Here is a 56848-nt window from a genome sequence, read left to right as displayed (position 1 = left end):
TCTGGTTTGCAATCAATTGGGATGGAGCGAAGCAACATTTTACCGCCGGATGAAAACCGGAAAACCATGTAGTAAGGCCGAACACAACGCAATCCGGGCCGTATACGACCGGGTGCTAACCATGCATTCAGACAATGAAACATCCAAAAACCAAACGCATGAACAACCCAATAATTGAGGATCAGGAGAACCTTGAACAAATCATCCAGCAATGTATAAGCCGTTTAACCGGGGCAAATTCAGCCATTACAGGCGTTTTTATCACCCTCCATTTAAAAACCATTGAAATCCCCTACAAAGGCGGATTAACGCCATTGCTGCACACCGATACCACCGTACCGGCAACGGTATTTAACAACGTCATTTTTATTCTAAAGCCCGCATTACCTGAATCGGCATAGGGCAACGCTAAATTCAATACCATGCAACAATACAAGGAAGAAAAAGACTATTCTTTTAATACAGTGGAGGCAATTCTGAGATTTCAAAGATTGAATTTCCTTCAAAAGATAGCAGTCATCAGAAAAGGTGTTACCAAAGAACAATTAAAGCAATTCAAAACGGCGGCAGGACTAGACTATCCAACCATTGCCAGATTAATGAGTATTACCCCTCGTTATCTGCACATGAAAAAAAGCAATGACCGGTTTAGGCAGGCAATGAGTGATTCTATTATTTCTATCATTGATTTATACGGATTCGGTTATGATCATTTTAACGATCCGCCTTTTTTTAACAAATGGATCAAAATAGGCTCTCCCGAAAAGAAGTACATTCCGCCTATAGATTACTGCGATACAATGGTCGGCAGGGAAGAAGTGAAACGGGAAATTATAAACATTGCATATGAAAAATTGTCTTTGCCCAAATAAATATTCATCGACAAAACGTAATACAATGGGGAAACAATACAGATGCGCAAAGGTCGGGTGTTTACCCGACCTTTTGCTTTTCCGCTTTCAGGTATTTGTAAACCGTTGTCCGGCTTTTTTGAATAATATCTGCTATTTCCCGGAGGGAAAAACCTTGTGCATGTAACTGGATCACCCGCTGCCGGATAGTGGCGGGAACCGCCCTTTCTTCAAAGCCATAAGCCTTTATATACCGTTGTACTGTGCGTGGGGATATATCCAGCAGTTTAGCCGTTTCTTTAGCTGTTAAACCCTTTAGATAATAGTCGTAAGCCTTTGCTATTAACGGGCTGGGGAATGATCTTTCCATTTTCGTGTCCATAAATTAACCTTAAATACAAGCAAATTGTACTTTGCTATGTCGCAGTTTGAATACCGGGAGGTGTCCACTTTGTTGATACGGTTTTGAACTATACCCCCCGGTAAACTTTTCAGGTGTTTGGTGGCTGTATTGGAGGTTTTTACGCCTGAAATAGCTCCGCCTGCATATGTAACGGCAGGTACGCCATTATTCGCGGCGGCTCCAATTGCTTCAGTCTGCGCCTGATCTTAGCGGCTTCCCGGTTAAGGCCGATGCGGGTAATGATGATGTCGTAATACTTGGCTTTCAGTTGCAATGTTTCCACGTTGCGTTTCTGCGCTTGTAACAATTTTTCACAGGCGATAAAATAGCGGCGGGCCTCCTGTCCGCGCTCTGTTCGCTGGATCATGGATATTTCTTTTGCCATGTCCAACGTAAGGGCGTAATCCATGGCCGGACGGCCTCCGGTACTTTTACCCCAAACGGGGGTAAAGTCTATCCCGGATTCAAAACCATATTCAAACATGCTTTTGCACCATGTAGCAAAGTGCCGTTTGATGGACAGGAAACCATGCAATTCTCTTGCTGATACTACGCTCTGTCCGTTGTGGGTGTCTATCTGAATCAATGTTTTCATTTTGATGTGTTGTTTATGTGTTGTTGAATAAATGCCTGTGCCTTATTGCCGGTGAGGGTTTCTAACCGATCCCCTTTGCCGGTAGGCAGTAAATCAATGCGTGTGATCTTGTCTAACCAATTGCGCGTTACTTCCAGCTCTGAAGGGTGCAGGGTATCCGTATAGCTATCCCCGCCCACGCTGTAGGTGATAGCGATAAATTGCTGTGTGTTCATGGCGGTGTTGATGATTCGTTTTAAATCCCGGCGGTGGTTGCTGTCCTTATTGCGGCAGGCTTTCCCGGCTGATCCGTACAGACGCTCACTACAAAACCGGCTCCGGGGATGCTGGGTAGATATATCCCGGCGGCAGGTTTTACAAGATCGCTGTGCGGTTTTCGCACTGTTTTTTTGCGCATCTTTTGCGCTATATATACCGGTCTTTTCCTGCGGGTATTCTCCCGTGGTTGCTGCAACCTTTTTACCCTTATATTCAAGGTGTGAAAAGGTTGCAGGCTGGCCCCCTTTCCCTGATCCGTCCAGCCGGTGAAAAGGTTGCAGGGTAATAGCTTCCGTTCCCATACCGAACAGACCGGCCCATGTTTCAGCCAAAAGCGAGAACAGCAGCGGCTTTATCTGCCTTTTGGAATGCCTGTGCATAAGCAGCTCCGCCCGTTCCCGGTTGCGGGATAACTGGTACTTACTCATTTCCTCCCAGCCTTTAGGATTGCTTAACACCAGAAATTGCCGGTGTTCATGGGCGTTTAAAGGCTGTTTGGACAGGGTTAAATCCATGAATACAATGCCGCGTAGCACTTCAGACAGCAAGCGGAACAGGGGAAAAACCTTGCTTGCTTCGGTCAAGTCGGCCATGGTTGCAATACCATAACCACGGATAAACCGCATCTTTTTTACCTTGACTTCCAACCGCAGCAGATGGCCGGTTTTAACCCCGCTTTGCGCTCCCTTGTCGTACAGCTTTACATCATACTCACATAAGGAACAGACCAGCCCCAACCGCCTGTTCCTGCGATCTATCTGTGTGAATGGTTTGTTGATGTAACAAATCACCTGCTTTAATACCCGTAGCGGGGAAAAGGGTAACCAGATATTCACCCCGATTTCCAGCCCGTGCAGCGTGGCCCGGTCCGGCAGCACGGAAAAACTCGCTTCCAATCCCTGCACGGTTTTTACCAGCTCGGCAAATGGGAAACTGTTGGCGTTATGCGCTCCCCCGTTGTGGTACTTATGCAAAGAACCTTTCAAACAGTGCGTTGCCGCGCCGGGCTGAAGGCTGGACGGCCTGACCTCAAACCGCAGGCCGTTAAAGGCGGCATAGCTCCCATTGCCCGCCAGCTCCCCCGTTTGCTGATCCACGGCCACAACAAAGCCCAGCAAGGGGGAAGCCTCCCAAGTTCCCGCCGTCAGGTACGGGTGTACGCTCTTAATGCCGTCAATCATGAGAAAGGAATGAAAGGAGAAAACCGGTTATTTACATTTTACCTGTTGGGAAATTTCTGCCTGAACGCGGGCCAGCGCCTTACATAGCAGATGATCCACATTGCGGAGGGTGGTTTGCAGGTCGTATTCCCCCAGCAGGAAAAGGCGCACCAGATGCACGACGATAATAACGGCGCAATCCGCCGCCCAAATGTTGTGCGGAAGGCCCAAGGCAAAGCCCAGGTTACGCCGCCGGGCCGGGTACTGTTCCAAAACTGCCAGTAACAAGCGGCCTCCTTTCTTCCGGGATCGGGCCGGGGTGGCCTTCAGGGCGGCGCATTCGTCAAGCGCCGCCTGAATCGCCCATTCCTTTGCGAATAATGCCTTACTCATGGCTACCTCCTTTCTGTTTGATAGCGGTAACTGCTGCCAGTACCTCCCCACGGAGAAAGCGGGTTTTGTTGGCGATCTTGTAATATTTCAAGATACCCGTGTTCATCCATGCGTGGACAGTGGGAAGGGAGATTTTAAAGAGGTCGGCTACCTCCTGCCGGGTCATGTATGTATCGGGGTCGTTCGGCACTGCCGGGGCTAATTCATCAAACCGCTTGTTTAAACCGTCAAACAATTTTAACAGGGCGGAGGAATCCAGATTCTCAATTTGTAACATTTGCTTTGCCATCATAAATTAGTTGTTTATGATGCAAAAATCAGGGTCAGACAAAACAAGTAAATTCAAGTTCATTCAACTTGAACAAAATATTTATTTAGATTTATTTCCTTGGTGTCTTGTTAATGATGCTTTGAAAATGTTCTGCATTCCGTTGTGACAACTCCTCCATAAAATGTTCTTTATCAATAGATTGTTTTGCAGATTGGGCTTTGGCATTTAACAAACTGTCGATATGGGTTAAATCTGTATTAAACAGCTTTTCAAACACTTCCTTTAATGCCTTTTTTGTTGTAGGTTTTCCGTCCATGTAAATTCTTTTACTCAAATATAAGGCTTGAATCATTTCACAAATCTCCGTTTTATCATCCCAAGTAAATCCGGAAAAGATACTTTCTTCAGGCACATCACTAATAGGGGTTAACTCTTCTATTTTAGCATTTAAAAGGTGAGACATTTTTATAGTGATAACATCCATTATGAAATTATCATTTTCACGAATATCATCTTCCATATAATACTTCACCTTAGGGACTACCCCTACTTTATAATCATCCAAATATCTGAGGCTTTCAAATAAACCTGTATATGTTTCTAACCAAGCCCGGTACATCGCCAATGGATCGAATGCACTTTTGCCCCTTCGTTCAATTTCATTTTTCCTTTTAGCTACTATTTTGTTTATAAATGATATAAACAAATCTCTAACGCTGCTATCTACAATATTTTCGGCAACTTTATTGACGATCAAATCAATATTAATCTTCAAAAAATCCATTTCCTGCTTTTTATATGAGTTTAAATTTCAATCATTTAACCGCCCTTAAAGGCTGCTTCGTATCCCACATTTCCCGCAGCAGATTGGCGTGTTCCTTACCATCCAACCGGATGTACTTCAAAAACGCCTTTTCCGTCTTATGCCCGGTAATCTTCATGATGGTTTGCGATGGTATACCCTGCAAATAAAGGTTTGTTGCAAAGGAACGCCGGGCGGTGTGAGTACTCACTAGTTCCCACTTTTCAAAAGATTCGACTTTCCGCAGCCCGCCCTTTGTATTTTGTATTTCTATCTGTTCTGTTATCTCCGCTTCTTTATAAACGTCTTTTATATAATCATTCATCTTTTGGTTTGAAATATTGGTAGGCAGAGAGTTTTCGTATTTTCCCAAAATCTCCTTTACAGTCCAGTGGATAGGAATCACGACTTTTCCGCCGGTTTTCTGCTGGTAAACCTCTATATTCTCCCCAATAATGTTACTGGACTTCAGCGCGGTAAAATCACTGAAGCGAAGACCCGTAAAGGCTCCCACTATAAACAAGTCCCTTACTTTCTCTAACCGCTTGTTTTCGGATAAATCAAGGTCGTATACCTTTAATAATTCGGTTACTGGTGAATATATGGCGGCGCTGTCCTCAGACATAACTTTGAACCGCTTGCTTTTGTGATCCGTACGGGTGGTTAGTTTCTTTTCCCCGGCTGCGTTCAGGAATCCCTTTAAAGTCGCTACGTATTTCCCTACGGTGTTTACCTTGTAATTCTTGATTGTTGTCAGGTAGCCAACAAAATCCTGATAAAAATCTAGGTCTACCGTATCAAAGTCCAAGCGGCGGTTATACCCATCCGCAAACTCTTTCAATACGTCATACGTAGTATTATACTTCTGAATGGTGCGTATACTGGTGATCTTCCCGGAAACGGGGTTTATTCGCTCACCCGCCGTATCAATGTAATGCCGGATAAAGCCCAAAAGGGTTTTGTCCGGTGTGGTACGGTTGGTAAAAGTATCTAACTCGGTTTTTAAATGTTGTTTGGTGACTGGCGTGCGATCCGCCACGGCGTTTGTATAAATGGCATTGACTTCCTTCTTTATATCCGCCAAATGCCTATTTATGGCGTCCTTATTGGGGGCAGCTATGATATTTTTAACGCATTGCCTTTCCCCGTCCCAATACTTAGGCAGCACTTTTAGTTGTAGCGGATATTTGAATTTATGGCCGGGCCAGCGGAAAATAAGGTAGATGATTTGAGGTTCTTTACTTTCTTGTTTCCGCAAATTGAAGTTAACAGTGGGCATAGACTAAATTATGCCGCGAATATACCAGAATAATTAATTCGGTGGTCACATTGGTGGTCACTTTTTGTTCACTTCCTTTAATTTTGATAAATTAATTCTCATTAAACTAAATTATATAATCCGCCGAAACACAGTTAAATAGTGGGTTTCATGGCAGTCAACAGGGAGTTACGGAAAATGCCCGATTAAGCCAAAGGTAGTTCTGGCGGGGCTACCAGACCGGAAAGGTGAGTTTTACCACTCCTTTTCCGGTTTTTTATTTCGCTGAAATCCCCGCCCATTGCGTATATAAGCCGGGCAGCTTCGTTTATCCTTGTGGTTCGATATTGCGTTCCGTCAAAAACGAGTTTTTCGGGGTATATCGAACCGATGATTTGGCGTTTTTGTGCTACGGTGCTTTGTTAATATAGTGCATCAAAGAGGGAAAGGTTGCTTCAATAATTCTTTATTATTCTACCCCCTCACTTATATGTATAAAAATTTACTATATTGAGTATGGTATGTCAGCAATTGCAATAAATACAAACTATGTCAATCTAAATTCCAGACTTGCTGTCGGGCAAGAAGGGATTTTTTCTATTGAAAGTACAGATCTAAAACTTCCAATAGTTGAGGGCGACGATTTGCTTTTCTTGAATAAACATACTGGAGATGACCTCGAATTTAGTTCTCTCGGCTTAGTAACTAAGTCAGTAGGTAGAGAGCTAAAACCTCCGCAAAGTACGAATCGAAAAATTAAACCTAAGCCCCAGCCACCTAAATATCTACATAAATTTGAGTATAAAATTGAATCGCGTCTAGAAAAAAATAATCTTTTAAGCGAACTAGAATATAGTCTTCCATTTGTCGACAACCACAACAAACCAGCAGTTCATTTTTTTCAACAGTATCGAAATATACCTTCTACTGAGTTCGAAACAATTGTAAATGGCTGGGTTTATGCTACCCGTACTGTTTTTGGGAAACTGGTTAACGCGCTACCAAGACAGAACCGACTCGAATTCGCACTTCATGCAATGGATAGATTTCAGACGATTGATCTATCCAGCATCAACATCCTAATTGGCCTTAATTTTCTATTTGAGTATATAGAAAAAAGAGTTTTAAGTCGCGGACGCATCTTAATTGCTACTGACAAATTACTTCATTCTCACTTCAAAGATCAAATTCCACCCAACGAAGTAGCATTTATTGATCCAGACACAGAAGTAAAGCTAAACATAAGTGCGCAGGCTGCACTTTTCCAAAAATTATTCGAACTGGAGGGACAGCATACTATTGAAACCTTCCTTGAAAAAACAGTACGTGAAAATCCTGAGATAGAAGCTAGATTTCAAAAAATTTTCAAACGGCGTTCATGGCCCATTGATTTAGGAAAATGAAAGATTTCGTAGATCACATTCAACAATATGCATCATTATTAAAAAAATGCAGTATCTGGGAAAACAGTACTGAAATTTTGGCACCTGTGGTGGGCAGCCAGTCTTCTAATGTTGCCAACGACTATATATATGAATTCTACTGTTACATTTGCATAATAATAGACCTTTCTGCCAACTATGATATTTCATTTATCGAAGGTAACGGCTCATTTAAATTTGCATTCCCCAAAAAGGCTGCTATTAAAAGCGGAAAACCTCGGTTCCATGCTTCAGTTGACGGGAAACTATGTTTTCAAATTTGTGCAGGCACCCTCATTAGAAGTCCGTATCCAATTGAGAAAAATCACCCAGATATCTCATTCCAGACTGCGAACGCAAGTGAGGACCCGGATCAGAATGATCTGATTATGATTATGGATGCAAAATTTAGCGAACACCCCACTTCGAAACTTCCTAAAGACGAAGTTTATACTTTTCAATCAATGGTTGAACTATTTGAACTCAGGGGCCAGAGAAAACACCACGTCGAGTTTGATAAACTTAAGGACTTAGAAGGAAACTGTCTTCTGACCAATGCAAGAGCTCATTCTGATACAACAAACATCGCATTACTGCGAAAATGGTCAATAAAAGAAGTCGAAAATTTCTATCCGGGTAGGAAATGTAACGTAATCGGATAATCAAAGAATAACCAACTTAGTAATTTAAATAAAATAGCTTGAGGTATATTATCCAATAGGTTGTTGATGATTTGTTATTTCCAGAACCGATCTAGTGGAGTCTTTTTCTTCATTATCCTCCTCTTAAAATTCATACTACTAACTCCCCAATGCGACCACCGGGAGCAGTGGGCAAAGCAGTTTCCGTCCTACGGAAACACCGCTTGCCTTAATACACAACGGAGGAGCACGGGTCGGGAAATTCTAGCTTAACAGCCTGGGAAAAGAAAAAGCGCCCTCAATCTCACTTTCATCACACATCACTTTTCATATGTACAAAAAATAAAGCCCGCAACTCAATTTAAAGGCCACAGGCAGTTGGTTATCAGTCAACTAGACTAGCCAGCAATCGTAAATCATCAATAAAATGTTTCGAAAACTGTTCGGTAGGGTACCAAACCGGGAAAGCGTTTTACAACTACTTTCCCGGTTTTTTCATTTCAGCCAAACCCTTTCCCATTCCGCCCTGCAAAAGCCTTTCCTCAACGGTGGCACCTCCGTAATAACAATCTCTTATCCCCCTTTCTTATACACCCTACCCGCAACCAAACAAGCAACGATCATAATCCCGACGCACCAGGCAAGGGCAACCCATATTCCATTGCCCACCGGCTGGTTTAAAAGCAATGCGCGGATCGCCTCCACTATCGGGGTCACCGGCTGATTTTCTGCAAAGGCGCGCACAGGCCCCGGCATGGATGCCGTCGGTACAAACGCGGAGCTGATTAAAGGCAGGAAGTGAATCGGGTAAGCGATTACACCCGCACCATCCACCGATTTTGCGGACAATCCGGCAATCGCGGCTACCCATGTCAATGCCAATGTAAACAGCGCGATTATGCCGGCCACGGCAAGCCATGATAATATTCCCGCCGGTGAGCGGAAGCCCATGAGGAGTGCTACGAGAATGATCACAACAAGTGAAATCGCATTGGACACCAACGAGGTTAGCACATGCCCCCACAGCGCGGCTGAACGCGCAATCGGCATGGAGTTGAAACGCTCGAATATTCCCCGTTGTTTATCTAAAAACAAGCGATAAGACACATAACCTATACTATTTGCAACGGCAATCAGCAGTATACCTGGCAACAAGTAATTTACATAGTTATCCGTGCCGGTTTGAATGGCGCCGCCTAATACATAGACGAACAGCAGCATCATTGCAATCGGCATGATGGTGACCGTGATGATAGTATCCAGGCTGCGAAAAATATGGCGCAAGCTGCGTCCGAGCATAACGCCCATATCCATGAGATAATAGTTCTTTATCGTTTCCATTAGTTTTCATTTTTTTTGCCGATGATCGCAAGGAATATTTCCTCCAGCGTCGGCTGTTTTTCAATATATTCTACTTTTGCGGGCGGGAACAGCTTTTTCAGCGCCGCGAGCGTGTCGCTCACAATAATCCTTCCTTCATGAAGAATGGCAATTCTGTCGGCGAGCTGTTCCGCTTCCTCCAGGTACTGTGTGGTAAGGAATACCGTCGTGCCGTTACCCGCAAGCTCTTTGACGATCCTCCAAACCTCAATACGAGCCTCGGGGTCAAGCCCGGTAGTGGGCTCGTCCAGGAAGACAAGCGGCGATTCTCCGACAAGGCTCATGGCAATATCCAGCCTGCGGCGCATGCCTCCCGAATAAGTCGACGCCCTTCGGTTGGCAGCATCAGCTAAACCGAAACGTTTCAACAAATCGTCTGCGACCTGAAGCGGATCTTTAACGTGCCGCAGCTTAGCAATCATAACAAGATTTTCCCGCCCGGTCAGTATCTCGTCCACGGCGGCAAACTGCCCTGTCAGGCTAATAGACTGCCGCACATTGCCTGGCTGAGCAACAACGTCGAACCCGTTTACGATAACATTCCCGCTGTCTTGTTTTAACAATGTGGTCAGGATTTTAACAATTGTCGTCTTGCCTGAACCGTTGGAGCCGAGCAGGGCGAATATGCTTCCCTTTTTCACCTCGAAATCCACTCCTTTCAGGACATGCAGCTGCCTGTAGGACTTTTGGAGTCCTTTTACTTGAATTGAGTTTTCCATATATTTTTCTCTTTATATAATTGTGACTTTAGAAAGATCGGCACCGATGCCTTTGAGTGCGGCGTAGGTCAGTTTATCCATCTTTGCGCCGTCAAAGCAGATGGTTTTGATCGCACGGTAGTATTTATTAGTCAGGGCAAACGTCGGGATGAATGACACATTTCTAAGGGTGGTGCCCTTAAACGTCGCTTCGTTCAGCGCGGCCTTGTCGAACCTGACGCCTGTAAAAGTCAGTCCGTCCAGGCACGTCCCCCGCAGGTCACAGTATTTGAAATCCACACCACTGAAGGTACATTTCTCAAAGACCGTATTCCTGAGGTCGATCATGATCAGCTTTACGTCGATCAGTGTTACATTGGTGAATTTTGCCCTGGTCAGCTCCGTCTTGTTGAATTCGGTACGTACAAGAATGGTCTTGTTGAAACTCGCATCCACCAGATCGAGAATGGAAAAATTGCAGTCTGTCAGATTTGCGCCGTCAAAATTGGCCCCGCGTGCATTACCGACCTTAAATGAGCTGCCGGTCAGGTCCGCACCCGAAAAGTCCGAGCCAAGCAATGTGCTCGCGTCAAATTTGCTTTTATGCGCGGTGACGCCCGCGAAGTCGCTTTCCGCCAGGTTGCTCGCGCTGAAGTCCGTCAACAGCTGGCGCTCAGAGCCGGGGAGGCTGGCAACCTCCTCCTGTGCCGCTTGCTCAATGTTGCTATCAATGGCAACGGACATCTTAACAGCCGTTTCATCAGCCGTGGATGGGAAGTTTTCTGAAAAATAGTTAAGGTCAACCCCGAAAATTTCGGCGAGGCGATTAAGCGTAACGATATCCGGAATTGATTCTCCGCGTTCCCATTTTCCAACCGCCTGTTGGCTGATAAACAGCAGTTGGGCAAGTTGCGCCTGCGACATATTTTTCTCCTTCCGCGCTTTGGCAATTTTGCCGCCAATTAACTTAGTATCCATATGTACTCTTTTTTGTTTTGATCTTTCGATACTGCAAAGTTATTCCAGTTCACCGGCAGAATCACCAAAAATGCCGATCCTAATAGTTGTGACTACACCACTTGTCGTTGTTATTTAACAACTGGCAGTAGTTTTTGAGGATTTAGGGTTAATTCTGAGGTATTTTGCCTGGGATAATCTTGGGTACTAGAGCGAGAAAGCTGTTACCCCTGCGGTATGGATTTTGATAAAAAACAATTAAAATTCAAAACCTAACGAACATGCCCACAGCTATTTCAAAAGACGGCACTGCCATTGCTTACGACAAAACCGGTAAAGGTCCGGCCATTATACTGGTGAATGGCGCTTTGGCCCACCGGAACTTCTATGGCGAAAAAGACCTGGCAGACATCCTTGCCAAAGATTTCACGGTCATCTATTTCGACCGGCGCGGCCGCGGCGAGAGCGCCGATACCAAACCTTACACTGTCGAAAAAGAAATCGAAGACATAGCAGCGCTTATTGACGAAGCGGGCGGTAAGGCATATTTATACGGCGTTTCTTCCGGCGCAGCCCTGTCGTTACACGCTGCGGAGAAGCTCGGGCCTGAAAAAGTAATAAAACTGGCGCTATATGAGCCTCCTTACGGTTCTGCCAATGCCAAACAGTTTGCCGGACAGAAAAAGCAAATAAATGAACTGATCACAGCCGGTAAACCGGGCGAAGCCGTAGCAGCCTTTCTGGAAAGCACAGGAGCAACTCCCGACCAGATAGCAGACATGAAAAAATCACCTGAGTGGAGGGAAATGGAACGTCTGGGTCCTACACTCGCATATGATTTTGAAGTCCTGGGAGACGGCTCAATTCCCGCTGATGTTGCAAAAAGAATAATGATGCCTACACAGGTCATGTATGGTGAAAAGAGTTTCGATTTTATGCATGAAACCGTTGAAACGTTGGGGAAAATTATCCCCGGTGCCGTGCGTAAAACGCTCAGGGATCAGGCGCACCAGGTTTCCCCGGAAGCTATTGCGCCCATACTAAAGGAATTTTTTGAGTAAAGAACACATGATGATGGCTTCGGGATCAGCCTTTATCCAGTATTTTCAAAGCTTCGTCATCCTTATAGTTTTTGATCTGGGTGCGAAGCTCTTCTTTAAGACTGGCGGTTACTTTCTCTGTTCCTTTTGTGCCGTAAATATTCCGCAGCTGCATCGGGTCTTTCACAAGATCGTACAGCTCCCAGGTATCGGACTCGCCGTAAAACCTCACCAGCGTGTAACGGTCTGTGCGCAGCCCGAAGTGCGGATACACATGATGCGGCTCGGGAAACTCGTAATAATGATAATAAGCCGCCTTGCGCCAGTTTGACTTATCGGCGCCGGGCGTCACCAGCGGCATGAAGGATACGCCTTGCATTTCCTCCGGCACGGCTACGCCCGCGATATCAAGAATGGTCGGCGCCCAGTCGATGTTCGTCATCAGCTCATTTACTTTGGTGCCGGGTTTGATCACACCGGGATAACGCACGACAAAAGGCGTGCGGAGAGATTCTTCATAAATAAATCTCTTATCGAACCAGCCATGCTCGCCAAGATAAAAACCCTGGTCTGAAGCGTATACCACCACGGTATTTTCAGCCAGTCCGGACTTGTCGAGATAATCCAGCAGGCGGCCGATGTTCCTGTCCAGAGAACGGGCAGTGGAAAGGTAATCTTTCAGGTAACGCTGGTATTTCCATTCGGTAAGGGCTTCGCCGCTGAGTTTTTTGTTGTCAAACTCTTTGCTCACTTTGTCGTAATAGGCTTTGAACTTGGCTTTTTCTTCAGGCGTGAAGCGGTTATATACAAACCGGTTGTAGTCCGCATGTACTTTCAGGTCTTCTTTGAGGCGCATCGTTTTTTCGATGCTCATGTCCTGGTTTTGTGCGGCTGCGCGGTTTTTGTAATCGTCCTTAAAGGATTTGGGCAGCGGGAAATTCACATTGTCGTATGCGCCCAGGTCCTGGATATCCGGCAGCCACTCGCGATGCGTGGCTTTGTGGCCCACCACCAGCATAAAAGGTTTGCTGCTGTCGCGGTGCTGCAGCCAGTCGATGGATACATCTGTGATCACATTGGTCACATAACCGGGCACACGGGCAGTGTCTTTACCTTTTTCGATCAGGTCGGGATTGTAATATTGTCCCTGGCCGGGAAGGATGCGCCAGTAGTCAAAACCGTCGGGGAGGCTGCCCAGGTGCCATTTCCCGACCCAGGCCGTCTGGTAATTGTTTTGCTGCAACACGCGGGGGAAGAGCAGCTGCGTGATGTCAAAGCGTTTTTCATTCAGCGGGTACCCGTTCCGGTGGCTGTATTTGCCCGTAAGTAAGGTTGCCCGGCTGGGCCCACAGATGGAATTGGTAACAAGCGCATTGCGGAAGATCGCTCCTTCCCGCGCAATACGGTCGATGTTCGGCGTCTGCGCCAGTTTACCCCCATAGGCACTTACTGCCTGGAAGGCATGGTCGTCGGAGAAAATAAAAATAATGTTCGGCCTCTTCGTTTTCTGTGCCTGGCTGGAAACGGCCAGCAGCAACAGGAAGGCAAAAAATGTTCTTTTTGGCAGCATCTTGATGTTTTTACGGGTTATCAGGATTTCTTTTTCAGCTTATTCAACAAACGTTTTCCTTTCGCCAGCTTCCGCGTCCCTTTCACCAGCAGGTAGTTAAGGGCTTTCTGCACGGGCGTCACCGCAATGCTTTTACCCATGAACGTACCTTCAAAGAGCGCTTCCGCTTTATAATATTTGTAATAAATACCTCTTTCCAACTCCCAATACCCGTACTTCAGCAGGTCGTCACCGGAGGGGAGCGGTTGCAGGTCCTGCTCCAGGAACGCCACAGCTTCTTCGCGGGTGGATGGGATATAAAAACCTTTCAGGCGGTCGTAAAATGAATTGCCCAACAGCACTACCGGTTTGCCAAAAAAAGCGGCTTCCACGCCCATGGTGGAACCAAAGACCACCACGATATCCGCCGCATCCATCAGTGCGTAGGTGTCTATCACTTCTTCCGCGCCGATAATCGTGAGGTTTCTAAAACGCCTGCCTATTTCTCTTAGTTCTTTAACCTGCGTGTTTTCCAGCCCCTTCAGATTGGGGTGTACGCGAAGGTAAAAATGAATGTCTTCCCGGTGTTCCAGGCTCTCCAGCAGCCTTGCGATACCGACGTTGTCCGTGGGGTATATCTTGCCGGAAATACCCGCAATGCCCTCATATTCGTCCAGCGAGGAATTATACAGCACGATGTTCTTCACATTCCTGTCAAACCCCGCCGGCAGGCTGCCTCTCTCCTGGTCCGCGGTGAACACCACCCAGGACTGCATGATCCGGTTCCTCCTGTCCACAAAAAACTGCCGGCCTCTCTCTTCTTTTCCTTCCGGCGCTTTTTCCCAGCCCTCTTCGATCTCGCGCGCAAGGTTCACCAGCGAATGCGGCGTACTGTTGTCGCAAAGGATATATTTTTCAATAGTACCGCCCCGCTCGTGCGTCTGGAAATGAATCCCCCTTTCTTCACAAAGCCGCATCATCGGGCGGATCTCAAGATAACGGCCGTTAAAAAATATTACGAGGTCCGGTTGCAGTTCGTCCAGCATCTTTTTGGCATTTTCATGCACGTACAGGGAGGTCCAGATGCCGTCGTAGATTTCTTTTTTGAACTTTTCGGTATCCAGCCGATGGTCGCGGTAAGAGGAGATAAGGGAAGACGCCACGCCCATGCCGATGTCCGAGCCTTCGAAAGTGAATTCCTTTACTTCTTCCATGGAAGCGAACTTCCGCGGAATGATCTTTTCATCCAGCGGTACATCTTTGAAATACAAAACGTTCTCCGGCGGAAGGCCGAGAATGTCGAAGGAGTTTTTCTGACGGCTGCGGCAGTCACGGCAGATCCACTCCGCCCGGGTGAAGTTGATGCAGCAGGTATGCAGCTCGCCCCGGCATTGCACAAAATACACGTCGTGGCCCTCTTTCATGAGGTCCACCGCAATCTCCATCTCGGTCTCAATGTGCGGCGTGATGTTCATGCCGTTAAAAAACAAAACTTTCATGCTTCCTTATCTGCTATATTAAATGCCTGTGATCGTGAGCGGAGTACCTTGTTTGTAAGCCATCCTGGCGGTTTGTCCAAGGAGTTTTTCATAATACCTCGGGTGGAGGCCGTCCCCGGGACGAATCACCCGGATGTTTTCGGCGGTGAATGTTTCCCCGGGCTGAATATCTTTTACAACGTAAATAGAACGTTTGAAGAGCAGGCTCTTTTTCTCCGCTTCCTGCACACCGTATTGCACATGGCCCAGGGCCAGGAAAGCGCTGTTCGTTTCTTCCGCCAGCCTGGCAAATTCTCCAGGTTCCATGGAAAACGCACTATCCACACCGCCGTCCGCGCGTCTTAAGGTAAAATGTTTTTCAATCACGGTGGCACCAAGCGCAGTAGCCGCTACCGCCACGCCCGTACCCATCGTATGATCGGAAAGGCCTACCTGGCAGTTGAACAGCTGTTCCATATGCGGAATGGTGAGGATATTCGTATTCTCCGGCGTTGCGGGATAAGTACTGGTGCATTTCAGCAGCACCAGGTCTTTACAGCCGTTTTCCCGCAGGATGTTCACCGATTCGCTGATGTCCGCCAGTGAACTCACGCCGGTGGACATGATCACGGGTTTCCCGGTAGCAGCTACCTTTTTCAGCAGCGGCCAGAATGTATTTTCAAAAGACGCGATCTTATAACAAGGCACATTCAATGATTCGAGGAAGTCCACCGCCGTTTCATCGAAAGGGGAACTGAATGCCAGGATGCCGCGTTTTTGAGCGTGGTCAAAAATAGCCTGGTGCCATTCCCATGGCGTATATGCCATTTTGTAGAGATCATACAGTTCCTGGTTGTTCCAGAGGGAATTTTCATCCCTGATAGTATAGGCCCCCTTGATGGTCATGGTGTCCGCCGTGTAGGTCTGCAGCTTGATCGCGTGCGCGCCCGCATCCGCGGCGGCATCCACGATGGCCAGCGCCCTGTCCAGCGACTGGTTGTGGTTTCCGCTCATTTCCGCAATGAGAAAAGGTCTATGTTGAGGACCTATTTTCCAGGGTCCAATATTAAAAGCGCTGTTATTTTTCATCTGTTTTATTTTAAAAGCGTTCCTGCCCATGAGTACCCCACACCAAAACCGGCAAGAATAATTTTTTGCCCGGCTTTTATCTGTCCGGAAAGAAGGCCTTCCCTGAGTGCAATAGGTATTGAAGAGGAAACAGTGTTACCGCAGTTTTCCATATGCGTGAAGAATTTTTCAGGCGGAATACCAATTTTTTTTCTGATAAAATCAAGCATAAATTTATTGGCCTGATGAAAGACGAACCAATCCGCATCCTGAAGAGTAATATTATTTAATGCAACGGTTTCTTTTATTAGCCCGGGAACGGAAGAGGTGGTGAATTGGAAGATGGCGGCTCCATCCATGTACAAATTGTTGTCGTTCTTTTTCCACTGCCCTTCATCGGTAAATTCGTTCTGCCCGCTATATTCAGGATGCCGTACCCCTCCATTTTTCACCATAAGATTTTCCGCGCCCCTACCATCGGTACCGAAAATGAATTCCGATATTTCCCAGAGCCCCCGCTGCGCGGATATAATACTTGCCGACGCAGCATCTCCAAAAATGGCGAGGTTCGATTTATCTTGCGGATGTATAAATTTACTGTAAGTTTCCGCCGTAATAAACAATACATTTTTTGCCATGCCGGATGCAATCAATCCCTTCGCAAGACTTAATCCGTAAACATAACCCGAGCAACCAAGGTTAAAGTCCAACGCACCTATATTCGTCCTTAATCCTAATTTATCCTGAAGCACACATGCGGTGGTAGGCAAAAGGTAATCAGGACTTTGCGTGCAGTAAAGCAGAAAATCAATATCCGTTTTTGAACAGGCACCTTGCTCAAACAATTTTTCCGCTGCTTTTATGGCCAAATCACTTGCATACTCATTTTCACCCGCTATACGCCGTTCATTGATACCTAACTTAGAAAAGATCTTTTCTTCAGACCACTCCAAAAAATTCGTGCTTATCTCTTTATTGAAGAGTGCCTTTTCAGGAAGGTAGTAGGCGATATCCCTCAAATAAACATGCATACACTCGGCGTTTTTCTGATAGTTATATTCTAGGATAATTGTCTGGAAGAAACGAAAGTAAAGACCTCGCCAATCGTTCCCAGTTCTTTCATTTCGTCGATTGTCATCTTAACTTTATATTCATCTTCGATCATTGCAATGATAGCCATTGCTGTCAGGGAATCCCATGAGGGAAGTTGTCTGAATGCTGAATCTTCGCTGATCGTTGATATATCTTCTCCAACAAATTGATCGATGAATTTGAACTTAAAATCACTGAACTCCATGGTCGAGCGGTTTAAATTTTAATGTGTTAATAAAGTAATCCCTTTTTGTTTCCCACTCAGACTTAAGCAGACCAAGCCCAACGACATCGAGAAAATTTCTGTCTTTACAAATATGCTGCTTAAAAAAGGCCTCCTGCTGAAATCCAAATTTCTTATGCAGTTGAATGACCCTTTCGTTGGATGTCAAAACCTCGCATGCCACCTTATTTAAATTCAGTTCAAAAAAAGCATACTCCAGCGACATAAATTCAACCCTCGCACCGATCCCGCTGCCCAGGTATTCTTCTGCTCCGATGTAAAAAGCCCATGTACATTTCCGGTTTACGAGGTCGATCCCCATAAATGAGACCAGACCGACGGGAACATCTTCTGCGGTGATAATCCAGTATTTGCAGGTTGGGTCCTGCTCTATCCTGTTGAACCATTTCACCTGATCTTCAGCGGAGATCTGTATATTAGTGTACATAAATTGACTGACCGCGCTGGAATTCCTCCAGTTCCTTACCATCTCGAGGTCTTCCCTGGTCATCAACTTTAATGATACTGTCATAATTTTCACGGATTAAGTTATTATTGTATCACCTCACAAGTTCCTCAAAAATATCCAATATTCGCTGCCTTTGTTTCCCATCCAGCAGATCTGCAAATTTATGCTGATCCTGTCTGCTAAAACTTCCGTCTTCAGGATAAAAACCCGAAAAGAAATCCTCTGCAAATTTATTCTGTAGCATATGTGTGTAAAATTCAGCCTGGTTATCTGCTGTTTTACACAGGAAAATAGTGCCGGTGCTCACAGCCGCATATTCAAAACAAATCGTGCTTGCGGAGCATATAGCAATACTACATCTTTGCATGACTTCTATCAGAAGCTCCGCGGACAGGTTACGGAATATATTCAGTTGCACCATGCCCGTTTCCTGCAAGGCAAGTGTATCTTCATATTTGTAGGCGCTTCCCAAGACCAGGTTCACCGTTATATTACGGGTGAGATGCTGAGCCCGCGTATATATATTCTGAATGACGGATAAGGTCGTGTTGGACGGGTCCGCTCCTCCGAGGCAGACAAAGATCGTATCGTCTGTGCCTTTTTTCTTCCCGTTCAGCGCCTGTTGTAAAAAACTTTTCCTAATCAGGGCGAATTGCGGACCTGTAAATAACTTACCCCCTTCGCTTAATGAATACATACTTTCATCCACGCCCGGCGCGTGATTGATAACAATGTCCGCAACAAATTTATACGCATGAATATCATCAATACAAACGATCTTGTTGCCTTTGGTTTTCAACAACTGCTGGTAACGGGTATTGAACGCATAGCCATCCAGCACCAGTATTTCATCACCTTCCAGGTGTTCCGCCCAAGCCGCAGCTTCTTCTTCGATAACAGTTCCGGGAAGTGATGTCAGCGCGAAACCGGCTTCTTTAATGTAGCGGCTGAGCGCGGGGGAAGGGTCACGAATGAAAAAACTGCATTCAAATTTCTCCCCGAGCATCATCGCCAATGCGCAGCTCCTGACTACATGCCCCAAACCTATCTGCTGGCTTCCATCGCAACGGAATAATATTTTCGTCCTTGCCGGCATCATAGATATTTTCTAAAAACGGGTTTGGCAGGTTCGCCCTGCAGGTATTGTTGATAGCCGCTTTCCAACGCTTTCGCGTATACATTCAGCGTATGCTCAAATGCTGCTGCGAAATGCGATACATCCTCTTTGGTGTGAGAAAAACAAGGAACGAACACACCCTGAAACAATGCGCCATTCCTGATCATTTCCTGCATAGCCAGCGTGCGCATGCCACTGCATATTTCTTTGGCCTTATTCCTAAAAATGAACACCGGCAACCAATTGCAGGGAGCGACGGTAATGTACTCTTCAAGTCCCGATCGTTTCAGCACGCTGCCGCATTGCGCTACCAGTTCGGCTCCAATAGCGTGATTGTGCCCGATCACATCGTTCTGTTCAAACACATCGATGGTGGCAATAGCCGCGCCAATGTTATGCGTTTCTCCGCCGTGTGTGGTGGATATGAGAAATACTTTTTCTTTGCCCGTTTCCCTGATCCCGCCCAGTTCCATAACTTCTTTGGTGCCGGTAAGCGCACAGAAAGAAAATCCGTTTGCAATGCCTTTGCCCCATGTAGTCATATCCGGCTTTACGTTGTATTTGGTCATGGAACCGGGGAATGCGGTTTTGTAGCCGGTGATCATTTCGTCGATGATGTAGAGCGCGCCATTTTGATGCGCGAGCTCAATGGCTTTGGCGAGATAACCTTCGGGCAGGCCGAAGCTTTTCTCCGGTTCAGAGATCACACAGGCGATCTGGCCAGGATATTTGTTGAACAATTCCCGGAGGGATTCAATATCATCAGATTTGTAGGTAACGGACAGTGCCGAGATCTCTTCAGGAATTCCTCTATCACAGTTGGTTTTACCGATAAACCAATCATCGTAGGAATAAAAAGGATGATCCCCGGGAAATGCGATCAGTTTTCTGCCGGTATAAGCACGCGCCAGCTTGGTAGCTGCAGTGGTAACGGTAGAGCCGTTCTTCGCGAATTTGATCATATCATGGCCAGGGATGTTTTTCAGGAAACGTTCGGCCATTTCCATTTCTATATAAGCAGGGCGCTGAAAGTTCACCCCTTTATCCAGCTCCAGCCTCACACGGTCCAACACAGGTTGGTAAGCATGACCGAGAACCACGGAAGAGAGGCCCATCGAGCAGTCCAGGTATTGATTGCCGTCAATGTCCCATACCTGTGAACCTTTACCATGACTGATGGCCGCGGGAGACAATATTGGAAACTGGTCGTCCCCTTTTGAATAAGTATGCGCCCCGCCCGGGATCAGGTCGTGGATCTTCGCCCGGAACTCATCAGACTTAATGAAATTATTGATCATTATTTAAAGATTTTTGATAGCCTTCGTTTCTTTTTATCTCGCTGTTGATGGATTGTATCGCCGGGTTCGTCCGCAGGAATTCCGCGTAGGCTCCCATGGTGGCGCCTGTGCCCAGCTGCGTGATCAGTTGGGTGATCACATCCAGGTCCCGCTGCTCGTCCACGGTCATTCGCAGGCCGCCAAGCTGAACGCCTTCGTTGAAGTTCGCTGCTTTGAACGTCGTACCGCCTATAAAATCCGAATGCCTCCGGATGAAAGGCGTCACATGCTCCCTGTCCGATGGAAGCGTCGCTTCCTGCCAGGCCTTTTCCAGCGCGGCAAAGCGGAACACTTCTATATCCTGTCCGTCAGGATAGTTTTCTTCGAGTGTATTGCTGCAATAGTCCAGTTGATGACCGAGGGTGTATTGCACTACTTTGTCGATCAGCCGCGGGTCTATCAGCGGGCAATCCGCAGTGAGGCGGATCACGTAGTCCGGTCGGATATCTTTTACCGCCTGGTAAAAACGGTCCAGCACATCGTCCGTACTGCCCTGGAAATATTGTACGCCCAGTTTTTTCATAATGCCAAGCACCGGCTCTATACCGGGCTCCAGCGTGGTGGCCACGATCAGTTTTTGGATGGTGGCGGCGGCGCTGATCCTTTGCAGGTGTATTTCCAGCAGGCTCTGGCCGTTCACTTCACGGAGTATCTTTCCCGGCAGCCGGGAAGAACCTATTCTGGCCTGTGTGATTGCCACTACCTGCATATTACCAGTTTGCCGGGTTTAATAATGTTGTTTCCTCCACCATGATCTCATTGACCTGCTGAAACAAATGCCTGTAGGCCGGTGTGGCGGGCCAGATGGCATGCAGGTTTTCACGCAGCTGCTCAATGGAATCCACGCCTATCAGTACTTTATCGATATACGGTTGCGCCAGCGCGTAGTTCAGTGCCAGCTGGTTCAGCGGCACTTCGTGTACCACCGCGAGATGTTGCAGCTTTTCCACGTATGGCGCCAGCGGGGCAAGTTTGCCGGGAAAGGTGGCAGTGTCTTTAAAAAAGAGCCCTTGCAAAAAAACAGACCGCACATGGATCTCTTTCCCCATTTCCTTTGCTTTCACCAGCAGTGCTCCACGTTGTGAATTATTGTCCAGCAGGTTGAACGGTAGCTGGATCAGCTCAATGTCTTCATCCTCTGTTACGGCGGCCAGCTCTTCGTTTGTATAGATCGAGATGCCGATCTTTTTGATCAACCCTTTTTCCTTCAGGTCTTTCAGCTCATTGATCAACCCGGTATTGCCTTCATAGTCCTTATAGTTATGAAACATGTAAGAATACAATTGGTCGATGCCAAGCATTGTTATCTTGCCGCGTGTATATTCTTCCAGCTGCGCCTGCCCTTTGAACTTGGAAATGATGCTGAAACGTTTGCCCGTCTGCCGGTGATAGGCCGCAATGACAGCTTCCGCTTCACCATAGGCTTCCGCGGTGTCCAGCATGGCGATGCCGTTTCCGCCGGCAAAGTCCAGCATGTCAAACACCGCCTGCGTATCTGGCCTGCCCTGGCTGTTATTGATGCCATAAGGAATACCGAACTGTACGGTACCGAGTATGATCTTATTTGTAGGCTGCATAAATATCTTTCTTCAACAGGCTTACACTGCATTTATTGTAATAGTCATCGCTGGAATCAAGCTCTTTGGTGCCGTGGTCAAATGACCCTTTGAACACCAGCTGGTACAGCTCGGTTTCCGTGAATATCCTGTCGTAGTTCTGTTTGTAACTGTATGCCTGGAACTGGGTGATGTGCTGATAGTTATTTTTGATCGTTTTTTCGGAAAAGAAATCCACGACGATCAGCAGGCCTTTGTCCGCCAGCACCCTGTCTATCTCCGCAATCACTTTCAGCAGCAGTGGCCTGTCTATCACGTAAAACACAAATCCCACTACCACCAGGTCAAACTGCCCGTCCGCATACATGCCCATCTGGTCCGCCGTACCGGCGGAAAGTTTCACCTCCGGGTACATACGCGTACCATAATCCACCGCCTGCTGCGAAGGATCAATGCCGAATACATTCGTTCCCGGATACAGTTTTTTGATCCCATCCAACCGGTAACCGGCCGAAGAGCCTATCTCCAGTATATTTTCCGGCTTCACCCTGTAATTCCTGATCGTGCTGATCACGATATCATCCTCTGCTTTGTAATTGTCCAGGTAGGATTTATTGCGCTGGAACCATTGATCCGCTTCGTATTCCTGGAAAGCTTTTTTCTGAAAATGATCCGTCTGGTCAGGCATATTGTAGTACGGTTTGAATGACAAAATCGAGGTCTTCCTGCGAAAGGCCGGGATACATCGGCAGGCTGAGACATTCTTCATAAAACGCTTCCGCCAGCGGATACTGCCCCTTGCCATAACCCAGGCCCTGGTAATAAGGCAGGGTATGCACCGGGATGTAATGCACCTGCGCATAGATATGATGCTCACGCAACTTGTCGTACAGCTGTTTCCTGTTCTTCACTTTGATCACGTACAGGTGATAGGCATGGCCTTCACCATTGTCCGCCACGCTGGTATCCACATTGGTGCCCGCGAATTGCTCCGTATAATAACGGGCTATTTCGCGGCGGCGGGCCAGTCCTTTGTCCGCTTTTTCAAGCTGGGTAAGGCCCAGGGCGGCCTGGAAGTCCGTAAGCCGGTAGTTGAACCCAAGGTCCTGCATTTCATAATACCAGCCACCATGGTTCTCCTGCAATTTCGCGGGGTCTTTGGTGATGCCGTGGGTGCGCAGCAGCAGCAGCCGGTCGTACAAAGCGGGATCGTTCGTGGTCACTATGCCGCCTTCGCCGCAGGCGATATGTTTTACGGGGTGAAAGGAAAAGATCGCCAGTTCTGCAAACTTCCCGTTACCGCAGAATTGTTTTTCGCCTTTGCTGTCCGTAAAATAACCACCGGGCGCATGACAGGCATCCTCGATGATCCAGAGGCCGTACTCATCCGCCAGTTTCCTGAACGCCTCCAGGTCCACGGGATACCCGGCGTAATCCACCGGGATAATGCCGGTGTAGGTGCCTTTGGGTGAAGCCTCCAGCAATGCCTTCACGCTGGCAACGTCCAGCGTGGCCGTCTTCGGGTCTATATCGGCGAATGTCACTTTACCGCCGCAATAACGGATGCAATTGGCGGATGCCGCAAAGGTAATGGGAGTGGTAATTACATTCGACTGTTCATTCACATCCAGCGCCAGGGCCGCGAGGTGCAGCGCCGCGGTGCCGTTTGAAACCGCTACCGCATAACGGGCGCCGACATATTCCGCAAATGCTTTTTCAAATGCCAGGATGCGGGGACCCTGCGTCAGGAAGTCCGACTGAAGCGCATCCACAACCGCTGCAATGTCCTTTGAATCTATTTCCTGTTTACCGTATGGTATACTGCGCATAATATGGTTAATGGTTAGATAGAAAAAGTGGTGTCAACATGTTCCCTGATCAGGGTCCTGATCTCCTCCACGTTCACCCATTCCGCATTTTCCCCGGAATTGTACCGGAAACCCTGCGGCACCGGCACCGCTTTGAATTTTTCAACAAACTCTTTCAGTTTAAAATCCGTGCTCAGGGGCAAAATTACATAGTATTTACCCAGGTCATAAGTGGAGAAAGAATCCGAACTGGTGATCATTTCCTCGTGGATCTTTTCACCCGGGCGGATGCCGACAATCTTTTGTTCACAATCCGGGCCGATGGCCGTGGCCACATCCGTGATCTTGTAGGAAGGTATTTTAGGTACGAAGATCTCCCCGCCCCAGGCCAGCTCCAGCGCATGCAGCACCATATCCACGCCTTCTTTGAGGGTGATGTTAAAACGCGTCATGGTAGGATCTGTGATAGGAAGCACGCCTTCCTGGCGTTTTTTCATAAAAAACGGGATCACGGAACCGTTGGAGCCCATTACATTGCCGTAGCGTACCACGGAAAAACGGATCGGATTGGCTCCTTTGATATTGTTTGCCGCTACGAACAGCTTGTCCGAAGCCAGTTTGGTAGCCCCGTATAAATTGATGGGAGCGGCCGCTTTGTCCGTTGAAAGGGCTACCACCCTTTCCACATTGGTTTCAAGACAGGCATTGATAATATTCTCAGCTCCGATGATATTGGTCTTGATACATTCCATGGGGTTGTACTCGGCAATGGGCACATGTTTCATCGCCGCGGCATGTACCACGTAATCGATGCCTTTCAAAGCCCTTCTCACCCGGTCGTAATCCCTCACATCGCCGATAAAGAACCTGATCTGGGGATATTGGGCCTCGGGATAGTCCTGCGCCATCTGAAACTGCTTCTGCTCATCGCGGGAGAAGATGACCAGTCTTTTGACCTGTGGCCACCGTTCGAATACCTGCTGGGTGAATGCCTTTCCAAATGACCCCGTCCCCCCCGTGATGAGGATGCTTTTTCCATTTAAGTCTAACATAAGATGATGCCTTTATGTACTTTTTTGTTTATACCAGTTGTTACAGCCACCCGGCAGCGGTTCCCCGGCAGGGTGATTTACAAAACTAATGTTTATCACTGGCAAAGAAAACCTAATATTATCGCCCGGGCCGATGAGGGCAGCGGGAAACCGCGCGAACCGGCAGCCGGAACGCAAACAAACCGGCGTTTATTGTCATGATTCCGCCCTTACCGGCCGGTTTGGCTGCGACCCGTTCCTCCTCAAAGGGATGCTATGATTTCGGAAAATCCTTAGATTTGCGGCCATATACCCCATAAAAATGACCAGGCCAACAATTTTATTCCTTACCCTTGCCATGCTTGCCGGCTGTTTCCCGCAACAGGATATCGTCACCGGAGAAAAAAAACCGTACGAGTTTTCAATCCCTACCGTCAACAAAAAGAAAGCCCGCAGGAAAATACTTCCCACCATTGCATTCAGCAATGCCATGAAGCGTTACCGCAAGGAACGGGGCTTTTTCCCGCAGGACATGCGGGCGTTTGAATACTACAGCGACTACACCCGGACAGCCATGCAAAGCATGCGGGAAAATGGTTTCAAGGAATTGTACATTTCTTATCTCTATCTCGATTCCATGGTGATCGACTTCTGGCACCAGCCTATTTATTCCCAGAAGCTGGGCAGTTCGAAGTACGGGATAGACCTGTCCGGGCAACTCATTTATGTAAAAAGCGATACCAATTTTTACGAATACCGCCGCTTTGATAAAAGCCTGCCAAAGCGCGTCAGCTACCAGTATGTGCCGGATACCACTACCAACTACCGCCGTTGATTTAAATTATTTTTAAATTGCAGCCTATGATCAGATTCACCGCCATCCTCAAAAAATTTGGCGACATGGGCGATAAGACCGGCTGGACCTACATCGAGCTCTCCCGGGAGCTGGCGGAAAAGCTGAACCCCGGCGTCAAAAAATCGTACCGGGTGAAAGGCAAACTGGATGAGTATGCCATCAAACAGGTGGCACTGGTGCCAATGGGTGAAGGGAATTTTATTATAGCGGTAAACGCCGTGATGCGGAAAGGCATTGGTAAAAGACAGGGCGCTTCCGTAAAAGTACAGCTGGACGTGGATGACGCCGGCTGGAAAATGAATGAAGACTTCCTGGCATGCCTCGAAGACGAACCTGGCGCCATGAGCTTTTACAAATCACTGGCGCCCGGCCACCAGCGGTATTTTTCCAATTGGATAGAGAGTGCAAAGACCGAGGAAACCCGCGCCAAACGTATTGCCGCCACGCTCAACGCCATGCTTAAAAGTATGAACTACGGCGAAATGATCCGCGCCATGAAAGCAGATAAAGACAAGTTTTAGCACTCCTTTTTTAACTTTTCTTTAGAACCGGAAATAATATCTTGGTTACCGGTTCCATGCACAAGATAATTATCCTTATAAGCCTCTTCTGTTGCGTTGCAATTCCGGCCGCTGCTCAATCCGCTGTAAGCGGAACGGTGTCCGGGAGGGATTCATTGCCTTTGCCCGGCGTATCCGTGCGGAACATCCGTACGAACAGCATGACGGTTTCAGATGCAAACGGAGCTTACACCATTCCCGCGAATGCGGACGATACTTTGTTTTTCAGCGCCATGGGTTATTTATCGATGGGCATCAGGGCGGACCTTGTGCCGGCGGACCTGCGCCTCAGAACGCTGGTAACTTCGCTGCCGGGCGTGGAAATCGTTAAAAAGACGCGCCGGAGGGATTCCCTGGAAACGAGGGAGGAGTTTAAAGCGGCGTTTAATTTCCGCAGACCGAAGGTGAAGGAGATCGTAATGATTACACCGGCAGGCATTGCATTGAACATCCATAAGCTGTATAAAGCATTGTCTTTTGCCAATAACAGGCGGTCCGATACTTTTAAAGGCAGGCTGATCAAATATGAACAGGACCGGTATATCGACGAAAGATTTTCCACGGAGCTCGTCACCAGCCGTACCGGCCTTACCGGAGACAGCCTGGTACAATTCATGAATCACCACCGCCCCGATTACAAATTTGCGGTGGAAGCCTCCGACTATGATTTTATCCTGTTTATCATTAATGCCTGTACGAAGTTCAGGCAGGGGGAAGTAAGTGTTCCTTAATAATCTTCAGTAATAGCACGGTCAATGCCCTGTAATCCTCAGCCACAACTCTTTCCAGGCGGCGCGGATAAACCGCAGTTTTTTAAGGCTCATTGTCAGCAATAGCTCTTCCCGCAGACTGCTCACATTATCAAAGAACCTGAACACACGGGGCGCGGGGTTTCGTGTGAACATCCTTGAAAAGACGACCGCTCCTTCCGGGCTTTTTTCGCTGAGCATCCGTAGCAGCACACTGTCATAAAAATGAAACCTTTTCCAGCCGCTGCGCCTGCTCAGGTATGGATGGCCGCTTCCGGCCAGCTGATCCGTGAGCCGCCGGGAGTGCTGCTGGATGAACCGGAAGGTGTAGCCGGTGGAAGGTTTCGTTTGCCCGCCCACAGTACCGATAAAAACGATCCGTCCTTCATGCGGGGCAAACCGGTGATTGGTCATCGGGATAACGCCGCCTGTTTCTTCCGCAACCCTGAATGTCATGTGAGGGAAATGTTTCGCCATATGTTCCCGCAATGCTTTTTCATATTCGGCCTGCGGCAATGGTCCTTCGGAAAAAAGCGTGTATTCCACCATGGCTTCCGTGGCGGAAACGGGCAGTGTATAAACAAACGCCACACCCTGGTGCTGTATAGCCCTGAAATCCATCAGCGTGGCGGCATTGGCGTCAAAGGCATCTTCGTCCGCCTGTATGGTCCAGCTGCGGAAATGTTGTACCAGGTAATGTTTTCCTTTTTGTTTTTCGAGCGGGGAAGTGGGGATACTGCTGAAAATATAATCCGCCGCGATGGTTTCGCCGCCGGCGCGGATAAACGCATGGTCTTTTTCGGACCACATCTTTTCGATATTCAATTGTTTGATGGTAAAGTTGGAGCGGCGGCGGATGATGCTCCTGGCGTGGTTGTAAAAGTCCACTGACCGGATCATTTTGTAAGTATACGGCCGGATGTCCAACAGGGAGGAGGCGCCGTTTACGCTGTGGAACCATACTTTTTCCCAACGGCGGTGAACGATCTTTTCAAACAGGCCGGGCGCGGTTTCCCAGAAACACCAGGTGCGGTCGTTTTCGTCTTTGGCGTCTTTATCTATCACCAGTATCCTTTTACCGTGCAGGCGGGCGCAATCCGCCAGGTACACGGCCAGGCTGAGGCCTGCACAGCCCGCCCCTGCGATGATATAGTGGTAATGCTTCAAGGATAAAGGGCAAGTTTAACATCATTTTTCCTTTTGCCGGTCTGTTCTTCATTTACGGGCCTGCTCCAGGTAATCCGCGATTTTGGGAAATGCCAGGTGAAACCAATGGGTGAAGGTTCCCGGCTCTTCTTTCAGCAGGGCCCTGATACTGTCCAGCGGCAGGAAACGGTGCGCCTGTACTTCAGCCTGGTCCGGTGTTACAGCGCCATTGTACGTTCCCACAAGCACATGATCAAATTCATATTCGGTCAGCCCGTTGTCGAACCGGGCGCGGTATGTAAAACTGAATATTTCTTCCAGCGGGCAATCGAACCCCATTTCTTCCACCAGGCGGCGGTGCGAGGCGGCGAGGGTTTCTTCCCCGGGCAGCGGATGGCTGCAGCAGGTGTTCGTCCAGAGGCCGCCGGAATGGTATTTGTCCAACGCGCGCTGCTGTAGCAGCATTTCACCGGCGGAATTCACGACAAACACTGAGAAGGCGCGATGAAGCAGCCCTTTCTGGTGGGCTTCCAGTTTTTCCATGGTGCCTACAGGTTCATCCTGTTCATTGACGAGTATAACGGGTGGTAGTATCATTTCGCGCCGGATAGTTAGGCTATAAATTTAAACAAGTTCGGCTGATTTTCCGGCAGTGGGAAAAATCGCTGCTTGTAGGGAGCGTATGGTTCTTCTCATACAAGTATGTATTTTTTTGAGTGTAGATAAGGTAATCGATTCATACTCAGCATCTAGCAAGTATCACATAACATGTTGTATATAGATATATGTGATAGTTTGAGAATTTGAAAAAGTGTTTCATATTTTTGAGTTGATTTTCAACCTATTAATATTTATATGTTATTTTTAACGAACTTTTACTGATCCTTTTGTGTAAATCATTTATTGGCAGGGAGTTTGTAGAAACGGCTGGAATATCGGGAAGGAACTATCGGAAACGCATGAAGAAGCTATTATTGAATCCTATTGATCGACCTGTGCATCAATGCCTTGGTTCTTATTATTACCAAATCCGAGGTCAGATGAAAGTGGAAAACCTGTGTTATGAACATATCTGGCAACTGATTATGGAAAAGTATAAGATCGTACTTGATCATTTGGATGCTTATGCACAACAGGAGGAGGTTCAACCTTCAGAAGTCCGGAAGCTAAAAGACCTTATCCCGCACGCCCCAATCTCGAAAAAGAACTGCTCGCCATCGTACGTCCTGCTATCAATCAGCCCGGCTGCTGGCCACGTTTTGCAGGATTGATGCAAAATCGTTCCTGAACAGAAACATTGGACATGAAGCTGCGATGATCGGCGAAGATGGACAAGATAATAATGCATAAATAAATTATATATGAAAGTAGTGATTCTTGCCGGCGGTTTAGGAACACGTTTATCGGAAGAAACATCATTAAGACCAAAGCCTATGGTTGAAATTGGCGGGATGCCCATCTTATGGCATATTATGAAGATATATTCCTCTCATGGTTTTAACGATTTTGTTATCTGTCTTGGGTATAAGGGATATATCATTAAAGAATATTTTACGAATTACTTCTTGCATAAATCTGACGTAACAATTGACTTAAAAAATAATTCATTAAAAGTTCACGATACCCAGGCTGAACCATGGACCATTACACTGGTAGACACCGGTGTGGATTCCATGACAGGCGGCAGAATAAAAAGGATCGCCCCGCATGTGAACAATAGCACTTTCTTGTTAACATACGGGGATGGAGTGGGGAACGTGAACATTAAAGAACTGGTTGAATTTCATAAAACTCACAATAAATATTGCACTGTAACGTCCGTACAGCCTTCAGGACGTTTTGGTGCACTCAATATTGATGACAACCTGATGGTCAATTCATTCACGGAAAAACCAAAAGGAGACGGAGCCTGGATCAATGGTGGTTTTTTTGTTTGTGAACCTGCGGTATTTGACTATATCCAGGGAGATCATACGATATGGGAAAGAGAACCGATGGAAAAACTCGCCATACATAAACAGATGGCAGCCTACAGGCATAACGGGTTCTGGAAACCGATGGATACTCTCAGGGATAAACAGGAGCTTGAGCATGATTGGACAGCCGGTGAAGCCAAATGGAAAACCTGGTAATACTACAACTATGATCTTTTCAAATACATATAAAGGAAAAAAGGTCCTGATAACTGGTCATACTGGTTTTAAAGGAAGCTGGCTTTTAAGCTGGCTATTTTTATTAGGCGCCAAAGTAAAAGGTTATGCCCTGCCGCCGGAAAACGAAAATGACCTCTTTAATGAGATCGGGGGAACCAACCTGTGCGAATCAATTTTTGGAGATATCATGGACTATCCCAGCATTGAGAAAGAAATACTGGAGTTTGAGCCGGATTTTATTTTTCACCTGGCGGCCCAGCCCCTTGTGAGACTTTCTTATGAAAAACCTGTGGAAACTTTCAGTATTAATGGTATCGGTACCGCACATATCCTGGAAGCAACAAAAAAACTGGCCAGACGCTGCAACCTAATCCTGATTACCACCGACAAAGTCTATCATAATCATGAATGGTTATATCCATACAGGGAAAACGACAGGCTGGGAGGATATGATCCTTACAGTGCCAGTAAAGCCTGTATGGAGCTTATTATTGAATCTTATAGGAACTCTTTTTTTAACAGCGCTCATTATGAAAATCATAAAAAAGCCATTGCAGTAGCACGCGCCGGTAATGTCATCGGTGGTGGAGACTGGGCAAAAGACAGGATCATCCCGGATACTGTACGTGCGTTGAGGCAAAACGAGCCAGTTATTATCAGAAATCCAAAAGCAATAAGACCATGGCAACACGTCATGGAGCCTCTATGTGGTTACCTGTTGCTTGGATATTACATGGAGAAAGATCCGATAAGATTTTCAACCGCCTATAACTTCGGCCCTTACATTGAAGACAATCTCGAAGTGGAGGATCTTGTAAAAAAGGCCATCGAAATCTGGCAGAAAGGCAAATATGAGATCAGAAGTCACGGAAGCCAGCCACATGAAGCGGGACTGTTAAAGCTTGACATCAGTAAAGCCTTAAGTGAACTCGACTGGCGGCCCAGGTTAAATGCAAATGAAGCAATCAATAAAACTATTTCCTGGTACAAAAATGCACAAACAACGCGGGCATTTGAATTAGTGAAAAAAGATATTCTTGACTATGAAAATGCCTAAAATTTTAATCCTGGGGAGCACTGGTTTTGTAGGAGGCAATATCTATAATATCCTGCATAACCTCTATCCTGTTTTTGGCTGCAGCCGCAAACCCGGCCAGACCGCGAAGAGCACTATTCATATGGACCTGGACGACGTCACCTCATGGGAGAACATTTTCCGGATCAGGCCGGATGTAATTATTAATGCCTCCGGATACGGCGTTGTCAAACACCAGGCAGACCCGGAAAAAATGAAACTGGTAAATTACTACCAGCCTTACCTGCTTAAAAAATACCTGGACGAGCAGCATTCAGGTTATTTCTGGATACAGATAGGGACCGCCTTTGAGTACGATCTCGGACTAGGGGAACTTCGTGAAGACAGTGCTGCAATGCCGCTTACGGACTATGGCATCAGCAAATTACTCTTCTCCCGCTATCTTGAATCCTCTGAAAGAAAAAACTTCCTGGTGCTGAGGCCATTTGCCATGTTCGGTCCGGGAGAAGATCCGAGTAAAATCATACCGGCCCTGCTACTAGCGCAAAAAAACAGGAAAGAGATCGAACTTTCCTCAGGCGCTCAGCAACGGGACTATTTTTTTGTACAGGACCTCGCGCACTTTATAGCCCGGCTTATAGAATATGGGCTGGATAAAGTAGCCGGCGAAGTGATCAACGTGGGCTCCGGCAGGCCGATGCCAATAAAAGAACTTGCAGAACAGATGTCGCAGACAGTACCTGATTTTAACCCCGGCCTTTGGCAATGGGGAAAGATCCGGCAGCGAACGAACGAAGGCAAAGTATTTTTCAACGCATCCCAAAAGTGTGAAGAACTTGGTTTTATGCAGACGCCCATGCCGGAGGCATTCAAAAAAACAATTGATTACTATTATCAGCACTAATATGAGTTTTAAGAATTTTAACGGAGAGCTGGCAGAAATGCTGAAAGGCATCGCAGAAAAAAATGTAACACGCACGATCATCCCGGGGAAAGACTACATCCCGGTGACCGGAAAAATATTAGATAGTGAAGATCTGCTATGGGGCGTGGACGCCGCCTTGGATGGATGGCTCACAACCGGCCGGTTCGGTGTTGAGTTTGAACGAAAGTTTGCTCAATGGTTCGGATCTCGTTTCTCAGCCCTGGTAAACTCAGGTTCATCAGCCAACCTGGTTGCTTTTTATACGCTTACTTCACCAAAACTGGGAGACCGGGCCATTCAGCCCGGAGACGAGGTGATAACAGTAGCTGCAGGTTTTCCCACAACGGTGAACCCCATTATCCAGTTCGGCGCGATCCCGGTATTCGTAGACGTGGACATTCCAACCTATAATATCAAGGCCGAACTTATCGAAGAGGCAGTTTCCCCAAAAACCAAGGCGATCTTTATTGCCCATACACTGGGCAATCCATATAATCTCGACGAAGTAATGCGGGTCGCCCATAAACATAATCTATGGGTAATTGAGGATGATTGTGATTCTCTGGGGGCAACTTACCGTGGTAAGAAAACAGGGACATTCGGCGATTTGGCAACCGTATCGTTTTACCCTGCGCATCACATTACCATGGGTGAAGGCGGTGCCGTACTCATCAATAATGCATCTCTGAAAAAAACGGTTGAAAGTTTCAGGGACTGGGGCCGTGACTGCTGGTGCGAGCCGGGTAAAGATAATACCTGCGGCAAACGTTTCGACTGGCAGCTGGGGGAATTACCCTGTGGCTACGATCACAAGTATACTTATTCACATATCGGTTTTAATTTAAAAGTTACCGATATGCAGGCAGCAATCGGGTTGAGCCAGCTGAAAAAAGCGGATCAGTTTGTTAAGAAAAGAAAAGAAAATCACAAATTTCTTTACAAAATGCTTCAGCAGTTTGAAGAACACTTTATTCTCCATGAAGCCACAGAACATAGCGATCCCAGCTGGTTCGGTTTTATGATCACCCTGAGGGAAGGAAGCAAACTAAACAGGAACGCCCTTGTACAGCACCTGGAAGAAAAAAAAATAGGCACAAGGCTGCTATTTGCCGGCAACCTGGTAAAGCAACCAGCTTATAAAAATATAGAAAAAAGAATAGTCGGGGATTTGACGAACACAGACATTATCATGGAGAGGTCCTTCTGGCTGGGTGTTTGGCCTGGGTTGAATGAAGATCATTATGATTATATTTTAGAAACGATCAAAAATTATATTCATACAATATGAAGTATTTAATTACAGGAGGATGTGGATTTATTGGATCAAACCTGGCGGCTGAAGTATTAAAACGCGGCGAAGAATTAATTATCCTCGATAACCTTTGGCGTCATGGAGGTGCTCAAAACCTTGATTGGCTGAGGGGAAAGGGACAGTTTATTCACCTTCCGTATGATATCCGTAATTATAACGACGTAGAAGTTGCAATAAATACATATAAGCCGGATTATATCTTTCATCTTGCAGGGCAAGTGGCCATGACCACTTCAATTCAGAATCCGCGGCTGGATTTTGAAGTAAATGCAATTGGCACACACAACTTGCTGGAAGCAGTCCGGAAATATTCACCCACTTCGGTTATTTTGTATTCATCAACCAATAAGGTATATGGTGATTTTTCAGACCTGACGTTTGAGGAAACTAATACCCGCTATGTCTGTAAGGAATACCCATATGGTTTCCCTGAATCCCTAACCCTGGAATTCCATTCTCCCTATGGTTGCTCCAAAGGTGCGGCGGATCAATATCTGCTGGACTACAGCCGTATATTCGGGATCAAAACGATCGTATTCCGTCATTCTTCTATGTACGGTAGTAATCAACATGCCACGTTCGACCAGGGATGGGTGGGCTGGTTCTGCCAGAAAGCGCTGGAAATAAAAAAAAGAACGTCAACAGAACCCTTTACCATTTCAGGTAGTGGGAAGCAGGTACGGGATGTTCTGTATGCCTCCGATGTGGTAAGCCTTTATTTTGTGGCAAAAGATATTAAGGCTGCCTACGGGCAGGCATTTAACATCGGAGGAGGGATTTCAAACAGCTTGTCCCTGCTGGAACTTTTTGCCTTACTCGAGAAAATGTTGGGTATACAAATGAGCTATACAAAACTAAACTGGAGAGAAAGCGATCAGAAAGTTTTTGTGGCGGATATCACCAAAGCGCTGGCGCTACTTCCCTGGAAACCTGCAGTAGACAAGAAAGATGGAATAGAAAGCGTGTTAAACTGGTTATCTGTCAAGGTAATCTAAATGTAAGATTCGATGAGAAAAAATATCTTAATTGTTGGTGAAGCGCTAGACCTCTACCGGACACAAACATTCATGAAGTGTGTGATGGATAATTATCAGTTATTCAATCTTACCTATATTTCTGCCAAACCCTACTATAAACTTTCAGGGAATCCACTCATTTGCTTTATTCAGAAAATAAAAAGACGCACACATCTCATTATCCGGGACATTTTCATACTCTATCAATTCCTTCACGCCGACCTTGTCTATTTCCCGGCAATGTTTGTACATTTCCGTATATTAAAAGCGGCTATCTTTTTTAAGAAAAAAATTCTTGCCGAATATTATATTTCAATGTTTGATACGCTGGCTCTGGACAGGAAAACATATAGTGAACATTCTGTGACGGCACAAAGATATAAGGAATTTGATACCCTGCTGCAAAAGCACTCCCGCGCTATCTACCTCAACCTTACTGAAGCAAGAAGATATGCCGCATTATGTCAGCTGAACCTGGACGACCTTGATTATACTATTATACCGCTTTGTGTAAAAGAGCGCACTAAGGCCCTTTTATATTATTATTCCCATAAGGATACACCATTTAACATTGTATGGTGGGGTACCTACATTCCGCTACACGGTCTTGAAAAGATTATCCTGGCTATCAAGGCGGTTGTTAAGAAAGATGAAAACTGCCACCTATATATATTCGGAAATAACGACGAAGCAGCTGAGCCTTATGGCAGGATCATAGCTGAAAATGGCCTCACCAACCACATCACCATCAGAAACGATGTTACTTTTTACAATGGAAAGTTGGAAAAGTTTTTGACAGAACATTGCGCTCTTTCCATGGGAGTTTTTGGTGATTCGGAAAAAGCTAGATCTGTAATCGTAAACAAAGCCGTTGAAGCCGCAGGTATGAAGATACCCATACTGACACAACATTCAGAAGCTTTTTCAGAGTTTTTCCAAGATGGAAGGAGCATATTCATGTGTGAACCGTCTATAGAAGTTATTGCAGATAATATACTGTCGATCAAATCAATGACGGTTGCTGAGGTAGAACATATAGTAAACAATTCATTTAAGGTTTTCCAGGATAATTTTTCCACCGCAGCTGCATATGCAGCGTACGAAAATCTGCTAAAAGAATATGTACAGATGCCCTCTAACTACATAAAATGATTTTGCGAAACCAATTTATACATAGCGTTCTATTTACAGCAGGGGCTAAATATATCGGCTTAGTGGTCCAGTTAGTGATTACCGGGATTCTCTCCCGCCTGCTTACACCGAAAGACTTTGGGGTAATTGCAATTGCAACTGTTTTCATTGTATTCTTTAACCTCCTCTGTGATATCGGCATCGGTGTGGCTGTTATCCAAAACAAAACGCTGACCCCGACAGAGACTGCATCCATTTTTTCTTTTTCAGTATACCTCGGTGTATTGCTCGGCCTCTTGTTTTTTTTGGCTTCAGGATTTATTGCAGATTATTACTCGCAACCCATGCTGATAGCCATTTGCCGGCTGCTTTCCCTCACAGTGCTGTTCGCCAGCCTGAACGTAGTGCCCAATGCCCTTCTGCTGAAGGAAAAAAAATTCAGGTTTATTGCGCAAAGGACCTTATTAATACAAGTGGCAAGCGGCATCGTCGGTATCGCAGCTGCATATGCAGGACTTAAAGCCTATGCGTTGATTCTATATGCAATTTCTGCTTCTGTTTTTATGTTCATCTTCAATTACCTGAAGAACCCGCTTTCATTCGAGCTTTTCCCAAAATTATCTGCAATCCGGAAAATATTCAGATACTCTATCTACCAATTCCTTTTTAACTTCATCAACTACTTCTCCCGTAACCTGGATAAATTATTGATCGGGAAATTTCTTTCTCCTGCCTCATTGGGACTTTACGATAAAGCATACCGTTTAATGCTTTTACCCGTGGAGAACCTGACATATGTACTATCTGCTGTGATTCATCCACATTTTTCAGAATTTCAGCAAGATAAACGGCGGATATTTGACATCTATATGAAGATAGTGCAGGTTTTAGCGCTGGTAGGATTTCCCTTATCTATTTTTCTGCACTTTACTGCAAGCGAACTCATATTTATCATTTTTGGCAGGCAATGGTCCGCTGCGATACCTCCCTTTGAAGTATTGGCATGGAGTGTGGGGCTCCAAATAGTTCTTTCAAGCTCGGGATCAATTTTTCAGGCTGCCAATAACACCAAACTGCTTTTTGTTTCTGGATTCCTGTCCGCAATTACAATGATTCTGGGTATACTGTACGGCATTTTCATCAGCAAAAGTTTAATTGGCGTATCTTTTGGTTTGCTTGCCGCATTCTTGCTAAACTTTGTGCAATGTTACATTCTTCTAATTAGGATGTTAAATGGAGATTTTATTACATTCATTAAGCTATTTAGGACTCCGCTCATACTGGCATCACTCGTATTTATCTCTGAAAGTCTTTTAAATAATTCTGTTACTCTGCACAATGAGGTGGCCAGCTTTTTGCTCAAGTCAGCCGTTGCGGTAGCTGCCGTAACTTCAGGTATGTTGTTACTTGGCGAACACAGGCAATTTTTAAAATTATTACGGTCATTGAAACAGCAATGACAATCATCTTCAAAGAATAAAGAACAACTATGACAGGTATCAAAAAAATGAAACTGGTTTTCTTTACTCATTATACAGAATTGTATGGTGCAAATAAGTCATTGATCAATTTGATTGAGGGGCTGATAAAGGAACAAAAAACTGATGTTGTATTGGTAGTGCCTGCTCTGGGAAAAATTACAGATTTTGCAAAACTGAATAATATTAGTTGCCTGCTACTTCCCTTTTACAACGAAATACAATACAATACCCGAAAAGGGATTACCAGCTTTTTTAAAAATACGCTTAAATTTTTTTACAACTGGTACCTGGTTCTGAAACATTCCCGTAAGTTGGATGGAGCCGATATTATTCACTCCAATTCTTCAGCTACATTCATAGGAGCATATTTTGCACAATGGAAAAAAATACCGCATGTCTGGCATATCAGGGAGTACGGATGGGAAGACTATAAATTTACCTACAATTTTGGTTATGGCTATTTCCAGCATTGGCTAAACAAGTCGACAGCGATAATAGGCATCAGCAATTCAATTTATGCTGCCAGAATATCTACCAGCCCCGTAAAACTCAAAGCGGTGATATACAATGGCGTGATCTTTTCGAAAGATATCCCTGTAAATGAACTACCCAATAAAACAACAGAAGCTCCCCCTCCAAAAATGATCTTTGCCATTATTGGCCTGATCTGCGAAGGAAAAAATCAGATGGAGGCTTTGCGCGCATTCCAGCTTGTCCACCTTACTAATAAGAAAACCGAACTATGGATCATTGGCGATGGAGAAGCTAAATACATTAAATCATTAAAGGAATTCATCAATAAGAATCATTTACAGGATTACATTAAGTTCACCGGCTATCTTGACAATATTAAATCAATATACGATTCTATTCACTGCCTAGTTATGTGCTCAGCCAACGAGGCTTTCGGCCGAGTTACGGTAGAAGCAATGGTGAATAATGTTCCTGTAATAGGATATAATAATGCCGGCACTTCGGAAATCATCAGAGATAATGATAATGGATTGTTGTATTCAAATGGCTACACCGAATTATCCGAAAAAATGAAACTTCTTTTAAAAGATAATGACCTCTCCCTGAAGATAAAACATAACGCCCGGACTGAAGTACCAGAGAAATATACAATCGAAAAATATAGCGCCGGCATTTACAACATCTATATGGAAGTGTTATTTTCTTCTCATTAAATGCTAAACTCCGGTTGAGTGCTGTACTAACAACCTGACTGGTTTCACATAATTGATCACCTCTCCGCCCCCCGGAAGAAAGTCGTCGTTAAGGTAAAACCTTTTTCAGCAATCAACCGATCAGATTCCGGATACGTCATCCCAGCCATTGCAACGTTTGAAAACGACGCAGTGGTGACTTCACGATAAACACGTGAGCAAAAATCAACATACGATACCTCTTCCTCCGGGGGCAACAATTTACCGGGGAGCATAAGGCATGTAAGGGATGTCAGTTTGATGGAGCGCTTTCCGTGAGTACGGACAGATTAACAAGAAATCAGTTTCAGTAACGGGCTACCTGGGCTTTCAACATTTTACGGGCGAAATGGATACGGCTCTTGATGGTTCCTAAGGGTTCTTCCAGAATATCTGCAATCTCGAAATACTTGAATCCGTCCAGGTACAAGATGAACGGCTTTTTAAAAATAACGGGCAGGTTGTGAACGGAGGTCTGGATGTCTTTGATCCGGAGGCCGCTTTCAGCCTGGTTGCCAATGATCACCTGCTGGGTGTTGAGCAGGAAATCGTTGGTGGAATTGTCGAAGCAGAGGTGTTGTTTTGATTTTCGCCGGTAGTTGTTAATAAAGATATTCCTCATAATGGTGTACAACCAGGCCCGGATATTAGTTCCGGCAAGGTACTTTTCCTGGTTGGAAAGGGCCCTGAACATGGTTTCCTGATAAAGATCCTTGGCGGATTCGGCGTCCTTGGTCAACGTTATGGCGAAGGGCTTTAGGAAGTCAGCATTGCTGAGCAATAGGGTGTTAAATTCAGCGGATGACATATTGTTTAATTTTTGTTATACTAATTTAAACAAAATAAGACGTTACTCCAAACAATTTCCGCGATTTTTTTTCGTTACGGGCTAAAATGCAGGTTAATTAATTATTTCATAATCAGCATTTAGCAAAAGCACAGGGAGTATTATTCACATGTATAACCGATGGTTAACGGGGTTAAATACGTTTAACTATTCATGCATAAAACATTAAACAAATGTAAGGATACAGTTATATAACACGAATAGTCCACGTCTCGTATATATACGCTCGAACCACCCTAATGGTTTTGTAACTTTGAAAAAAAATTATCCCTTCTTTTATGAGCTGATTTTCAGTCATGTAACATTTATATGTTATTTTTAATAAATTTACGGTGCCGTTCTCGTAAATCCTTACAGGAAGCCGGTTCATCATATACAGCCCAAACAAACTGAAATGTTCCCGCATCAAAGAAAGATTTTTATTTTTGTCGGGGTTTGCATTTGACCGCCCGTGTGATTAAATAACTCCGAAAAAAATATTACTAAAAACACTTCTAACATCTCTCAAAAAATGACAGCCAACGATCAGAAAATTGCCGTGATAGGTCTAGGATACGTAGGATTACCCCTTGCCATTGAATTTTCCAGGAAATACCCCGTACTTGGTTTCGATATTAATACAAGCCGCGTAAATGAACTTTCTGCGGGTGAAGATCATACCAATGAGGCGGACATCGAAAGCCTGAATGCAATGCTGGCTTCCGGCAAAACGAACCCTAAACAAGGACTGAAACTCTCTTCGGATGAGCAGGACCTTACCTCCCCCAATATTTTCATCGTAACGGTGCCCACTCCCATTGACCAGTTCAAAGCACCGGACCTGAAGCCCTTGCTGAAAGCTTCGGAAATGCTGGGCAGGTACTTAAAGAAAGGAGACATTGTCATTTACGAATCGACTGTATATCCCGGCTGTACCGAAGAGGATTGTGTGCCGGTGCTGGAAAAGGTTTCGGGCCTGAAGTTCAATACAGATTTCTTTTGCGGTTATTCCCCTGAAAGGATCAATCCCGGGGATAAGATCAATACCCTGACAAAGATAAAAAAGGTCACTTCCGGCTCTACCCCGGAGATAGCGGACGCCGTGGATGCGCTTTACAGCAGCATTATTACTGCGGGCACTCATAAAGCCCCCAGCATAAAAGTGGCTGAAGCCTCCAAAGCCATTGAAAATGCACAACGCGATGTGAATATCAGTTTTGTGAACGAACTCGCCCTGATATTCGACCGTATAGGTATAGACACCTCTGACGTGATCGAAGCCGCGGGCACCAAATGGAACTTCCTTAAATATAAACCAGGATTGGTAGGCGGTCATTGCATTGGCGTAGATCCCTATTATCTTGCGCACAAAGCCGAGTCTTTGGGATATCACCCTCAGGTGATCCTGTCCGGCCGGCGTGTAAATGATAACATGGGCATGTTCGTAGCGAACAAGGTGGTGAAACTCATGATCAAAAAAGGCCATAAGATCGACGGGGCCAGGGCGCTTATCCTGGGCGTGACTTTTAAGGAGAATTGTCCGGATGTTAGAAATTCAAGAGTGGTGGATATTTACAGGGAGCTGATGCAATTCGGCGTGGCTATAGACGTGTACGATCCACATGCCTCCCATGAAATCGTGGAAGAGGAATACGGAATTAGTCTAACAGATAAGCCGGGTTCGGGGTATGATGCGGTTATACTGGCCGTGTCTCACAAGGAATTCCTCGAGCTGGACTTTTCAAAGATTACCAACGGGAAGAACGCCGTTGTATTTGACACGAAATCATTTCTAGACAGATCATTGGTAGACAGTAGGTTGTAAACTTATTTGCAACTCCCAACCGGATAAGAAGGGAATTTATATTAACATTTATCGTTACCCAACCTTCCCTCTGGCAGCTGGCAGGCTTATAAAGGCTTCATTTTAAATTGCCACTGATTTTCAGCTAGCTAACATTTATATGCTTTTTTTAATAAATTTGCCGATCCTTTTTTCGTAAACCCTTAATTGGCAGAGAGTTTGCAGAAAGTGGTGAAATATTCGCGAAGTTATTATTATCTGGAAACTGCATGAAGAAGTTATTATTGGTTCAAATATTCCTGTTTATAGGTCTGTGCGCTTTCGCACAGATTCCATCCATATCCCAGATCCAGTCGCAACAAATGAAAGTGGAAGATTTGTCTGATGAACAAGTGCGGCAACTGGTGGCGGAAATGAAAAAAAATAAGATCGGGCTGGACCAGTTGGACACTTACGCGCAGCAGAAAGGAATACCTTCTTCGGAAGTTGGCAAGCTGAAAGACCGTATCCGTGCGCTGAACCTTGAAAAAGAATTGTCATTCCCTGTCTCTGGTTTTAGCCCTATCACGGATACGGAAAGGACAGTGGATCAGGAGGGCACCACCCAATCCGCCCGTGACGTAAAACCCATGACTGCTGCTGAACGCGATTACGATGCCCGCAGGAAGAAAATTTTTGGGGCAGAACTTTTTACCAATAAAAATCTGACCTTCGAACCCAATCTGCGCATGGCCACACCACCAAACTATAAGCTGGCGGCAGGTGATGAGGTAGTAATAGATGTATACGGTTATTCTGAAGTGCAGCATAAATTGAAAGTTTCGCCTGAAGGGTATATAAGGATACCATATCTGGGGCCTGTATATGTGAACAGCCTGACGATGGATGAAGCCACCAAACGGATTTCCCAGCAGCTGGCTACTATTTATGGAGGCATCAAGTCTGGCAATACCTTCGTGCAGGTATCACTAGGCACTATTCGCACTATCCGTGTGCTCCTGATCGGGGAGATCGAAATGCCGGGCACTTATTCCCTTCCTTCACTAGCAACGGTCGCTAATGCACTGTACGTATCCGGTGGCCCCAATGTGAATGGCTCGTTCCGTGATATACAGGTGATCCGTAATGGCGCCCCGGTTGTCCGTTTCGATTTATATGATTTCCTGAAAAATGGCGATTTGAGCAATAATATTGTGCTGCAGGACCAGGACATTGTGCGGGTGAATCCTTACAAAACCCGCGTGGAACTGGTCGGGCAGGTGAAACGCCAGGCTATATACGAAGTAAAAGAGAACGAAACCCTGCAAACTGTGCTGGATTACGCAGGCGGTTTTACCGACATAGCATACCGTGATGCAATTCGTGCCAGCCGAATCAATAATAAAGAACGTGAAGTTGTGAATGTGCCTTTTGCTGAGATCAACAGCTTCCAGCTTCATTCAGGGGATCGGTTCGTTGTAGATTCGGTATTAAGCCGTTTCTCCAACCGGGTGACCATTACCGGCGCAGTGTTTCACCCCGGAGAATATGCCCTGGAAGGTGCCAATATGACCGTTGCAGATCTGATCAAACAAGCAGATGGAACGAAAGAAGATGCTTCTACCGCCCGCGCTGTTATTTTCCGCCTGAAGGACGATTTTACACCAACATTGCTCAGCTTTAGTGTTTCCGAGGGAGGCAGAATTTCCCTGCAGCGGGAAGACAGCGTTGTAATCTACTCAAAGTTGGGCCTGCAGGAAGAATATCAGTTAAAGATAGCCGGCGAAGTAAACAGGCCCGGGTATTTCAATTTTTCCGACAGCCTGCAGATCGGTGACCTTATATTGATGGCCGGTGGCCTAAGAGATGCTGCATCTTTAAAAAGAGTAGAAGTATCGCGCAGGGTGCGCGGAAAGGAGTATAATCCTGCGGACAGTATTTCGTCCATTGTTGCGCAATTCGACCTGTCTGAAGACCTTGCATCGGCCCAGGGCTTTTACCTCCAGCCATTTGATGAAGTGGTGATCAGGAAATCACCTACCTATTCGGAGCAGGCATCTGTTTCTGTTGATGGGGAAGTGGTATTTCCTGGCTCTTATACGATCAATACTAAAAAGGAGAAGATCTCCGATTTGATGAAAAGAGCCGGTGGATTGCGACCTGAAGCATATGCGGAAGGAGCTGTTTTGTTGCGCAAAACGTTTGTAAACTCATCCGACAGCGCCCTGTTGAATTCGAAATTGCAGATTTTCTACAATAAACTGGATGACAGTACGGCTATCCGGAAAATGGAGACCACCGTTTCCCAGAAGGAGCAGTTACTGGGTATTAATCTGTTGGAAATATTAAAAACTCCCGGTTCCAAGTACGATCTTTTACTGGAAGAGGGGGATATGATTAAGATTCCCAAAAAGTTGGAGACAGTACAATTGTATGGAGAGATTTATTTTCCGAAAAAGATGCGGTTTGACAAGAAGATCACTTTCAGGGATTATATCAGAGGTGCCGGCGGGTTTACAAATAGCGCATTGAAGAGAAGAAGCTACGTGGTGTACGCAAATGGTGACGTAAAAAGTAGCAAAAAGGTACTTTTCTTCAACAGCTATCCAAAAGTAAAGCCGGGAGCCGAAATTTATGTACCGGCCAAAAAGGATGGCAAAGGGTTGAACTCACAGGAAGTAATAGGCGTTACAACAGGTATAGCATCGCTTGCTTTGATCATCATTACCATTTTGGACAGAACGAATTAACCCTTCAAGGTTAAGATAAATAACCATTTCATGGAGCCAACTATACTAAATCAGGAAGAGCCTGAAAAAGAACTTTCGATAAAACAACTAATCCTTCAAATGAAGGAATGGATCAGGTTCCTGTGGAGATTATGGTTTTTTTTTATACTGGCTGGCGCGGTGGGCGCCGGACTTGGCTTCACATATGCTTTTTTAGTCAAGCCCCGATACATAGCGAATCTCACATTTGTCCTCGAGGAGAATAAGTCGGGCGGCCTTGCCGGATATGCTGGCTTGGCTAGTCAGTTCGGGATTGACCTCGGATCAGGTTCAGGGAGCGGTATTTTCGCAGGAGACAACATCATTGAGTTCCTGAAATCGAGACTGATGGTGGAGAAGACTCTTCTCACCGCCGTTGACGCAAACGGGAAAATTCAAAGCCTGGCGGATCTTTATATCACTTCAAACAACCTCAGAGAGGTTTATGATAAGAAGCCGGATTTAAAAAAGATCAGTTTTGCCGCCGGAGCCGACAGAAAAAATTTTACACGGCTGCAAGACAGCATACTCAATACCTTATATATTTCAATCACCAAAAAGAACTTATCCGTTATTAAACCCGATAAAAAATTAAGTTTCATAGCAGTTCAATGCATTTCGCCGAGTGATATTTTTTCTAAGTACTTTGCTGAGACACTTGTAAAAGAAGCCACAGATTTTTATATCCAGACAAAAACGAAACGTTCTAAGACCAACGTCGACAAATTGCAATTGAAAGCTGATTCCCTTGAAACATTACTGAACCGCAAAACATACTCTGCCGCCGCGTCACAGGACCTCAACCTGAATCCAGCGCGTAGCTTGGCAAAAGTAGGAACTGAGGTGGTTACACGGGACAAGATTGTACTACAGACCATGTATGGTGAAGTAGTGAAAAATCTTGAGTTGAGCAGGATGTCTATGACCCAGGAGACGCCTATTATACAAATAGTTGATACTCCAATCCTTCCTTTGGAAAAAAAGAGATTTGGAAAACTGAAAGGAATTGTGATTGGCGCGTTTTTAAGCGTCTTGCTAACAGCGGCCTTTTTGATTTTACGCCGTTTGTATAAAAAGATCATGGTCTAGGCTCCAGGGCCTTCGAAATGTACATTCTAGTAATAAGAGACAGAGAACCTGTAAACATTTAACCAATTAATGGAAGCAACTAAAGGCTTAGGCATATTGCGAAGTCAACGTGCACAGAAAAATGTATTGTTGGCCTTTATATACAAAGGTGGTAGCATCTTGGTATCACTGTTGCTAATTTCTATAATAATAAAGTTTCTGGACAAAGAGAACTATGGTGTATGGCTAACCCTTAGTTCCATTATTGGCTGGTTAGGTTTCTTTGATATCGGCCTGGGAAACGGCTTACGTAATAAATTATCAATCTCCCTGGCTAACAACGACAGGGAAAAAGGCATGCAATATGTAAGCACAGCATATGCCTCCCTTGCTATCATAATGGGTTCATTATTCCTGCTTTTTGTTATAATCAATAGCTTCCTCAACTGGCAAAAAATTCTGAATACTAACATCGTTTCAGAAAGCATATTGACCCGTTGCGCCTTATTGGTGTTCTTTTCCTTCGGGCTAAAATTCGTACTGGACCTGATAAGCGTAATTGTTACCGCCAGCCAGCGATCGGCGCTTGCAGGCCTGATTAACTTCCTCACCAACGTCACTGTACTGCTTCTCACTTTTGTTCTGACAAAATTAAGCCAGCCCTCTCTATTTAACTTTGTGGCATTAACAACCTTAAGCCCAATTGCTGTTCTGCTCCTGGCCAATTTTTTTCTTTTCTATAAAGATTCCATGTACTCTTCTTTGAGGCCGAAGGTATCTCACATCCGGTCTTACCTGGTAAAAGACCTTTTCGGCTTGGGCCTGCAATTCTTCGTTATACAAGTAATGGTGATCATCATATTTTCCACCCACAATATAATGATCAGCCAAATCTTCAGCCCCGCCGAAGTAACACCATACAATATTGCATTCAGGTATTTCAGTGTTGTAACAATGGTATTTTCCATCATATTGACGCCCTACTGGCCGGCTTTTACAGAAGCACATGTAAGGCATGATAACCAATGGATATCCGGCTCCGTACGAAAACTTATTTATGTCTGGTTGTTATCTGTTCTCGGCACAGTTATTATGCTTGTTTTTTCAAGGGAAGTGTACCGTTTATGGCTAGGCCCCGAGGTAACTGTACCCTTTTCGGTGTCCGCAGGCATGGCAATTTTTGTAACTATTTCCAACTGGAACAGTATTTTTGCCACCTATATCAACAGTATCAGCAAGATCAGGCTGCAGTTATTTAATAGCATCCTGACAGGCATTGTAACTATTCCCCTTTCTTATTATCTTTCCAAGTACACAAGTCTGGGGTTAAGCGGCATTATAATTGGGACATCCATTTGCCTTTTATTCGGATCTGTATGGGCTCCTATTCAATATCGTAAACTAATTACCAATAAAGCTAAAGGAATTTGGAACAAGTAATCTGCAAAATATGCAACACGTCTTCCAATTTGCACCTGGAAGGAAAAGTACTTTCAAAGTATGTCGTTAAGTATTTTAAATGCGCCAGTTGCGGATTCATTCAAACCGAGCAGCCTTACTGGCTGCAGGAAGCTTACAAAAATGCAATCACCTCGCTTGATATCGGGTTGCTAACCAGGAATAACCACCTGTTGCCGATCATCCAGGCCATAGTTCTGAAATTTTATGACCCCACGAAGCAGTTCATAGACTATGGTGGTGGCTATGGCGTATTGGTGCGGCTGATGAGGGATGCCGGATTTGATTACTACAGGCAGGATATTTATTGTGAGAACCTGTTCGCAAAGCATTTTGATATAACAGATCTTTCTCCCGATAATCTGCGGTTTGAATTGCTGACCGCCTTTGAAGTATTTGAGCACCTGGAAAACCCCGTAGCTGAAATGGAAAAAATGCTAAAGTACAGTGATAACATACTTTTTTCTACGGAGCTGCAACCAAACCAGGACGTTAACTTTAACAACTGGTGGTACTTCACACCTGAAACGGGACAGCACATCTCTTTATTCACACTGGCTTCACTGGAGGCGCTCGCCGGACGATTTGGCCTGCATTTATACTCCAATGGAAAAAATATTCACCTGCTGACAAAAAAACGATTATCCAGTTTTACATTTTCATGTATCGTAAAAAGAAAAATAGCCCGTGCCTATAGCGAAATTTTTAACCGAAAGCCGTCTTATTTACCGAAGGACTTTAATTCCATTCTCAATAAAATCAGGCAATAACCATGAAGGTATTATTTGATCATCAAACGTTTACGCTGCAGGAATTCGGTGGTATTTCACGTTATTATTATGAAGTTATCAGACGGGGTATTGATGACCCTGATATGGACGTCGATGTTTCCCTGTTCTTTTCCAATAACGCATACCTGAATAAAAATACATACCAGGCAACCAGACCGTTTGTTCCCGGGAAAAACTTCCGCGGAAAGACCCGGTTGATGTATTCTATCAATAAGACATATAGTCTGACCAAATTAAAAATATCCAACTACGATGTTTTTCATCCAACTTATTACGATCCATATTTCCTGAAACACATTGGAAAGAGGCCATTCGTTGTAACCTTCCTGGATATGATTCATGAAAAGTTCTCGAACAGGTATGCTTCACTCGCACAGGATAAAACGATTTTCAACAATAAAAAAATCCTACTGCAGGAATCTTCTGCTGTGATTGCCATCTCGGAATCCACCAAAAAAGATATCATGGATATTTTCGGTACCGACGGCAGTAAAATCAAAGTAATTCATCTCGGGAACTCCCTGGTTTTATCAGACAAAAAAGAAGAACGGTTGCATTCACATCCTTACTTGCTTTTTGTGGGTAATAGGAACTCTTATAAGAATTTCCAGGAGCTGCTGACTCTCGCTCCTGAACTAGTACGCCAATATGATCTGCACATTATTTGTGCGGGCGGAGGGAGATTTTCCGAGAGTGAAAATGCCGCTATCCGGCAACAGGGGTTACATACCCACATACATCATTTTCCCATTAACGATGATACGCTCCGGAATCTATATGAGAATGCGGAGATATTTGTATTTCCCAGTCTCTATGAAGGCTTCGGCATACCTGTACTGGAGGCTTTTGCCTGCGGTTGCCCATGCATACTTAGTACAGGAGGCTCATTGCCGGAAGTGGGAGGGGATGCTGCCATGTATTTCAATCCCGAAGACGGAAATTCCCTGTACAATTGTATCCGAAGCCTGATGGATGACAGCGATAGCAGAAAACAGCTGGCAGCAAAGGGGTACGAAAGGCTTAAATTATTTTCCTGGGATAAGACATATGAACAGTCCGTTAATCTATATAATTCAATTAAGAGATGAAAGCAATAATAACGGGCATTTCGGGACAGGATGGCGCCTACCTGGCAAAGTTGCTGCTGGAAAAGGGATATAGTGTCACAGGAATTACAAGGAACAATCATACCGCCAATCTCGAACGCCTGGCGTACCTCAATATTGAACATCAGGTGCAGATCGAGGAATGTGATCTGATGGACTTGTCTGCAGTTATCAACCTGATCAAAACGCAGGATTTCGATGAAATTTACAACCTGGCTGCTCAGAGCTCTGTAGGTTTGTCTTTCAGTCAGCCAATTGGCACATTGCAATTCAACACCACCTCTGTTATCAATTTGCTGGAAGCAATCCGGCTGTCCAAAAAAAATATTAAGTTTTACCAGGCCTCCAGCAGTGAAATGTACGGGAAAGTCAAAAACCTGCCTGTAACTATCGAGACCCCTATGCACCCGCTCAGCCCCTACGCTATCTCCAAGGCTTCGGCATACTGGATGGTGGTAAACTACCGTGAATCTTACGGACTGTATGCATGTAATGGGGTTTTATTTAATCACGAATCCTTCCTGCGGGCGGGTAATTTCTTTGTGAAAAAAATTATCAGCGAAGCAGTACAAAATAAAGACAACCCTGACTGGATGCTGAAAGTTGGCAATATTGATATTTCCAGAGATTTCGGGTATTCGGCGAAATACGTGGAAGCAATGTGGCTCATGTTGCAGCAACCCTGTCCAAAGGATTATATCATCTGTTCCGGGCAAAGCGTTAAGCTTCGTAGCATTATTGAATATGTATTCAAAACTCTCAATATTTCCACAGAAAAGTATTATATAGACAAAAGCCTGCTAAGGCCTACAGATATTGAAGATATCTACGGAGACAATGAACAGGCAAGGAAAGAGCTGAACTGGGATTACCAATATAGCTTCTTTGACGTTATCGATCTGCTGATAAAAGAAGAGCAGGCATTCATAAACAATAAAAATAACAATTCTCAACTGTGAGTGACCATAAAATTTCCATCGTCACGGTCGTTTATAACGGGGCAAAAACACTGGAACGGACGATCCGAAGCGTAGCCGACCAACAGTATTCAAACACTGAGTACATAGTTATCGACGGTGGGTCTACCGATGGAACACAGGATATTATCAGGAATTACAGCCATGTAATTAATTATCAAACAAGTGAAAACGACAAAGGCATATATGATGCCATGAATAAAAGCCTCAAGATAGCAACAGGGGATTGGCTTTTATTTCTCGGGGCGGATGATTACCTGCTACAAGACAGCATCAGCAATTTTGTTGAGCGCATTACAGACAAAGATGCCTTGTATTACGGCGATGTGTATATGCCTGGGCGGCACATATTGTATCATGGACAGTCCAGCGCGAGCTTGCTTGCCAGGCGGAATATATCCCACCAGGCTATCTTCTACCCCAGATCAATTTACAGTAAAAAGCAATATACCCTGGAATACAGCATCTGTGCAGACTATGCATATAACCTCGAAGCATTCAGGGAGTTGGGCGCCTCAAAATTTATTTATATACCGGTTCTGGTTGCCATATTCAATGACCGGGATGGTACAAGCGCAAAAAAGACCGACGCCAGGTTCGACGCCGTTCATTCATCGCTGGTAAGAAAAAACCTGGGACTCTTAGTATATCTACAGACAATTCTATTGAAATTTTCACGATTCTTTAAACCAAAATAACGATACATAATAGATCATAAAGTACATTATGGAATTTTTTATCTTCCTTTTTGATTACTTGCAAAACGACATACCTACTTTTGCCTTCCTGGCGGTATGTATGGGAGTGATCTATTATTTCCTATTCCGTAAACAGGTATACAGCCTGTTCGATCCTTTGCTCATCCAGCTATTTTCAAACGTAATTAGCGCAAGTACAGTAATTTTCTGTTTTCTTAAAGGAATCGTCGAATACAAGTTCCTTGTCAGCTTCATCCTTACCGAACTAGCCCTTTTTGCCGGTTTTTTTGTATTTAAGCCCATTTCTGCACAGTTTCCGACAATCCCCCCCCAACCGCTAAGAATCTCATTAAAGATTACATCAGCTATCCTGTTTAGAGTAGCTGCATTCCTGTTTATTGTCTTTCAGCTTTATAGCTACAAGCAAATAGGCATTCCATTGTTCTCCGATAAATCCAGACTGACTTTATATGAAGGCACAGGGTACATTTTTTACATTATCGGCACTGCACAGTTTATTACGATCTATCTGCTGATCGATAAATTATTCCGTAAAGATTTTTTTGTCAACCAGCTGGGGAATCTTTTCTTTAATGTGACAGTCTTGTTATTTACAGTCCTCACTTTTATACTGTCCGGTTCAAAATCCAACCTGCTATCCCTTATCGTGGCTATATTCGCGTATGTTCTATACAGTCCCAACCTGGGGATCAGCAGCGACCTTTTTGAAAAAGTGAGATCAAAGCTTAAGCTCCTGTTTATTGCCAGCGTCTTCTTTTCTATCATGATCATCTCCATTACCGCTGGTACCAACCTCGGCAATTCTATCCTGATGTTGTTATATAGGATCGTCGGGTATGGGGATATATATGTGATGGCATATCATGATACTGTTTTGCAACAAATTGATCCGGCAGGCTCATTTAATTATCTTTTTGGAGGGAATTTATTTAGCTTTCTAAATCATTTTCTGTTCCTCGATATATACCGGCCTAAAGTACTGGGGTTCCAGATAACGGAAATTATCTACGGCGATGACCTTGGTACCGGTCCAAACGCACGGCATAATATTTTTGGATACATTTTTTATGGCTGGGCTGGCGCTATTTTATTTTCCTTTATACTTGGCCTGCTTCTCGGATTTTTCAGGAATAAGCTTTATAGCAAACTTCCCAAAAATATATTCGGGTCATTAATTTATGCGATATTATTCATCCAGGCTACCGCGCTTCCTTCGGATGCGCCTTTTGTATTCAATGAGCTGTTTTACACATTGTTGATGTTCGCGATCCTTTTTACGATTTCCTACCTGTTGGCTAAGATGTTTTTAATTTCGCCCGCTAAATCCGGAAAAGATGGCTTCTGAAGAGATATTAGGTGTAATAATAACGTTCAATCCCGAAATACCCGCATTGCTGGGAAACCTTGCGTGTATAACCCAGCAGGTAACCAAGGTTGTCATTATAGATAATCATTCCTCCAACTGGAGCCAATGGAAAGAGCTGGCAGGCAATAATGCCATCCTTATCAGGAATGAAACCAATGTAGGCATTGCCGCAGCCCTTAACCAGGGACTGGCATTTGCAGCCGGGAATGGCTTCCGCTACTTTATCAGCTTCGACCAGGACTCCAGCCCTGGCGAAAATATGGTCGCTGTTCTCTATCAAGCCTTCCTTCAAACGGGCAAACATACCGCGATTACCGGCCCCGTCTATGAAGATTTCCGGCTGGGAGCATCCATGAATCAACATACTATTTCCTCCGCCGGAGTCATCAGCCCGGCGTTAACGCTGATAACTTCAGGCGCACTGTACAGAACAGACATTATTCTCAGCGCAGGGGGGTTTTGCGAGAAACTTTTTATTGACTACGTCGATTTCGAACTATGCCTCCGCCTGCATCAGCAAAATTATCTGTGTTACATTACCCGTAATGCCGTGCTATATCACCAGCTGGGAAACAGTGGAATGAGAACATTTGCCGGCATCCGGTTCATAATCACCAACCATTCCCCACTCAGGAGATATTACCTTATCCGAAACAAAATTATAATTTGGAAAAAATACGGCGTAAAATTACCGGGATGGGTGGCCAGAGATGTGCTGTCCACCTTGAAAACTATCTTTGGTATGCTGCTTTTCGAAAAACAGAGATGGTCGAAATTCAAGAGCATGATAAAAGGAATGATTAACGGCATTACTACGAGTATATGAAAATCTTAGTTCTACCAAAATATCACGAAGAAGGCTCCAGCTCGCGATACAGGTATTACAATTACAGGGAGTACTTTAAGCAAAGTGGAGATATGCTGTTTTTTTTGCCGTTATTATATAACGGATATGTGGACGATTTGTATAAAAAGAAAAACAAGCTGAAAAGGGTGGCCGGCATGGCATACGGCATCTTATACCGTGCTGCGTACCTGCTGGCCAAAAGGAGCCGGTTTGACTTGCTCATTATAGAAAAAGAACTGTTTACTTATTGTCCCGGGTTTATTGAACAGTTACTGCTTGGGAAAACGGCTTACGTATTGGACTTTGACGATAATATTACCGCAAGATACCTGCACCATCCTCTCTTAAAAAAAATACTGGGTGGGAAAATATCCACCCTTGCTGAGAAAGCGGCGCTGGTAACTGCCGGTAATCACTGGTACGGCTCCATTTTCTCGCGAACTACCCGGTTAAAATATCTACCCACAGTTGTTTTTTTCGACCGTTACCAGGCTCAACCAGCAGGTCTTGAAAAATCAACAAAGCCCGTGAGCATTGTATGGATCGGTTCCCCCGGAACAGCCCGATATCTTACTCTTTTAGAAAAAATACTGGCTTCGCTGGCTTCTGATCATAATATTGAACTGGTGGTAATCGGCGCAAATATCCAAATCCCCAATATACCCATGCGCACCCTGCAGTGGAGCGCAGCCACAGAAGCGGAAGAGCTTTCCAAATGTCATATTGGTATTATGCCACTGGAAGATACGCTTTGGGAAAAAGGGAAATGCGGGTTCAAACTGATCCAATACATGGCAGCGGGCCTCCCCGTTGTAGGCTCTCCACTCCCTGCCAATCTGGAAATTATAACGGAAGAAACCGGTTTTATTGCAAATGACCTGCAGGAATGGGGTGAACACCTTTCCCTGCTGATAAATTCACCGGAGCTTAGGGAAACAATGGGACAGGCCGGCAGGAAAAGGGTAAAGGAACATTATTCATATGAGCGCTGGGGGCCGGAATTTGTAAAGATGATCCATGCCATCGACATACGGGATCATGCAAAAAAACAAATATGAAAAACGTACTTTTTGTAATAACTAAAAGTGAGATCGGCGGCGCCCAGAAATTCGTGAAAGAACAGGTGGATATTTTGACCTCGGCGGGATTCAATTGTTACCTGGCTACAAATCGTGCAGGATGGCTGACGGAAACTACCGGGGGGAAAATCAGGGAAAGTCTTATAGACGCCGGGATCGAATCACGGCTTTCACCTCAGTATTTAATTCGGCTGAAATCATTCATCCGCTCGAACAATATAGGCCTTGTAATTTGTAACTCCGCCAACGGCGGGCTCTATGGCCGCCTTGCAGCCAGGTTTGCGGGAACCCGCTCCATTTATGTCACGCATGGCTGGTCATCGGTCTATAACGGGGGGCTGATCAGCATTGTGTTCAACAAAGTAGAACGTTTCCTGTCCACCCTTTCCGATGGTGTGCTCTGCGTATCGCAAAACGATTTGAAAATTGCAAAGGAGACGATTGGCATAAAACCATCCAGGCTGAAAGTTATCCTTAACTCCATTTACCCATGTAAAGCAGGAACACCACGCGCGGCATCGGCAGATAGGCCGGTCAGAGTACTTACAGTATGCAGGCTTAGCCATCCTAAGCTGCCTGAAATGCTGGCAGAGGCAATGGAAGGCATCGCTGATGCAACACTTACCATAGTAGGGGATGGAAATAAAATGACTGAACTTCGGGAAATCATAAACAGCCGGCAGCTGACAAATCTGGAACTCAAAGGTGAGATACCTTTCTTCCAGGATTTCCTTTCATACGATATCTTTGCGCTGGTCTCAAAAAGCGAAGGCTTACCTTTATCGGCATTGGAAGCAATGTCTGCCGGCCTTGCCATCGTAATAAGCGATGTTGGTGGATGCAGCGAGCTGATCAGGGAAAACGGAGAACTTATCGATAACAATGTGCCCGCTATAAAGCAGGGTATAGTTTCCTGTATGAACAACCTGGAAAAATTCCAGCGGAATTCATCAAGATTTTTCAGTGAAAATTTTGACCTGAATAAAAATTCGTCAATGTATATTTCCTATTATAATCTAATTGCTGGCTGGTCATGAACATTTTGCTAACCGGGGCGTCGGGGTTCCTTGGAAACATCATTTGTAATAAACTTTCCGGTGAAAACCATCTTATCACATTAGGCAGGAATGCACCATGCAATTCCACAGATCATATTATATGTGACCTTGGCAGGCAGGTACCCATCTTCGGCAGCGGGGTAAAAATTGACATGGTCGTGCATGCAGCCGGCAAAGCACACATAGTTCCCAGGAGCCTTGAAGAAGCTGATAACTTTTATGAAGTTAATTATAAGGGTACTCTTCGCCTGCTGGAAGGATTGGATGCCCTTCCCGTCAAACCCAGGGCAATAGTCTTTATCAGTACAGTTGCAGTATACGGGTACGATAAAGGGACCGATATCGATGAAGGTCATAAAACAAATGGCAACAGCCCATATGCGCTTTCGAAAATAAAAGCAGAAGCCGCTCTTCGGGAATGGGCCGTCAAAAATAATCTGAACTGCACGATACTCAGGCTACCGCTTATTGCCGGAGCAAATCCCCCCGGTAATCTCGGGAAAATGATAAATACTATTTCAAAATCCCGGTATATCCGTATCAGCGGAAACCATGCCCGCAAAAGCATGGTGCTGGGGGAAGATGTCGCGCGCCTGATCCCATCACTATGTGACCGGAACGGTATATTCAACCTCACTGACGGTGAGCACCCTTCGTTTTATGCGATTGAAGAGGCTATTCGAAATAAATATAAAAAAAACATCTATTTTATTATACCAAAATGGCTATTGAAGGGAGCAGCCCGCTTGGGGGATCTGTGTGCAAGATTCGGTCTGCCGGCGCTTTTCACTTCAGAAACCTTTGAAAAAATTACATGTACTTTAACATTCTCCGATGATAAAGCGAGAAAAGAATTAAATTGGAAGCCACATTCATCATTAACCTTTTTACAATGAGAAATTTTGACCTGCAATCATTTATAGATAATAAAATAACCAATCGTAAAGAAAGTATTTTTCAGAAAGACCTCACGAACAATCAAAACACACTTGCTGAAGCAATCAATTCAAAGAGTGTTCTGGTAATAGGGGGAGCAGGCACGATTGGATCGAGCTATATCAAAGCACTGCTGAGGTTCAAACCGTCCAAGCTCGTGGTGGTGGACATAAACGAAAATCAGTTGACGGAGTTGGTGCGGGATATCAGAAGTTCCGCCGATCTTCACGTGCCGAAAGACTTTATTACCTACCCGATCAACTTTAGCGACTCCGTGTTCGCAAAAATATTCGACAGTCATAAAGGCTTCGATATCGTTGCCAATTTTGCTGCCCACAAACATGTCCGAAGTGAAAAGGACATTTTTTCTATCGAGGCGCTTATCCGCAATAATGTTATCAATGCTAAGTATCTGCTTGATCAGATATTACAGTATCCCCCCCGTCATTTTTTCTGCGTGTCTACGGACAAAGCTGCCAATCCCGTTAATATCATGGGCGCCAGTAAAAAAATAATGGAAGAGCTTATACTAAGTTACTCCCGTGACATGAAAGTAACAACAGCGAGATTTGCAAATGTCGCTTTTTCAAACGGCAGCTTGCTGGCCGGCTTTGTAGAGCGAATCATGAAGCGTCAACCCTTATCAAGTCCAACCGATATTAAACGATATTTTGTCTCTCCAAGGGAATCCGGTGAGCTTTGCCTGCTGGCCTGCATTCTCGGTAAAAGCGCAAATATATTTTTCCCGAAAATAAGCGAGGAGGAAATGAAAACTTTTTCAGAGATCGCGAAGGATTTTCTCGAGTATTGCGGGTTTACTCCCCGGGTGTTTGATACGGAAGAAGATGCAAAAGCCTTTGCTGAAACCCTCAACGAAAATTCCATTGCTTATCCTCTACACCTTTTTAAATCCGTTACAAGCGGAGAGAAAGCATTTGAGGAATTTTTCACCAACGAAGAAAAGGTTGATATGCAGGCATTGCATGCCATCGGAATAATTGATGCCGAAATCAACAAAAGCAAAAATGATATGAATGAATTCATCCGGGAACTGAATGAAATATTTGATGCGAATTCATCAAAAAAAGAAATCGTAGAATTTCTGTCGAAGAAGATCGATACTTTTAATCATATTGAAACCGGTATGAACCTGGATCAAAAAATGTAAGGTATGTACAAGTTTTTAAAGAGATTGCTGGATATTGTTATTTCCTTAATGGTCCTGCTTATTTTATCCCCTTTCCTGCTCATTATCTGCATATTATTGAAATTAACCGGGGAAGGTGAAATATTCTATTTCCAAAAAAGGATCGGGTATAAAAACCAGTATTTTTACATCTGGAAGTTCGCCACAATGCTAAAGAACAGCCCTAACATGGGCACAGGTGAAATTACGCTGCGGAACGACCCCAGAGTTACGCCACTAGGTGGCTTTTTAAGAATTACGAAGATCAATGAATTGCCTCAGATCATTAACGTTTTGAAAGGCGATATGAGTCTTGTTGGGCCAAGGCCGTTGGTTGATAAAACGTTTAATGCATATCCGGAAAATGTACAAAAGAGGGTGTATGATTCCAAACCGGGCATCACTGGCATCGGCTCAATTGTTTTCAGGGATGAGGAATTGTTAATCAGCTCAG

The 56848-nt window shown here is 45.1% G+C and carries 59 protein-coding genes (2 of these 59 running past the window's edge); 33 read left to right on the top strand and 26 right to left on the bottom strand.

Features of this window, described 5'->3' with window-relative positions; genetic code table 11:
* The 3 genes in view from EG028_RS14445 to EG028_RS14435 are tightly spaced (at most 21 nt apart) and all read left to right on the top strand, a layout consistent with a single transcriptional unit that may run on beyond the window.
* Nucleotides 1–178 carry the 3' portion of a hypothetical protein gene (locus EG028_RS14445; RefSeq protein ID WP_123864677.1) on the top strand. 89 nt of this gene lie to the left of the window's left edge, so the window shows 178 of its 267 coding nt (coding positions 90–267); its start codon lies beyond the left edge, outside the window; the stop codon is at nucleotides 176–178.
* Complete coding sequence (locus EG028_RS14440; protein WP_123864676.1) at nucleotides 159–401, top strand: hypothetical protein; 243 nt, start codon at nucleotides 159–161, stop codon at nucleotides 399–401. Before EG028_RS14445 ends, EG028_RS14440 begins: the two co-directional genes overlap by 20 nt.
* A gap of 21 nt (nucleotides 402–422) precedes the next feature.
* Nucleotides 423–872 carry a hypothetical protein gene (locus EG028_RS14435; RefSeq protein WP_120517149.1) on the top strand — a complete coding sequence of 150 codons (450 nt, stop codon included), beginning with the start codon at nucleotides 423–425 and terminating at the stop codon, nucleotides 870–872.
* Between the two features lie 61 nt (nucleotides 873–933).
* On the opposite strand, the gene EG028_RS14430 is transcribed toward EG028_RS14435, so the two are convergent.
* From EG028_RS14430 to EG028_RS14400, 7 genes are all read right to left on the bottom strand, one after another.
* The gene (locus EG028_RS14430; RefSeq protein ID WP_221198105.1) at nucleotides 934–1221 is read right to left on the bottom strand and encodes a helix-turn-helix domain-containing protein; all 288 of its coding nucleotides are present in this window, start codon (nucleotides 1219–1221) and stop codon (nucleotides 934–936) included.
* Nucleotides 1222–1372: 151 nt separating this feature from the next.
* Entirely contained in the window at nucleotides 1373–1849 is a 477-nt protein-coding gene (locus tag EG028_RS14425; protein WP_120517151.1) for an antA/AntB antirepressor family protein, read from the bottom strand.
* Nucleotides 1846–3003 carry a hypothetical protein gene (locus EG028_RS14420; RefSeq protein ID WP_123864675.1) on the bottom strand — a complete coding sequence of 386 codons (1158 nt, stop codon included), beginning with the start codon at nucleotides 3001–3003 and terminating at the stop codon, nucleotides 1846–1848. The genes EG028_RS14425 and EG028_RS14420 overlap by 4 nt, the downstream gene beginning before the upstream one ends.
* A 312-nt stretch (nucleotides 3004–3315) precedes the next feature.
* Nucleotides 3316–3660: a hypothetical protein gene (locus EG028_RS14415; RefSeq protein WP_120517153.1), complete on the bottom strand. Its 345-nt coding sequence runs from the start codon at nucleotides 3658–3660 to the stop codon at nucleotides 3316–3318.
* Entirely contained in the window at nucleotides 3653–3952 is a 300-nt protein-coding gene (locus tag EG028_RS14410) for a helix-turn-helix domain-containing protein (protein ID WP_120517154.1), read from the bottom strand. Before EG028_RS14410 ends, EG028_RS14415 begins: the two co-directional genes overlap by 8 nt.
* Nucleotides 3953–4040: 88 nt before the next feature.
* Nucleotides 4041–4715 (bottom strand): hypothetical protein, encoded by a 675-nt coding sequence (locus EG028_RS14405; RefSeq protein WP_120517155.1) that lies wholly within the window; start codon nucleotides 4713–4715, stop codon nucleotides 4041–4043.
* Nucleotides 4716–4746: 31 nt separating this feature from the next.
* The gene (locus EG028_RS14400) at nucleotides 4747–6012 is read right to left on the bottom strand and encodes a site-specific integrase (protein ID WP_120517156.1); all 1266 of its coding nucleotides are present in this window, start codon (nucleotides 6010–6012) and stop codon (nucleotides 4747–4749) included.
* A gap of 500 nt (nucleotides 6013–6512) precedes the next feature.
* Between EG028_RS14400 and EG028_RS14395 the strand changes: the two genes are divergently transcribed.
* Together EG028_RS14395 and EG028_RS14390 are read left to right on the top strand one after the other, a co-directional pair.
* The gene (locus tag EG028_RS14395; protein ID WP_120517157.1) at nucleotides 6513–7394 is read left to right on the top strand and encodes a hypothetical protein; all 882 of its coding nucleotides are present in this window, start codon (nucleotides 6513–6515) and stop codon (nucleotides 7392–7394) included.
* The gene (locus EG028_RS14390) at nucleotides 7391–8074 is read left to right on the top strand and encodes a hypothetical protein (RefSeq protein ID WP_120517158.1); all 684 of its coding nucleotides are present in this window, start codon (nucleotides 7391–7393) and stop codon (nucleotides 8072–8074) included. The genes EG028_RS14395 and EG028_RS14390 overlap by 4 nt, the downstream gene beginning before the upstream one ends.
* A 552-nt stretch (nucleotides 8075–8626) precedes the next feature.
* Here EG028_RS14390 and EG028_RS14385 read toward each other — a convergent pair.
* The 3 genes from EG028_RS14385 to EG028_RS14375 are packed head-to-tail and all read right to left on the bottom strand — an operon-like array spanning nucleotide 8627 to nucleotide 11109.
* A complete protein-coding gene (locus EG028_RS14385) occupies nucleotides 8627–9394 on the bottom strand; it encodes an ABC transporter permease (RefSeq protein ID WP_120517159.1) in 768 nt (255 codons plus the stop codon).
* Nucleotides 9394–10152 (bottom strand): ABC transporter ATP-binding protein, encoded by a 759-nt coding sequence (locus EG028_RS14380; RefSeq protein ID WP_120517160.1) that lies wholly within the window; start codon nucleotides 10150–10152, stop codon nucleotides 9394–9396. Before EG028_RS14380 ends, EG028_RS14385 begins: the two co-directional genes overlap by 1 nt.
* 12 nt (nucleotides 10153–10164) lie before the next feature.
* Nucleotides 10165–11109 (bottom strand): pentapeptide repeat-containing protein, encoded by a 945-nt coding sequence (locus EG028_RS14375; RefSeq protein WP_120517161.1) that lies wholly within the window; start codon nucleotides 11107–11109, stop codon nucleotides 10165–10167.
* A 260-nt stretch (nucleotides 11110–11369) separates the two neighbouring features.
* Between EG028_RS14375 and EG028_RS14370 the strand changes: the two genes are divergently transcribed.
* Nucleotides 11370–12149, top strand: a complete 780-nt coding sequence (locus EG028_RS14370) for an alpha/beta fold hydrolase (RefSeq protein WP_120517162.1) — start codon at nucleotides 11370–11372, stop codon at nucleotides 12147–12149.
* 25 nt (nucleotides 12150–12174) lie between these two features.
* On the opposite strand, the gene EG028_RS14365 is transcribed toward EG028_RS14370, so the two are convergent.
* The 13 genes from EG028_RS14365 to pseB are packed head-to-tail and all read right to left on the bottom strand — an operon-like array spanning nucleotide 12175 to nucleotide 24877.
* Entirely contained in the window at nucleotides 12175–13698 is a 1524-nt protein-coding gene (locus EG028_RS14365; RefSeq protein WP_120517163.1) for a sulfatase family protein, read from the bottom strand.
* Between the two features lie 20 nt (nucleotides 13699–13718).
* Nucleotides 13719–15176 carry a capsular polysaccharide export protein, LipB/KpsS family gene (locus tag EG028_RS14360; RefSeq protein WP_120517164.1) on the bottom strand — a complete coding sequence of 486 codons (1458 nt, stop codon included), beginning with the start codon at nucleotides 15174–15176 and terminating at the stop codon, nucleotides 13719–13721.
* Between the two features lie 18 nt (nucleotides 15177–15194).
* The gene (gene pseI, locus EG028_RS14355; protein WP_120517356.1) at nucleotides 15195–16244 is read right to left on the bottom strand and encodes a pseudaminic acid synthase; all 1050 of its coding nucleotides are present in this window, start codon (nucleotides 16242–16244) and stop codon (nucleotides 15195–15197) included.
* 5 nt (nucleotides 16245–16249) lie between these two features.
* Nucleotides 16250–17254 carry a 3-oxoacyl-ACP synthase III family protein gene (locus EG028_RS14350; RefSeq protein WP_120517165.1) on the bottom strand — a complete coding sequence of 335 codons (1005 nt, stop codon included), beginning with the start codon at nucleotides 17252–17254 and terminating at the stop codon, nucleotides 16250–16252.
* Nucleotides 17255–17283: 29 nt separating this feature from the next.
* Complete coding sequence (locus EG028_RS14345; RefSeq protein ID WP_120517166.1) at nucleotides 17284–17520, bottom strand: acyl carrier protein; 237 nt, start codon at nucleotides 17518–17520, stop codon at nucleotides 17284–17286.
* A complete protein-coding gene (gene pseH / locus EG028_RS14340) occupies nucleotides 17507–18070 on the bottom strand; it encodes a UDP-4-amino-4,6-dideoxy-N-acetyl-beta-L-altrosamine N-acetyltransferase (protein ID WP_120517167.1) in 564 nt (187 codons plus the stop codon). Before pseH ends, EG028_RS14345 begins: the two co-directional genes overlap by 14 nt.
* A 28-nt stretch (nucleotides 18071–18098) precedes the next feature.
* Entirely contained in the window at nucleotides 18099–19103 is a 1005-nt protein-coding gene (gene pseG, locus EG028_RS14335; RefSeq protein ID WP_241559141.1) for a UDP-2,4-diacetamido-2,4,6-trideoxy-beta-L-altropyranose hydrolase, read from the bottom strand.
* Nucleotides 19103–20422: a glutamate-1-semialdehyde 2,1-aminomutase gene (locus tag EG028_RS14330; RefSeq protein WP_120517169.1), complete on the bottom strand. Its 1320-nt coding sequence runs from the start codon at nucleotides 20420–20422 to the stop codon at nucleotides 19103–19105. Before EG028_RS14330 ends, pseG begins: the two co-directional genes overlap by 1 nt.
* On the bottom strand, nucleotides 20412–21170 hold the full coding sequence (locus EG028_RS14325) for a cytidylyltransferase domain-containing protein (RefSeq protein WP_120517170.1): 759 nt from the start codon (nucleotides 21168–21170) through the stop codon (nucleotides 20412–20414). Before EG028_RS14325 ends, EG028_RS14330 begins: the two co-directional genes overlap by 11 nt.
* Nucleotide 21171: 1 nt before the next feature.
* On the bottom strand, nucleotides 21172–22038 hold the full coding sequence (locus EG028_RS14320; RefSeq protein ID WP_120517171.1) for an aldo/keto reductase: 867 nt from the start codon (nucleotides 22036–22038) through the stop codon (nucleotides 21172–21174).
* Nucleotides 22022–22705, bottom strand: a complete 684-nt coding sequence (locus EG028_RS14315; RefSeq protein WP_162946513.1) for a class I SAM-dependent methyltransferase — start codon at nucleotides 22703–22705, stop codon at nucleotides 22022–22024. Before EG028_RS14315 ends, EG028_RS14320 begins: the two co-directional genes overlap by 17 nt.
* Nucleotides 22698–23846, bottom strand: coding sequence for a UDP-4-amino-4,6-dideoxy-N-acetyl-beta-L-altrosamine transaminase (gene pseC / locus EG028_RS14310; protein WP_120517173.1), 1149 nt, complete (start codon nucleotides 23844–23846; stop codon nucleotides 22698–22700). The genes EG028_RS14315 and pseC overlap by 8 nt, the downstream gene beginning before the upstream one ends.
* A gap of 14 nt (nucleotides 23847–23860) precedes the next feature.
* Entirely contained in the window at nucleotides 23861–24877 is a 1017-nt protein-coding gene (gene pseB, locus EG028_RS14305; protein ID WP_120517174.1) for a UDP-N-acetylglucosamine 4,6-dehydratase (inverting), read from the bottom strand.
* 301 nt (nucleotides 24878–25178) lie between these two features.
* Here pseB and EG028_RS14300 point away from each other — a divergent pair, with 301 nt between their 5' ends.
* The 3 genes from EG028_RS14300 to EG028_RS14290 are packed head-to-tail and all read left to right on the top strand — an operon-like array spanning nucleotide 25179 to nucleotide 27003.
* Nucleotides 25179–25691 carry a hypothetical protein gene (locus EG028_RS14300; RefSeq protein WP_123864674.1) on the top strand — a complete coding sequence of 171 codons (513 nt, stop codon included), beginning with the start codon at nucleotides 25179–25181 and terminating at the stop codon, nucleotides 25689–25691.
* Nucleotides 25692–25717: 26 nt separating this feature from the next.
* Nucleotides 25718–26233, top strand: a complete 516-nt coding sequence (locus tag EG028_RS14295; protein ID WP_120517176.1) for a YdeI/OmpD-associated family protein — start codon at nucleotides 25718–25720, stop codon at nucleotides 26231–26233.
* Nucleotides 26234–26289: 56 nt separating this feature from the next.
* On the top strand, nucleotides 26290–27003 hold the full coding sequence (locus EG028_RS14290; RefSeq protein WP_123864673.1) for a carboxypeptidase-like regulatory domain-containing protein: 714 nt from the start codon (nucleotides 26290–26292) through the stop codon (nucleotides 27001–27003).
* Nucleotides 27004–27024: 21 nt separating this feature from the next.
* On the opposite strand, the gene EG028_RS14285 is transcribed toward EG028_RS14290, so the two are convergent.
* Complete coding sequence (locus EG028_RS14285; RefSeq protein ID WP_120517178.1) at nucleotides 27025–28188, bottom strand: lycopene cyclase family protein; 1164 nt, start codon at nucleotides 28186–28188, stop codon at nucleotides 27025–27027.
* 48 nt (nucleotides 28189–28236) lie between these two features.
* Nucleotides 28237–28764 (bottom strand): isopentenyl-diphosphate Delta-isomerase, encoded by a 528-nt coding sequence (idi, locus tag EG028_RS14280; RefSeq protein WP_120517179.1) that lies wholly within the window; start codon nucleotides 28762–28764, stop codon nucleotides 28237–28239.
* A gap of 362 nt (nucleotides 28765–29126) precedes the next feature.
* Here idi and EG028_RS14275 point away from each other — a divergent pair, with 362 nt between their 5' ends.
* From EG028_RS14275 to EG028_RS14235, 9 genes are all read left to right on the top strand, one after another.
* The gene (locus tag EG028_RS14275) at nucleotides 29127–29438 is read left to right on the top strand and encodes a hypothetical protein (protein ID WP_123864672.1); all 312 of its coding nucleotides are present in this window, start codon (nucleotides 29127–29129) and stop codon (nucleotides 29436–29438) included.
* Nucleotides 29439–29528: 90 nt separating this feature from the next.
* A complete protein-coding gene (rfbF, locus tag EG028_RS14270) occupies nucleotides 29529–30299 on the top strand; it encodes a glucose-1-phosphate cytidylyltransferase (RefSeq protein ID WP_120517181.1) in 771 nt (256 codons plus the stop codon).
* Nucleotides 30300–30309: 10 nt separating this feature from the next.
* Nucleotides 30310–31377 (top strand): CDP-glucose 4,6-dehydratase, encoded by a 1068-nt coding sequence (rfbG, locus tag EG028_RS14265; protein WP_120517182.1) that lies wholly within the window; start codon nucleotides 30310–30312, stop codon nucleotides 31375–31377.
* Nucleotides 31370–32260 (top strand): NAD-dependent epimerase/dehydratase family protein, encoded by an 891-nt coding sequence (locus EG028_RS14260; RefSeq protein ID WP_162946515.1) that lies wholly within the window; start codon nucleotides 31370–31372, stop codon nucleotides 32258–32260. Before rfbG ends, EG028_RS14260 begins: the two co-directional genes overlap by 8 nt.
* 1 nt (nucleotide 32261) lies before the next feature.
* Nucleotides 32262–33569, top strand: a complete 1308-nt coding sequence (gene rfbH / locus EG028_RS14255; RefSeq protein ID WP_120517184.1) for a lipopolysaccharide biosynthesis protein RfbH — start codon at nucleotides 32262–32264, stop codon at nucleotides 33567–33569.
* The gene (locus tag EG028_RS14250; RefSeq protein ID WP_120517185.1) at nucleotides 33566–34588 is read left to right on the top strand and encodes a GDP-mannose 4,6-dehydratase; all 1023 of its coding nucleotides are present in this window, start codon (nucleotides 33566–33568) and stop codon (nucleotides 34586–34588) included. Before rfbH ends, EG028_RS14250 begins: the two co-directional genes overlap by 4 nt.
* A gap of 12 nt (nucleotides 34589–34600) precedes the next feature.
* Complete coding sequence (locus EG028_RS14245; RefSeq protein WP_120517186.1) at nucleotides 34601–35761, top strand: glycosyltransferase; 1161 nt, start codon at nucleotides 34601–34603, stop codon at nucleotides 35759–35761.
* Nucleotides 35758–37200, top strand: a complete 1443-nt coding sequence (locus EG028_RS14240; RefSeq protein ID WP_120517187.1) for a lipopolysaccharide biosynthesis protein — start codon at nucleotides 35758–35760, stop codon at nucleotides 37198–37200. Before EG028_RS14245 ends, EG028_RS14240 begins: the two co-directional genes overlap by 4 nt.
* 29 nt (nucleotides 37201–37229) lie before the next feature.
* The gene (locus EG028_RS14235) at nucleotides 37230–38408 is read left to right on the top strand and encodes a glycosyltransferase family 4 protein (RefSeq protein WP_120517188.1); all 1179 of its coding nucleotides are present in this window, start codon (nucleotides 37230–37232) and stop codon (nucleotides 38406–38408) included.
* Between the two features lie 325 nt (nucleotides 38409–38733).
* Here EG028_RS14235 and EG028_RS14230 read toward each other — a convergent pair whose 3' ends face one another.
* The gene (locus EG028_RS14230) at nucleotides 38734–39234 is read right to left on the bottom strand and encodes an RNA polymerase sigma factor (protein ID WP_120517189.1); all 501 of its coding nucleotides are present in this window, start codon (nucleotides 39232–39234) and stop codon (nucleotides 38734–38736) included.
* A 550-nt stretch (nucleotides 39235–39784) separates the two neighbouring features.
* Between EG028_RS14230 and EG028_RS14225 the strand changes: the two genes are divergently transcribed.
* The 15 genes from EG028_RS14225 to EG028_RS14155 all read left to right on the top strand — a co-directional run.
* On the top strand, nucleotides 39785–41077 hold the full coding sequence (locus EG028_RS14225) for a nucleotide sugar dehydrogenase (RefSeq protein WP_120517191.1): 1293 nt from the start codon (nucleotides 39785–39787) through the stop codon (nucleotides 41075–41077).
* A gap of 248 nt (nucleotides 41078–41325) precedes the next feature.
* A complete protein-coding gene (locus EG028_RS14220; RefSeq protein WP_120517192.1) occupies nucleotides 41326–43785 on the top strand; it encodes an SLBB domain-containing protein in 2460 nt (819 codons plus the stop codon).
* 30 nt (nucleotides 43786–43815) lie between these two features.
* A complete protein-coding gene (locus EG028_RS14215; protein WP_120517193.1) occupies nucleotides 43816–44892 on the top strand; it encodes a Wzz/FepE/Etk N-terminal domain-containing protein in 1077 nt (358 codons plus the stop codon).
* A 69-nt stretch (nucleotides 44893–44961) separates the two neighbouring features.
* Nucleotides 44962–46311 carry a lipopolysaccharide biosynthesis protein gene (locus EG028_RS14210; RefSeq protein ID WP_120517194.1) on the top strand — a complete coding sequence of 450 codons (1350 nt, stop codon included), beginning with the start codon at nucleotides 44962–44964 and terminating at the stop codon, nucleotides 46309–46311.
* Nucleotides 46299–47099 (top strand): class I SAM-dependent methyltransferase, encoded by an 801-nt coding sequence (locus tag EG028_RS14205; protein ID WP_120517195.1) that lies wholly within the window; start codon nucleotides 46299–46301, stop codon nucleotides 47097–47099. Before EG028_RS14210 ends, EG028_RS14205 begins: the two co-directional genes overlap by 13 nt.
* A gap of 2 nt (nucleotides 47100–47101) precedes the next feature.
* Entirely contained in the window at nucleotides 47102–48208 is a 1107-nt protein-coding gene (locus EG028_RS14200; protein ID WP_120517196.1) for a glycosyltransferase family 4 protein, read from the top strand.
* Nucleotides 48205–49185 carry a GDP-mannose 4,6-dehydratase gene (locus EG028_RS14195; RefSeq protein WP_120517197.1) on the top strand — a complete coding sequence of 327 codons (981 nt, stop codon included), beginning with the start codon at nucleotides 48205–48207 and terminating at the stop codon, nucleotides 49183–49185. Before EG028_RS14200 ends, EG028_RS14195 begins: the two co-directional genes overlap by 4 nt.
* A complete protein-coding gene (locus EG028_RS14190) occupies nucleotides 49182–49901 on the top strand; it encodes a glycosyltransferase family 2 protein (protein ID WP_120517198.1) in 720 nt (239 codons plus the stop codon). The genes EG028_RS14195 and EG028_RS14190 overlap by 4 nt, the downstream gene beginning before the upstream one ends.
* A 28-nt stretch (nucleotides 49902–49929) precedes the next feature.
* On the top strand, nucleotides 49930–51267 hold the full coding sequence (locus EG028_RS14185) for an O-antigen polymerase (protein ID WP_120517199.1): 1338 nt from the start codon (nucleotides 49930–49932) through the stop codon (nucleotides 51265–51267).
* Nucleotides 51257–52114, top strand: a complete 858-nt coding sequence (locus EG028_RS14180) for a glycosyltransferase family 2 protein (RefSeq protein ID WP_120517200.1) — start codon at nucleotides 51257–51259, stop codon at nucleotides 52112–52114. The genes EG028_RS14185 and EG028_RS14180 overlap by 11 nt, the downstream gene beginning before the upstream one ends.
* On the top strand, nucleotides 52111–53193 hold the full coding sequence (locus EG028_RS14175) for a glycosyltransferase family 4 protein (RefSeq protein ID WP_120517201.1): 1083 nt from the start codon (nucleotides 52111–52113) through the stop codon (nucleotides 53191–53193). The genes EG028_RS14180 and EG028_RS14175 overlap by 4 nt, the downstream gene beginning before the upstream one ends.
* Nucleotides 53190–54251, top strand: a complete 1062-nt coding sequence (locus tag EG028_RS14170; protein ID WP_120517202.1) for a glycosyltransferase — start codon at nucleotides 53190–53192, stop codon at nucleotides 54249–54251. Before EG028_RS14175 ends, EG028_RS14170 begins: the two co-directional genes overlap by 4 nt.
* Entirely contained in the window at nucleotides 54248–55168 is a 921-nt protein-coding gene (locus EG028_RS14165; RefSeq protein WP_241559132.1) for an NAD-dependent epimerase/dehydratase family protein, read from the top strand. Before EG028_RS14170 ends, EG028_RS14165 begins: the two co-directional genes overlap by 4 nt.
* Nucleotides 55165–56376: a polysaccharide biosynthesis protein gene (locus tag EG028_RS14160; protein WP_120517204.1), complete on the top strand. Its 1212-nt coding sequence runs from the start codon at nucleotides 55165–55167 to the stop codon at nucleotides 56374–56376. Before EG028_RS14165 ends, EG028_RS14160 begins: the two co-directional genes overlap by 4 nt.
* Nucleotides 56377–56379: 3 nt before the next feature.
* Nucleotides 56380–56848, top strand: partial view of a sugar transferase gene (locus EG028_RS14155; RefSeq protein ID WP_120517205.1) — the 5' portion only. 191 nt of this gene lie beyond the right edge of the window; the window shows 469 of its 660 coding nt (coding positions 1–469); the start codon lies at nucleotides 56380–56382; its stop codon lies beyond the right edge, outside the window.

Source organism: Chitinophaga barathri, assembly GCF_003807585.1.
Lineage (GTDB): Bacteria > Bacteroidota > Bacteroidia > Chitinophagales > Chitinophagaceae > Chitinophaga > Chitinophaga barathri.
Note: the sequence above shows the minus strand (reverse complement) of the source record. Positions and strands in the feature narration are given on the sequence as shown.

Excerpts from the sequence above, each read along its gene's own strand:
- EG028_RS14435 (WP_120517149.1), top strand. The coding sequence starts at position 423 with ATGCAACAATACAAGGAAGAAAAAGACTATTCTTTTAATACAGTGGAG.
- EG028_RS14215 (WP_120517193.1), top strand. The coding sequence starts at position 43,816 with ATGGAGCCAACTATACTAAATCAGGAAGAGCCTGAAAAAGAACTTTCG.
- EG028_RS14210 (WP_120517194.1), top strand. The coding sequence starts at position 44,962 with ATGGAAGCAACTAAAGGCTTAGGCATATTGCGAAGTCAACGTGCACAG.
- idi (WP_120517179.1), bottom strand. The coding sequence starts at position 28,764 with ATGATACTACCACCCGTTATACTCGTCAATGAACAGGATGAACCTGTA.
- EG028_RS14360 (WP_120517164.1), bottom strand. The coding sequence starts at position 15,176 with ATGAAAGTTTTGTTTTTTAACGGCATGAACATCACGCCGCACATTGAG.
- EG028_RS14365 (WP_120517163.1), bottom strand. The coding sequence starts at position 13,698 with ATGCTGCCAAAAAGAACATTTTTTGCCTTCCTGTTGCTGCTGGCCGTT.
- EG028_RS14430 (WP_221198105.1), bottom strand. The coding sequence starts at position 1,221 with ATGGAAAGATCATTCCCCAGCCCGTTAATAGCAAAGGCTTACGACTAT.
- EG028_RS14165 (WP_241559132.1), top strand. The coding sequence starts at position 54,248 with ATGAACATTTTGCTAACCGGGGCGTCGGGGTTCCTTGGAAACATCATT.
- EG028_RS14235 (WP_120517188.1), top strand. The coding sequence starts at position 37,230 with ATGACAGGTATCAAAAAAATGAAACTGGTTTTCTTTACTCATTATACA.
- EG028_RS14185 (WP_120517199.1), top strand. The coding sequence starts at position 49,930 with ATGGAATTTTTTATCTTCCTTTTTGATTACTTGCAAAACGACATACCT.
- pseH (WP_120517167.1), bottom strand. The coding sequence starts at position 18,070 with ATGACAGTATCATTAAAGTTGATGACCAGGGAAGACCTCGAGATGGTA.
- pseG (WP_241559141.1), bottom strand. The coding sequence starts at position 19,103 with ATGCCGGCAAGGACGAAAATATTATTCCGTTGCGATGGAAGCCAGCAG.
- EG028_RS14415 (WP_120517153.1), bottom strand. The coding sequence starts at position 3,660 with ATGAGTAAGGCATTATTCGCAAAGGAATGGGCGATTCAGGCGGCGCTT.
- EG028_RS14405 (WP_120517155.1), bottom strand. The coding sequence starts at position 4,715 with ATGGATTTTTTGAAGATTAATATTGATTTGATCGTCAATAAAGTTGCC.
- EG028_RS14180 (WP_120517200.1), top strand. The coding sequence starts at position 51,257 with ATGGCTTCTGAAGAGATATTAGGTGTAATAATAACGTTCAATCCCGAA.
- EG028_RS14410 (WP_120517154.1), bottom strand. The coding sequence starts at position 3,952 with ATGATGGCAAAGCAAATGTTACAAATTGAGAATCTGGATTCCTCCGCC.
- EG028_RS14195 (WP_120517197.1), top strand. The coding sequence starts at position 48,205 with ATGAAAGCAATAATAACGGGCATTTCGGGACAGGATGGCGCCTACCTG.
- EG028_RS14325 (WP_120517170.1), bottom strand. The coding sequence starts at position 21,170 with ATGCAGGTAGTGGCAATCACACAGGCCAGAATAGGTTCTTCCCGGCTG.
- EG028_RS14225 (WP_120517191.1), top strand. The coding sequence starts at position 39,785 with ATGACAGCCAACGATCAGAAAATTGCCGTGATAGGTCTAGGATACGTA.
- EG028_RS14370 (WP_120517162.1), top strand. The coding sequence starts at position 11,370 with ATGCCCACAGCTATTTCAAAAGACGGCACTGCCATTGCTTACGACAAA.
- rfbF (WP_120517181.1), top strand. The coding sequence starts at position 29,529 with ATGAAAGTAGTGATTCTTGCCGGCGGTTTAGGAACACGTTTATCGGAA.
- EG028_RS14380 (WP_120517160.1), bottom strand. The coding sequence starts at position 10,152 with ATGGAAAACTCAATTCAAGTAAAAGGACTCCAAAAGTCCTACAGGCAG.
- EG028_RS14290 (WP_123864673.1), top strand. The coding sequence starts at position 26,290 with ATGCACAAGATAATTATCCTTATAAGCCTCTTCTGTTGCGTTGCAATT.
- EG028_RS14385 (WP_120517159.1), bottom strand. The coding sequence starts at position 9,394 with ATGGAAACGATAAAGAACTATTATCTCATGGATATGGGCGTTATGCTC.
- pseC (WP_120517173.1), bottom strand. The coding sequence starts at position 23,846 with ATGCGCAGTATACCATACGGTAAACAGGAAATAGATTCAAAGGACATT.
- EG028_RS14375 (WP_120517161.1), bottom strand. The coding sequence starts at position 11,109 with ATGGATACTAAGTTAATTGGCGGCAAAATTGCCAAAGCGCGGAAGGAG.
- EG028_RS14170 (WP_120517202.1), top strand. The coding sequence starts at position 53,190 with ATGAAAAACGTACTTTTTGTAATAACTAAAAGTGAGATCGGCGGCGCC.
- EG028_RS14400 (WP_120517156.1), bottom strand. The coding sequence starts at position 6,012 with ATGCCCACTGTTAACTTCAATTTGCGGAAACAAGAAAGTAAAGAACCT.
- EG028_RS14425 (WP_120517151.1), bottom strand. The coding sequence starts at position 1,849 with ATGAAAACATTGATTCAGATAGACACCCACAACGGACAGAGCGTAGTA.
- pseB (WP_120517174.1), bottom strand. The coding sequence starts at position 24,877 with ATGTTAGACTTAAATGGAAAAAGCATCCTCATCACGGGGGGGACGGGG.
- EG028_RS14350 (WP_120517165.1), bottom strand. The coding sequence starts at position 17,254 with ATGCATGTTTATTTGAGGGATATCGCCTACTACCTTCCTGAAAAGGCA.
- EG028_RS14160 (WP_120517204.1), top strand. The coding sequence starts at position 55,165 with ATGAGAAATTTTGACCTGCAATCATTTATAGATAATAAAATAACCAAT.
- EG028_RS14250 (WP_120517185.1), top strand. The coding sequence starts at position 33,566 with ATGAAGTATTTAATTACAGGAGGATGTGGATTTATTGGATCAAACCTG.
- EG028_RS14295 (WP_120517176.1), top strand. The coding sequence starts at position 25,718 with ATGATCAGATTCACCGCCATCCTCAAAAAATTTGGCGACATGGGCGAT.
- EG028_RS14345 (WP_120517166.1), bottom strand. The coding sequence starts at position 17,520 with ATGGAGTTCAGTGATTTTAAGTTCAAATTCATCGATCAATTTGTTGGA.
- EG028_RS14260 (WP_162946515.1), top strand. The coding sequence starts at position 31,370 with ATGCCTAAAATTTTAATCCTGGGGAGCACTGGTTTTGTAGGAGGCAAT.
- EG028_RS14220 (WP_120517192.1), top strand. The coding sequence starts at position 41,326 with ATGAAGAAGTTATTATTGGTTCAAATATTCCTGTTTATAGGTCTGTGC.
- EG028_RS14395 (WP_120517157.1), top strand. The coding sequence starts at position 6,513 with ATGTCAGCAATTGCAATAAATACAAACTATGTCAATCTAAATTCCAGA.
- EG028_RS14440 (WP_123864676.1), top strand. The coding sequence starts at position 159 with ATGAACAACCCAATAATTGAGGATCAGGAGAACCTTGAACAAATCATC.
- EG028_RS14245 (WP_120517186.1), top strand. The coding sequence starts at position 34,601 with ATGAGAAAAAATATCTTAATTGTTGGTGAAGCGCTAGACCTCTACCGG.
- EG028_RS14175 (WP_120517201.1), top strand. The coding sequence starts at position 52,111 with ATGAAAATCTTAGTTCTACCAAAATATCACGAAGAAGGCTCCAGCTCG.
- EG028_RS14275 (WP_123864672.1), top strand. The coding sequence starts at position 29,127 with ATGAAGAAGCTATTATTGAATCCTATTGATCGACCTGTGCATCAATGC.
- EG028_RS14320 (WP_120517171.1), bottom strand. The coding sequence starts at position 22,038 with ATGCAGCCTACAAATAAGATCATACTCGGTACCGTACAGTTCGGTATT.
- EG028_RS14330 (WP_120517169.1), bottom strand. The coding sequence starts at position 20,422 with ATGATCAATAATTTCATTAAGTCTGATGAGTTCCGGGCGAAGATCCAC.
- rfbG (WP_120517182.1), top strand. The coding sequence starts at position 30,310 with ATGATCTTTTCAAATACATATAAAGGAAAAAAGGTCCTGATAACTGGT.
- EG028_RS14230 (WP_120517189.1), bottom strand. The coding sequence starts at position 39,234 with ATGTCATCCGCTGAATTTAACACCCTATTGCTCAGCAATGCTGACTTC.
- EG028_RS14200 (WP_120517196.1), top strand. The coding sequence starts at position 47,102 with ATGAAGGTATTATTTGATCATCAAACGTTTACGCTGCAGGAATTCGGT.
- EG028_RS14240 (WP_120517187.1), top strand. The coding sequence starts at position 35,758 with ATGATTTTGCGAAACCAATTTATACATAGCGTTCTATTTACAGCAGGG.
- EG028_RS14390 (WP_120517158.1), top strand. The coding sequence starts at position 7,391 with ATGAAAGATTTCGTAGATCACATTCAACAATATGCATCATTATTAAAA.
- EG028_RS14300 (WP_123864674.1), top strand. The coding sequence starts at position 25,179 with ATGACCAGGCCAACAATTTTATTCCTTACCCTTGCCATGCTTGCCGGC.
- rfbH (WP_120517184.1), top strand. The coding sequence starts at position 32,262 with ATGAGTTTTAAGAATTTTAACGGAGAGCTGGCAGAAATGCTGAAAGGC.
- pseI (WP_120517356.1), bottom strand. The coding sequence starts at position 16,244 with ATGAAAAATAACAGCGCTTTTAATATTGGACCCTGGAAAATAGGTCCT.
- EG028_RS14315 (WP_162946513.1), bottom strand. The coding sequence starts at position 22,705 with ATGCCTGACCAGACGGATCATTTTCAGAAAAAAGCTTTCCAGGAATAC.